The following is a 57,671-nucleotide window of genomic DNA, read 5'->3' on the forward strand; positions in this document are numbered from 1 at the left end:
TCATATTCAAGTAGTTGGCGATTATTAGAAATTTCACCATATTCCCAGTTGAAAAATTTCGCGGTAATCTGGTCATCTTCTATCACAATGTGGCCTTTTTGAACGGGATGAATACCATCAAAAAGCAAATTGGTGCGAATAATTGTTTCCATGATTCCTCCTTCAGCAAATTGCTTGGCGGCAAATCAAATACTAAAAGTATAGGCATCACCTAAATAAAACTGCTTACCAAAATGAATTGGGCGCATATTTTGATCCTTCACTACTGTTTGCATGTAAAAAAACGGAGTCCCGATCGCAACGGCCATCGTCGTAGCGATAAAATCATCGGCAGAAACAATTTCTAATGTTGTTTCCCCTGGATTAATTGGTAAAATATCATGTTCTCTTAAAATAGCATATAACGAACCGGTTAAATCTTCTGTTTGTAAAAAAGAAAAACGTTCAAAATCAAAATAGTTATTTTCCAGTAGTAAAGGTACACCATTGCCTAGACGTTTTCTTTGGGTGTATAAAACTTTAGCCCCCACCGGTATTTCTAATTTTTCCGCTAGTTCTTGATTTGCGGCTAGTACTTCTTTTTTTAATAAAATACTCGTCGTCTTTAACTGACTACTTTTTCCGCTATCACTAAAACCGGTCACGTACTCAATTTTGCGTAATACTTTGTGACCGCTAATAAACGTTCCTTTGCCTTGTTTTTTTACCAAATAACCTTCTGCCACCAATTCTTCAATCGCTTTACGAACTGTAATCCGGCTGACACCATAATTTTCAATAAATTCTGGTTCTGTTGGGATGCGTTTGTTTTCAGTATATTCGCCGGTATTTATTTTTGTTTTGATTACTTCTTTTAATTGTTTATATAGTGGCAATTGTGCATTAGCATCAAGCATATTAGTCCCTCACTTAGTTTTTGATCAAAAAGATCTCTCCTCAAGTAGAGTACCAAATGCCCTTGTTTAACACAAGCCGCTAGTAGGCAACACCATAACCAAAAGAGCCTTCTATAAGGCAAGATTCTCCTGCAAAATTATTTCCTGCTTCCATGGCTTCTATAATGCCAGCCCCTTTTAAATAATGAATTAAAAAGGCCGTCAAAAATGAATCTCCTGCTGCCATTGTATCCACAGGTTCCTTTAAAATTGGTACAACTTCATAAAAATTTTGACCATCATAAGCAAAAGCAGACTTAGCGCCGCGAGTAACAATTAAAACTTCATTATTACCGGTAAAATGCTCATGCAAAAACTGTTTTGTATCCTCATCACTGCTGTCGCTCATGGAGAAAAAGCCGAAGTTTACTGCAGCGATCGCATTTTGAATTTCAGTTTCAGTAAAATCGTCAGAAAAATCATATGAAATTTTAGCTGGGACTGCTTTTAAAGCCGGTAACAAATGATTCACGTGGCTGTATAACCCCATATGAATTAAATCAAAACTTTTTAAATAGGCTTGATCTTCCTTGGTTAAAGTAAGCGGGTGCGTCCGCGTTACGCCACCTTCATTACTGCCTAAAAAAATACGATCTCCCGCTTTAATTTCCACACGTGCACAACCATTTTCGCCTTCAACTACACGAGAATGACTATTATCCAAACCAATTTCATCTACAACTTTTTTGACATGCTGCCCTTCTCTATCTGTTCCAAAGACCCCCATAAAACTGCTTTTTACTCCTAATTTTTGCGCAAATACGGCAAAATTCAGAGAATTCCCTCCTGGATACATCAGCTGATAGTTCACGTACTTATCAACAACATTGTCGCCTAATCCAAGAACCTTCATTGCAACTGCCCCTTTCTTTACAATTTATTTTTACATTTGCAAAAATAACAAATATATTTTATTTTTCAAGAGAAAGACAGTTACGAAGTTTTGGCAACTGTCTTTAAAAAAATATTTTAATAAGCAACTTTTCCCATATAGCGGCGCACGTCTAAATCATGCTGGCGCACGTTAGCTAACGCTAAGCGGTATTCAGCTAAAACGCTATAGAATAAAATTGGATTGAAAAATTCGTTAACTTCTTGTGCAATTAAATCCAACCCTAATTCTTTTGCATCGACATACTCGACATTTTTAGCATATGCTTGCAAGAAAGTTTTTGCCCGCTCATCTAGTGGTCGGCTGCGTCCTTCACTCATTAACATAATGTAATTGCGATCTTGATCTGTCACTTCAAAAGGTCCGTGGAAATATTCGCCTGAGTGGACAGCAGTTGAATCCAACCACTGCATCTCCATTAACGAACAAATTGAAAAACCATAAGCGTGACCATAACTAGGTCCACTGCCCATAATGTAGAACATCGTATCATTTTGATATTTATCAGCAAAAACTTTTACCCGCTCTTGTACTTGGTTAATTGCATTTTTTACGACGGTATCAATAATGCCCATACCTTCTTTAAATTTATCATAGTGAGCATACCCTTCTGTTTGCGCAACGAGTGAAACTGTTAAATCCAAAATAATCGCCATTGGATTGTTTTTCACTTCAGCATCTGCTCCCCAATCATATAAAAAACTGTAATTTGATACCGAAAATAAATCAGCTTCTTTATTATGAGTTAGCCCCACTGTTTGTGCGCCGCGACTTTGTGCCACGTTTCCAGCTGCAACGGTTTCTTTGGTATTACCACCATGGGAGCATAAAATGACAACCGAATTTTCATCTAAAGCTTTCGGTGGCACGTGACAAAACTCATTAGCAGTATACCAACCGGTAAAACATTTGCTTGATTCAGCTTTCATAAAGTACTCTGCCACATACATGTCAACTAAAGAACCCCCACAAGCAACAAAATAAATACCTGAAAGCTGCCCTTCATTTTTAGCCAAAATTTTCTCAACAGTTTTGGTTACGTCCATTTTTTGTCCTCCTAAATTTAAAAAAATTGTTTAAATAGCGTACCTGTTTTTACAGTAAATCATTTTTGTGTTTATAACGTTATATGACGTTTTGTATTTTTAGTGTAATCGATTTCTATTTATTGGTCAATAGTTTCTTAGAATTTTTTTGCTCTTGAACTTACAATCTAAGTGCACACGTAAAAAATGACTCATACCGAATTCCCAACTAGAAAAGTCTTATCTAAGAAAACTACTAGGAAGAATTCAATTATGAGTCACTATGTCATCTTACCATGTTCGCATAAAGAGAAGTTCTATTATCTTTACAACGACACTAGCGGTTAGCAAACACGCACAACACAGCGTAAAAATGTTTTTTACATGATCTCTAACCGTTTAAACCTTAGGGGATACAAGCCAAAGCAACCAACCAATAGGCTCCTAAATAAAACTTTAGGAGCCTATTTTTAATACTCATACCTACGGGATAAAAAAAAATCTCTTAAGGTACTAACAAAATTGGTTAATTACTTAAAAGAGTCTTCGTAAATTTCATACTATGAACATTGAATTTACTTGCTTAAAGCTTAGCAAGTAATTTTGAAAAGTTTGGAATAGAGGTTTTAGATTGTTTCTGGAACTTAAGCAAAGAATCAATCATAGCCTCAATTTCTCGAAAGTCACCTTCTTGCATTTTCATTATAGGAGTAGCAAATATAAGCTTCATGATACTGTAAGCTACTTTAGCGTTAGAAAATACAGTGCCAAGCATAGGTGGAGTGATCTTAACACCATTGTCTTTTAATATCTGAAAGGCTTCTTTATAACTTAATGAAGCTAAACGCATTAGCTCTTTTTTCTCTTTTTTATTACTAATACCAGCTTGAAGCTTGTCGAAGGTATTTAATACCGTAACCAAAGCAGCATGAGTTTTAAGCCAATCATCTAATTTTTTATCTATTTCCCATGCATAATTCGTATTAGAAAAAATAGCTTCAAGAATAGGTTTAAGCTTAGAGGTATTAACAGATGAATTGATCTTAAGCTTCCCTTTTTCAAACCTTAAGATTGTTATCAAGTCTTCTTTTCTAGTACCGCCTGTTGTTTGGAAACCAAAGGATACATTCTTATTACTTGTTGCAAGACTCATTAATTGGGTTTCAAGATATAAGGTATCCATTTGATTTCCTACAAATATGATATTTTCACTCATGTTGGTAGCTAAAACAGGTAACACACTCTCAAAATCACTATATTTCATAGTAACAAAAATGATGTCATAAAAATCATCTGCGTTAAGTTGTTCAACATACGTTAACGTATCAACTGTACGTTTCTTTTGTAATTGATGATAAAGAACTAAATTATCTGATCGCAATTGAGCTAATCTTTTATTACGAGCCAACATTACGACTTGGTTATGAGAGTTTTGAGCTAAACTATGTGCTAAGTAACTTCCTTGAATACCAGCACCATAAATCAATATTTTCATAATTAAACACCTCCATAATAGACACGTGTTGATTAATCAACATCTGAAAGTTATAGTAAGTTAAAGAAATATTCAAAGCAATCAACAGATTTAGAAATATGTTGATTACTCAACATAAAAGGATGAATGATTATGGATAGAAGGAAAAGGAAGACGCAAGCTAATATTGTCAATGCGTTTTATGAAGTTATCGCAAAAGAAAGCTTTGAACAACTCACAGTAAGCAAACTGTGTGAAGTAGCTGATATTAATAGAGGAACGTTCTATCTTAATTATCTGGACAAGTATGATTTACTTGAACAAGTAATTAAGGAAGAGATCAGAAGTTTAACTGAATTTTGTGCAGAACATGAAGAAAATGCAGATCACTTAACAAAAACCCTCGAATATATGTTAACTAAAAAAGACATGATTTCCTTATTACTAAAAGCAGATACTCAGGGTTTCTTTACTACTCAATTGAGAGATTTCTTACTGACAGAAAACTATTCTGTCTCAGAGGTGAACGCAATCTTTATCACCAATGGTTTGGTAGGCGTATTGACACACTTGCTTACAACCAACGAGCCTTCTGAAAAGATAATTTCAGACTTTACAAGATTTTTAAGGCAACATCAAAACTTTATTGAACTTACGAAATCATAAATACCAACTTAGACACAAACTACAGGAGCGTTAGCGACAAAAGCTAACGCTCTATTTGTTTACATTCACACAGACGGTTTAACACTTAAACCCTTCATGACTTTACATACACCTAAACATTTTTTGACAATTCCACAGATAAGATAAAATCCAACTCATTTATCCTACCATCACCTAAAAATGACTTAGAAACACCTAAGGAGATAAGTAGCTAGGACACCCCCAGAAAAATCTTAGTAATTGCTACATTCCCTGATAAAAAGTTAAGCAAACTAAAGCAATATTGTCAGAAGCATTCTTTAAGGAATCTTTTGTGCTTCTATCACCTTAGGTACTACTTGATGAGGTAGTAAGTTTTAGAACCCGAGGAACTAACAGCTAATTCAATCTATCGCTTAAAACAATTGCTTGTAAGAATTTTTCAACGAAAAAAGTAGCAATATCATGCCACGATTTGTTATTGAAGTACTATTTTTGATAACCTAAGTTAATCATCATCTTTTTTCACAAAACTAATCGCCGTCCAACCCATTTTATAGCCTGCATTCAAAAAAGCATTAATAGAATCTGTATGTGAAAATTCCGTTCTTGCCACCGGAATCTTCGTATTATTCGTCCCATGCCTAATTTCAGCTGTAAGCTTTTGAATTAACTTTGTCGCCAATCCTTGTTTACGATAATGTGGCAAAATATTCATACCAATTTCGTAACAGTATTTGCCATTTTCATTACAGCCGGCCATCCCGATAATTTCACCATTCATTTGATAGGCAACCCCTATTTTGTCAGGGTCTTCATCGCTATCGGCGAAACATTGATCAAAATTCTTTTGATTTTTAAATTGCTTAATATCTTCTTCATAAAAAATTTTTATGGCCTCATCTTCTTTATTGACTATTTTTTGAGGAAGTAAAAACGTGCCCCACTCATTTAAAGAATAACCATTTTCTGCTAAAATCGCTTGGAAAGTTTGAATATTTTGTAATTCAAAAAACCACTGATTGTTTTTGCCTTGATATTGTTTTTTTAATTGCGCCAGTAAAGGTGCGCTATTTGCCCGTACATAAAGTTTTCCTTGATAAATAAGCGCAACACCGGCAAATCTATGATAGGAAAACATTTCTTTTGTCGGTTGTCCATAACAAAAAACATCTGTAGTTAAGTCAGCTATAGAACAGCCAATATCAAGAGCAAATTGTTCTGTTATTGTATGCATATATTCTCCAATCGTAAAAATAATGTACAAAAAACATCCTATACTAGTATAAGCATAGGATGTTTAAAAATGACAATTAAGCTCTAAATTAACGTAAACGTTCTACGTCACGGGCAATCATTAATTCTTCGTCAGTTGGAATTAGTAATACTTTTACTTTTGATTCTGGTGTAGAGATGTCTAATTCTTCACCGCGAACTTTATTTTTCTCTGAATCAATTTCGCAACCAAACCAAGTCATGCCTTTAATAACTTCATTACGCACGTGCGCATCATTTTCACCGATACCCGCCGTGAAGACAATTGCATCAACGCCGTTCATTGTTGTTACGTAGCCGCCAATGTATTTGCGAATACGGTCAGTGAAGACATCATACGCAATTTTTACTTCTTCTTTATCATAGTTTGCTTCAAGATCACGCATGTCGCTGGAAAGACCTGTTAGACCAAGTAAACCAGATTTTTTATTTAAAATATCAACCATTTCTTCAATGTTGATGTTTAATTTATCCATTAAGTATGGTAAAACGGCTGGGTCAATATCACCAGAACGTGTTCCCATTGTTACACCAGCAAGTGGTGTGAAGCCCATTGAGGTATCGACAGATTTACCACCATCAACAGCTGTGATTGAAGCTCCATTACCTAAATGGCATGTAATAATTTTTAACTCTTCAATTGGTTTACCTAACATTTCAGCAGCACGTTCTGAAACATAGCGATGGCTAGTGCCGTGGAAGCCATATTTACGCACTTTGAAGTCATTATAGTATTCCATTGGCAAGCTATATAGATAGTTGTGTTTTGGCATTGACGCGTGGAATGAAGTATCAAAAACAGCAACACTGATAATTTCTGGTAAGATTTTTTTGAAAGCTTGAATTCCCATTAAGTTAGCTGGATTATGTAATGGTGCAAATTCAGCTAATGCTTGGATGTTTTCCATTACTTCATCGTCGATAACAACAGAATCTTTATATGTTTCGCCGCCGTGAACAACGCGATGACCAACACCGGTAATTTCGTCATAGTTGGCTAAAATTTCTAAATCAATTAATTTATCCAACAACATTTTAACAGCAACTTCATGGTCATGAATATCCACAACCTCATTGTATTTTTTATCTTCGCCGTATTTAATTGTGAAGATTGAATCTTTTAAGCCGATTCTTTCCACGATTCCTTTAGCGACAACACTTTCTTCTGGCATTTGATACAATTGCCATTTCAAACTTGAGCTTCCTGCATTGATTGCGATTGTTTTAGACATGTTACTCTCCTTCTAAATAATTAATTAGCTAACTTCCAGTCTTCAAATTGTTTAAAGAATTTAGCAATGACTTTTTCATCTGTTAGTGAAGCCAATTTTGCTAAAAAGACTTCCTTTTGACTTGCATTTTCACCATGATTTTGCACGATTAGAATGCTTTTACGTGATTGTTCGGAACGGAAAAGTTGGTCTGGCAATTGGATTAAACCTTGTAAAAAGACTTTTTCAGCCAACCACTTTTTGAAATATGTCGCTTGTTCAGACTCAAGTAAATTGCTTGGTACTAAAAACAAACCATAGCCCGCGTCTTTCACATAATTCATTGCTTGTTCCATCAATAAATGATGTGCGTATGAATGTCCTTGGGTGACACCGGTGATAAAATCTTGCACTTTTTGATCGTTAGGATAGTAGCCAATTGGTAAATCAGAAATTGCCGCATCAGTTGGATCTAATAATAAGTCTTGCAAGCTGTCTTGATGGAAAAGCTGCATATTCCCTTTAGTCCATTCTGCATCTGCCGCTGCGACCGCCAATAACGTATCGTCGATATCGACACCAACACCCTTTGCTTCATAACCAGCAATTTTTAAGTTTAACAGGGCTGTTAATAATAAATTCCCCATTCCGACTGCTGGATCAAAAATAGTTAAGCTTTGTTTTTTGTCAGAATAAAACTGCTCCAATAAATAAACAAACAAAAATCCTAACCCATCTGGTGTTAACTGATGATTGGCTTGCAACTTTTCTGTCTTACTACCTTTTAATAAAAGTAATTGGGATAACTTACGTAAATCTTCTCCTGCTAAAGGGATTTCCTTTAGCTCTGTGTACAATGCTTCGATTTTCCCAACAGTCTCAGCATTTGGTACACCATCTAAGATTCGTACAGTAAATCCATCCAATTGGTTTTCCACATTCTCGATGTATGCATCCAGAAATGAGGACCCCAAAGCATTTTGCAGCAGTTGGACTGCTTCAAGATTCAATGAAAAAGCTTTTTCGAATTGATCAGGAAACATATGACACCTTCTTTCTGGAGATTATAACACCTTTTGTACCTGTTTAATGATAGCCGATTCCTAAAAAATTATCAATCAAAAATTCATATTTTTGTTTGTGAAACAACGAACATATGGCTTTTTTGAGAAGGATACCAAAAAGCTGAGAAACACAAATGGTAAGGTTTTCTCAGCAACTGTTATATTCCTAATCCGAAACAGATTTTTTGTTATCTTTAAAACGTTGAGAAAGCTTTGTCAGCTCTGTTTTACTAACCAAAAAATGAAAACTTTGTTTATCCAACCGGATTGTAAGTTTCAGACTGTCCTTTTCTTTGGCAAATTCACACTTTCCTTGTGAAAAGTTCACGACGCCTTTTTTACGTTCTTCAATTGGTAGTGTGAAATAGTAAACGAAAAATAATTCTTGCATCGTTTTGGCGCGGTACAACCTTTCTGTTTTTATCGTACCTGTTACAGTAATAAAATGGTGTGTTAAAACCCCATAACTAACCAGGCTCAGCAATGCGACTAATAATAATGCGGAAAGTAAGACACTTGCTTTTGGTTTAGTTTTCCACCCATTTCCCATAACAAACCCTCCCAGATTGAAAGAATACTTTTAACGTCACACTTTTCGTAGTTAAATCTTTTGAAAACCGTAAATGGTAAACATCCATTAAAAGCGGTTGATGCCCTAACTTATCCACTTTTTTTCGAATCATGTTTTGCCCTTTTTCAATCGAGATTGCCTGCCCTTTTTGATCTTTACACTTTAAAATGGCCTCTGTACAAGAAATCATGCTAGTATTTTGTAGCTCATTTTCTAATTGCAACATAAACGTTGCAAACTCCTGCTCTTCTCTACTCATAATATGCTCTTTTAGGCGGATCGTTCGTAAGAAAAGCCCCGTAATCAACAATAAACATAAATTGAAAATTAATAATGCTATCAAACATTCTAAGAGGGTAAATGCTTTAATTTTCAAGTTGCACCTCCATTACCACACCGTCTGTCTCACAATAAAAATGATAAGCTTGCGGATTATAGCGAATATGGTAGCTTTGGTCATCATAAATTAGAGTCTGGGTAAGCTTGCCACCTTGTCGCAGGATAATTTTTGCCTCTTCATACATTATGCGGCTTTGTGTCAATCGTTCTTTGGCGTTGTTGCTTTGCGTTAGTAACTGCTGTTGTTGCTGGATTAAAATTAAGGCACAACCTGTTAAAATGGTAAGTGCCACCACAGCTTCCAGCAAAATAAAAGCTTTAGGTAATGGTTTTGACAAAACGGCCACTTCCCATCTGATACACGTATTCAATCCTTTGATTGCGATTTTCCCACTCGAAGGTTACAGTATCCATCCCAGAATAATTTCCCGTTGTTGCACTTATTGTGATACTATCTGGCATTTTATAAGACAACTCTGTCGGAATTTGTAAATCAGGATAGCTTTTATGTTCGGAAATTTTAAAATGCAGCAACTGTTCCTCCCGATTAATTTCAAGTGTCGTTCCGACTTGTTGGGCAATTGCAGTCTGTTGTAATAATAAAAAATTCTGCTCAAACTGCGCTAGAAATATTTCCACTTTCACTTTTTCTTCAGCCGGACGCAAAATTAACACCGGAATTAATAAAAAAGAAGTAATAACAACGAGTACGACTAAAGATTCTGCGAGAGTAAAGGCAGACATTTTCTTATGGCATAGGCTTTTTTGGACTATTTTCTTCAGCATGTCTTTCATAGATTTCCCACTGTTGTTTTGTGACATAATTTTTTTCTATTAAATCTTCTCCCGTAGGCTTTTTATCATAATTTAATTCATACAATTCAATTTGTGTCGCAACCGTCTTAACGATGGCCGCTTCACTTCCTTTTTGTGCTTCATCTTTTTGTTGTGATAAATTGGGTACAAAAAGCAGCAATAAAATACTAATAATAAATAACACAACTAACATTTCGATGATCGTGAATGCAGAAAAATTTCTGTCTCTTTTTGAAAATTTGAGTTTCTTAACTAGAAAGCGCACATTCTCTCTCTCCTCTCAGTTATATAGCTGGATGTTTCCATATAAAGGTAAAAACAAAGCACCATAAACACTAATAATCAAAACGGCAATGACCACAAAAACCAGCGGCTGGATCAGACTAATTGCTCTTTCAACTTTGCTATTTAACTTTTGCCCACACAATTTGCTATATAAAATAAGTTCGATGCCGAGTTTTCCTGTTGCCTGCCCTTGAAAAACAATCAGACTAAATTCCGGTGGTAAAAACGCGTATCCCTGCAATTTATCACTTAAGGACTCTCCTTTTTGCAAGGCATAATCCAGTTCAGTCGCCAATTGACTTAACAAAGAACTACTATCTGTCTTTTGCATAACGTAAATAATCTGGTTAATTTCTAATCCTTGTTGAAATAATTTTCCCCACTCCAAGGCAAAATAATTGGCGATAAAGAGGCGATAAAATTGTTTAACAACAGGTATTTGACTTAAAAAATTCGCCTGTGCTAAAGCGGAACTTTTTTTGAAGAACTGTTGAATAAGGCCATAGGCTAATACAAGTAGCAAAACAAAAATGAACAACACATACGGACTATAACGAAGAAATAAAATGCCCCAATGACGTTTGGATAACATGCCAGAAGCTAGCAATTGCGGTAATAAAAATTGATGCAAACTCACCATTACACCACTGACAAAAATGAGCAATAAAAAGGGATAACTTAAAACTTGTCGCAGGGCGCGTCTTTGCTTTGCAGCAAGTTGGAGTTGTTTTGCAATTTGTCCCAGTGTTTCAGCTAACAATCCCTGTTCTGCTGCTAATTGCACTTGGGCGATTTCGCTGGCGGTAAAGTCAAGTGTTTGGAAAACTTCACTTAATTGTGTTCCTGTTGCTAATTTGTCACGAAATGCGCCTATTTTTTCTGCGTTAAAACCGTGACTTCGCTGGATAACTTCAATAGCTTGCAGTAAAGTAAAGCCGCTTAGCAATAAATCGGCTAAAGTTTTTACAAAGCGCTGTTTTTCAGTTTTCTTGCTGGTAAATTTTTTCATCGATTCGCCCTTCTTCAACTAATCGCGCCAAATTTTGTTGCCAATTAGAAAATGGTAGTTCATGTTCAAACTGATAAGCCAATAAACTCGCAATTTTCCCCCTTTTATCAGGCAACAAGCGCTGATAAACAATACCACCTAAACAATAATCCAATTCATTTTCAATCGGCAGTAAATCCCGCAGACGACTTTTGGTCTCCATTAAATTAGCCGCATGAACTGTGGCAAAAACTTTGTGTCCGGTCAGTGCGGCTCGAATCGCCGCCTTGGCTGTTAAAGCGTCACGAATTTCACCAATGATGAGACAATCCGGACGATGTCGTAAAGCCAGTTGGATCAACTTATCATACGTTTGTCCAATCGCCTCATTCGTTTGTAATTGCAAAAAAGTGCTTTCTTCAATTTCTACGGGATCTTCAATCGTAATGACTTGACCACCATCTGATTTAGCGAGACGATACATTAATGTTGTCTTGCCCGAACCTGTCGGGCCACTGAATAAATACAAGCGTCTTTTTTGAATCATTGCACCTACAATTGCCAATTGTTCCGGTAAATAGAAATGTGCGACTTTGGCGATGGGCTGTAAAAAGCGCAGAACTAAACTTTCATTCCCTTGATAATTTCCCACAACGGAAAGACGCAAACGTTGCTCTCCCATTGCTGTTTCATAGGTGATAGCTCCTAGTTGCACTTTTCTTTTCTCTCCGACATCCATTTGACCTAAATATTTAAACCGGGCAATTAATTTTTCAGCACTATCTTTTGGGATGCTATCAAAATGAATACGTCTACTGCCTTGGCGAAATTGTATCTGCCATAGTTGGTTTTCTGGCGTAATATATAAGTCTTCCATTTTGTGCGTCATCCCATAGGTAATTAACGTTTCAGATAATTCGGTGACGTCCATCTACTTTCCTCCTCACAAAGAATTACGCCAAAAAAATAAATTTTTGTTTACCAGCAGGAACTTTTTTTATTGGCAAAATAAAACGCAACGTCGCCTTAAAAATTGCAGCTTTTCAGCAAGAAAAGCTGTAGGAAGCCTTCAGATCTAAGATATAACAAAAGCTATTCTTTCTTTATAAATAAAAAAAGCTGGGACAAAAGTCATTAACTTTTGTCCCAGCATTTAGCTGTTTAACGTTGTTTTTTAGTTTTATCTGCAAATCGGGCTTCCACACGATAAATGGGTTGACCTTTGGCGCTGAATTTTTCTTCGTATTCCGTCATAACATTGTCAGCAAACTCACTATTGTGTAAGTCTAACCAAACTTGTTTTAACGTCATACCATATTGCGAAAAACTAGCCAATGAATATTCAAATAATCCTTGATTATCGGTTTTAAAGTGAATCTCCCCTTTTGGTTTCAAAATGGCTTCATCCACTGCTAAAAAGTCTGGTGAAGTCAACCGGCGTTTAATATGCCGTTTTTTGGGCCAAGGATCAGAGAAATTCAAATAAATTTGATCGATTTCACTATCTGCAAAATATTCAGTTAAGGCTGAGCCGTCAACATGTAAAAGACGTAAATTTTTGACTTCTGTCGCCAATGCCTTATCCAAAGCATGGGAAACTACGCTTACTTGCATATCGATTCCGATATAATTAATATTAGGATTTTGCTGGGCCATCCCACTAATAAAACGCCCTTTTCCCATTCCAATTTCAATTTGAAGTGGTTTATTATTGCCAAACACTTCATGCCAGTTGCCTTTATGGGCTGTCGGCTCTGCAATCACGATTTCTGGATGTGCCGTAAGCATTTCTTCGGCACCATTTCTTTTTCTTACCCGCATGCTCATTTCCTTTCTTTTTCCTAACTAAATTTAAAACAACTCACAAAAAAAGAGCAAAGTCAAAAGCTTCCGCCTACGACATCGCTCTACTCACTAAAAATTCGTTTAATTTGAATAATGACTTCATTCATTGTTTCAAAATCACCACGAACGTAATATTTTTTGACTTCTTGTAACAACGACATCAAAGCATACCAGTATACTTTTTCCAAATTGGCGCCATTTGGCATCATACCATAACTCATTAACCAGCGACTCCAAGAAGATTTAGGTAAATAATGACCCAAAAACGTGCCGATATCCACTGCTGGATCACTAAAACAAATAGAATCCCAGTCTACCAAATATAAATAATTACGACAGACTAGCCAATTACGATGATTGACATCACCGTGAACCACCGCCACATCTTCTTTTGTGAATTCGGGTATATTATGCTTTAAATAATGCAAAACCAATTGTAAAAAACGATTTTCTGCAATCGGGTTTGCCAATGCACTCTCGTATTGTTCTAACATCATTTTCGGGGTTAAAACTTCACCGCCGATTTTTTGTAGCATCCGTTTTAAGGACTGGGAATGATGCAATTGATATAAGACATCCACAACATCGTTTCTTTTGCCGATTTCTTCAGCAGTTAAAATTGTTCCTTCCAACCATTCCTGAGCTGAAAAAGTATCGCCATTGCCGGTTCTTTTGGTCCAAATTAACCGCGGGGTAATCCCTTCTTTTGAAAGAGCAGCAAGCATTGGCGTTGTGTTGCGCTTCACAAAAACTTTATCGTTTTCCCGCGAGCCAACATACGCTTTTCCGGTATCGCCTTTAATGGGACTTAAATTCCATTCTTGGCCTAACTGAATATCCATCGCTCCGTCCTCCTTCAAAACAAAAGTACCCCCATTCTAGCGGTCTCACGCGCTATCGTCAAGCGCATATACGTTCCCCTGAAGTGCTTTTTAAGAGCTTTTTTATTTTAATGCCCGCTATTATGCCATCTTCTTTAAACGACGTGGGACATACCAATGGGTAAAGAAAAATACCATGAGAAAATATGCAGCGATTACTAAGAAACGCTCGTACCATAAAGATAGCGCCAAACTGGCACTAATTGCAAAAACAAAAGCCGCCAAACTTAATAACAGCAAGAGTAAAACTTGTAATGCTTTAGCCTTTTGTTGGCTAGAAACTGGATAAAGTTGGGTTAAAATCATATAGCGAAATTGATTGTATAACGGGATTAATTGAAAGCCAATCATATAAATAAACAAAATGCCTAAACCCAAACTAAAATAGACGTCTTGAACAAAATACAACAATAAACTTCCAATCACTACTAAACGGATAAAAAGACCGCTGTATTCTGAACCTCTGGCAAATCGTCTCGCATATAAATACAAATACGTATTTTTTTGCTGCGGTTTGATTTTTTGCAAAACACCATCTAAATACGCGCGGCGTTTAACTGTCGCTGTGATTTCTGGTACATCAGTAAAAAGATTGATAAATTGGTAAATGCGGTGAAGCCGGCTTTTCTCCATGCCAATCATTTTTTCCCAATCTAAATTCTCTTCGCTTTTTGCTAATAATTTGAAAATGCCCACCCAAGTGACAAACGCTAAAATTAAACCGATAAAAGGATTTAAAAAAATACCAGCTGCAAGACAAAGTACTGACAAAACCAGCCAAAGCAGTTCGACTTGTCTTAATTTTGATGGTGCTACTTGATAAATTTTCAGTGTGGCAATTTTTAATTGCGCAAGTTTTAACAACCACATCGTTCCTAACAGAATAAAAAAAGCGGGAAATGTAATGGCGGTAGTTGCCACTAAAAGTGGCATTAAAAAACCTAAAACTAATAGTTCTATAAAAAAAGGCAACAATAGAGAATAGTTAAAAGCTCCTTTAAAATACTCTTTCAATGCTCGTTCTTTGGGCAACAAAAAGACAATATCGGCTTCTTGCATTAAAGTTGCAAAACGTCCTAACGGCAAAATTGCGACTAAAATCAGTAATGCTACTCCTGCTGCCGGCCAAAAATTACGTGGCAGGGCTTTGACAAACTCGGAATAATAAAGCCCAACTCCCCCAAGTAAAAAGACACAAATTAAGACAAAATGATCATTAAAGACATAGCGTAGATATTTTTGCATATGGCGTTGATGTAATGCTAGACGCTTTTTAAACAACTCACGCATTTTTTATCACCTGCGCTTTAGTTAAATGCAAATAAATTTCATCTAAGTCGGCACCTTCTAAGCCAAATGTCGCCTGTAATTCAGCTAAGCTCCCTTGGGCGATGATTTCACCTTCGTGCAAGACAATAAAACGATCGCAATATTTTTCAGCTGTAGCCAAAATGTGAGTAGACATTAGGATAGCCGCACCATTTCTTTTCATTTGTTCCATCAATTCCAATAATGCGTTGATTGCCAATGGATCTAATCCTAAAAATGGTTCATCGATAATATAAAGGCTCGGTTCGATTAAAAAGGCACACAAAACCATCACCTTTTGTTTCATCCCCTTTGAAAATTTAGCCGGAAACCAATCCAACTTATTTTCTAAGCGAAATGTTTTTAACAAAGGTTCCGCTCGTTTGAAGGCTTCTTTTTGCGGTATGTCATAGGCCATCGCCGTCACTTCAATGTGTTCTTTTAAGGTCAATTCCTCATACAAAGAAGGTGTTTCTGGAATGTAGCCGATTTGTTTGCGATAATTTTCTGGGTCTTTTTTTAACGTTAAGTCATTTAAGGTGATACTGCCTTTTTGTGGTTGTAATAGTCCGATAATTTCTTTAATTGTCGTACTTTTACCGGCTCCATTTAACCCAATCAACCCGACTAATTCTCCTTCACCAATCGAAAAATTTAAATTTTTTAAAACAGGAAACTGACCATAGCCTCCTGTTAAATCTTTTACTATTAAACTCATTTTGATAAGCTCCTTTATCTCAGCTTTTAAAATTTAAATTGAACACAGTCTCATTATACCAAAAAACACCCTTTCTCTGAAAAAAACTGGCTGGTTGTGGTAAAGTAAGAATAACGAAATCCATCAAAAACTCACAGCAAAAAATTAGCGCTGTTAAAAATTAGAGAGGATGAAATTCATGGAAAATTGTATTTTTTGTAAAATCGCAGCAGGTGAAATTCCAAGCTATAAAGTTTACGAAGATGATGTCGTCTATGCCTTTTTAGATTTATCCCAAGTGACACAAGGACATACCTTAGTTATCCCGAAAAAACACGTCACCGATATTTTTGAATACGATGAAAAATTGGCCAGTGCCGTGTTTGCCCGCATTCCCAAAATTGCCCGCGCGCTAGAAGCGGCTTTTCCGGAGATGGAAGGTTTAAACATTTTAAACAACAATAAAGAGTTGGCTTATCAATCTGTTTTTCATTCTCATATCCATTTGATTCCCCGCTATGAAAAAACAGATGACTTCTCTGTTCATTTTGGTGATCATCAAGGTCTGCATAATGAAGCTGAATTAAAAGCCATTGCCACAGCAATTGCAAAGCAGGTGAAATAAATGTTAAAAAGTTTCCTTAAAGGCTTAGTCGTTGGTTCTGTTGCCGGCGGTGTGGGTACGTTACTCACGGTACCAAGAAGCGGCAATGAAACTCGGGCAAAATTAGCCCAAGAGCTAGATGTTGCCACCCAAACAACACTTGAGTTAAATAATAGCTTAACAAATTTCAAAAAAGCGCTGCAGACGACGCAACAAACAGCACAAGCGATTATCCCCGCTTTTACTGCCGGGTTAGAACAAGATATTACAGACTTCAAATTTCAAGCAGAGCCACGGATTGCCCAAATAAAAGACCAAGTCAAAACGTTAAGTGAACATGTCGATGTCTTAGCAGATCCTCCGCTACAAAATGCAGATACACCGGAACACTCTAAGGAAAACTAAAGAAAAGCGACCATTGTGTGAATTTTGTTTGAAACTTCCAGCCAGTGATTTTTTTTAAAAACAGAATGTGCTATAGTAATATTTGTGAAAATTAAATTGAAAATACAGGAGTGCTCGACTAAATGAAGAAAAAAATGTTATTAGCCGCTGTCAGCGCAATGGCTGTTTTATCCCTTGCTGCTTGTGGCTCTAAAGACCAAGACATCGCCACAATGAAAGGTTCAAAAATCACGGTTTCAGATTTTTACGATCAAGCAAAATATGATTCTAATAATCAACAAACAATCCGTAACATGATTATTTTAAAAGTTTTCGGTGACAAGTATGGCGACAAAGTGGACCAAAAAGCAATCGACAAGCAATACAATGAACAAGCAAAAGTTTATGGCGATTCATTTGAACAACAATTGGAACAATCTGGTTTCACTAAGAAAACTTTCAAAGAATATTTAACCCAACAAGCAGCTTTAGAAAAAGGGATCAAATCTCATGTTAAAGTTACTGATAAAGATTTAAAAACCGCTTGGGATTCTTTCCATCCAGAAGTTGATGCCCATATCATCGCTGCTGCTAGCGAAGACGAAGCGAAAAAATTAAAAGAAGAAGTAAGTAAAAAAGATGCTGACTTTGAAAAAATTGCCAAGAAGAGTTCAACTGATTCTGCTACCAAAGAAAAAGGTGGTAAAATCTCCTTTGATTCTCAAACAGCAAGTGTGCCAGCTGATGTGAAAACAGCTGCTTTCAAACTGAAAGACGGCGAAGTTTCTGCTGTTATCCCTGTGACTGACCAATCTACTATGATGACAAGCTATTACGTTGTCCGGATGGATAAAAATAAGGCCAAAGGCAATTCAATGGACCCTTACAAAAAAGAATTAAAAGAAATTGCGATCAATACCAAAGCATCTGACTCTACTTTCTCTGCTAAAGTAATCGGTCAAGAATTAAAAGATGCTAACGTAAAAGTAAAAGATGATGCCCTACAAAACATCTTAAGCGACTTTATTGAAGCTGCTGAAACAAAAGATACAAAATCAAGCTCAACGAAAGATTCAAAAGTTGACTCTTCTACTGAAGAATCAAAAACAGCTGAAAGTTCAACTGCTGAATCTAAATAATGTAGTAGCTAATAACACCTGCAACAGCTATAAACTATGCTGATTGCAACTAAACTTCACCATTCAAAAACCGCTAGGACAAAGTATTAACTTTTGTCCTAGCGGTTTTTTATAACGGTAAAAAAAATCTTTATTACAAGCTGTCAAATTTTCCCAACAGAAATCAGCTTACTTTTGTTGGCTTTTCCTACTTCACTTTTTTCTTCATCAACCAAGTTATCAGTCCATATAAAATGCTATTTCCCAGCATCAATATAGCAAATACTGGTATCATCGCCGAAGTTAAAAAGCCAATTTCTAGAATTTTATGAAATAGCATTGCTGCCACATAAATTCCGCCAATGGTAGTAATCGTTAAAAATAACCGTAATGGATTAAGCGGTAAGCAAGCTCTAATCACGGCTAGACAGCTGATACCAATTAATAAATAATACATTAATGTGGTGGTCTGCATCTGGGGCCAATTGGCTTGTTGCGCAAGTATTGCTACGGCCAAAACATTCACTACAACTAATAAGGCATTCGGTAAAGCAGATTTCAGTGCTGTAGGTAAAAATTTCCCGCTAACTTTTGTTTTGTTGCTTTCAAAAGATAAAAAGAAAGAAGGATAGCCTTCAATCGCCAAGTCAATCAAGGTGATTTGAATTGGGATAAAAGGAAAAGCACTGACACTGAATAAACAAATAATGGCTAGTAAGAAAGAATAAATCGTTTTGATAAAAAAGATACCGGAGACTTTGGTCACATTGTTTACAACCCGTCGTCCTTCAAACAAGACTTCTGGTAACGTGGTAAAGTCTGAATCGAGTAATACCAAATTGGAAATTTGGCGGGTCGCTGCATCCCCGTCAGCCATCGCAATACTGACATCCGCTTCACGCAAAGCCAACACATCATTGACACCATCGCCTGTCATCGCAACTGTTCCCCCGGCTTTTTTTAAAGCTTGAACCAAGAGTTTCTTTTGTTGTGGGGCAACGCGACCAAAAACCGTATATTTCAATGCTGCTTCTTTTACTTCCTCATCTGTTTTACAGGTCGTTAGATCAATATATTGTTCATAATGTGGTAATCCTGCTCGTTTGGCAATATTGGAAACAGTAATCGGATTATCACCAGAGATAACTTTTAACGCAACACCTTCTTGATCTAAATAAGCAAGGGTTTCTTCTGCTTTGTTGCGAATAATATCTTCAATTTCAATTACTGCGATTGCCTGCGGTTCTTCTTGGTCAGCTGCTACGGCAATCACTAAAACACGCAATCCTTGTTCTTGTGCGTGCAAAACTATAGGTGGAATATTTTCTTTTGCCAATACGCGTTCGGGCGCCCCCAAGTAGACTGTCCCAATCGTTGCCAAATCCATTTTGCTCCATTTTCGTTCAGAAGAAAAAGGGGTCACTTGGCTAGCAGCATAGGTAGTCGTTTCCGGAAAATAATCCCGTAGTGCTTGCATCGTCACATTACTATCTGTACTATTTTTTAAATAACTTCCAATAATTGCAAAAAGTTGTTCTGTGTACGCTTCTTGTACACTGTGTAATTTTAAAACCCGCATATCCCCTTTGGTAATCGTACCAGTCTTATCCAAACAAAGCGTATCCACATGAGCAAGGGTTTCAATTGCGTACATATCTTGAACCAAAATTCTCTTTTTCGCTAGTTTGGTAACCCCCGTGGTTAGCGCAATACTAATTAATAAAACCAGACCTTTGGGTAACATCCCCAACACAGCAGCAGCCGAGACAACCACAGCTTCTTTTGTACCACTAGAACGCAGGAAAAAGGCTTCTAAGAAAAGTAAAATACCAAAAGGGATAATGACAAAACTAGTGAATTTTGCAACTTGACGAATGGCCCGAATTAATTCTGAATTAAGTGGTTTATGATTTTTCGCTTCATTGGTTAATTTCACGGCATAATTATCTTTGCCTACATGGACAACTTGAGCGAATACTTCCCCACTAACTAAAAAACTCCCAGACAACAATGAGGCCCCCGCCTGCTTTGCAATTAGGTCTGATTCTCCGGTCAACATTGCTTCATTGACTTCAGCAAAGCCTGTGACAACTTGCATATCCGACGGAACTTGTTCGCCGGCACCTATTTTCACCAAATCATCCATTACCAATTCTGTAGAGTCTACCTTTACCTCTATCCCGTCACGCAGGACGCTAACCTGCTTTTTATTCACGATTGAAAGTTTTTGAACCAAATTACGGGCATGAATCTCTTGATAGATACCAATTGTGATATTGACCAAAATAATGACCAGATAAAACATATTGCTATATGCGCCCACTAAGAACAGGCAAATTCCAATCAATAAATTCAAAAAATTAAATAGGGTGACTAAATTATCGTAGAAGATAGCCCCCGTTGATTTGGTTGCACTTTCAGTAAAATTATTTTGCAATCCTTGTTCTTTTCGCTCCTGCACTGCAGCTAAGCTTAAACCACTTCTATTTTCCAAATTTAGCGTCTCCTTTTGAAAATCGTCTACAAAAAAAGATAACACAGGAAATTTTTATTTACTGAAATTCATTGAAATTTTCTAACTGCCTTATAAAAAGTTTAAGAAAAATGGACCAGCAAAAAAACGTGTCTCACTCTTTAGTGTTCGGACACTCCACGACAAAAAAGCCTAGTTTACCCCGATTAAAATTAACGACGTAAACTAAGCTATTGTTATTTTCATCACTTTAATTTAAGGATTACACATCTTTGGGTAGGTAAAAACTGCGATTGTCCATTCCAAAAATGCGATCAGAGTAATTTCCCGGTTGTGTTTGGCGCAAAGAAGTCAACATCATTTGCATGGAGGCATCTAAATTATCAATTTGATGTAAAATTTCTGCTTCCATAATGCGGGGACGAACAGGTGACCCATACTCTAATAAACCGTGATGGGCCAAGACCATGTGGCGTAAAACCACAATGTCTTCTTCATTTTCTTCAAATTTCAAAGCAATACAGGCTTTCGTAATTTCTTCATCCACCAACACCAAATGTCCAACCAAATTTCCCACGAGCGTGTATTCTGTTGACATTGGGCCCGACAACTCAATCACTTTTCCTAAGTCATGTAAAATGACGCCTGCGTATAATAAAGATGGGTTCAACTCTGGATATTCTTTAACGATGGCTTTGGCTAAGCGCAACATCGAAACCGTATGATAAGCTAGACCACCGGCAAAAGCATGGTGATTGCGTTTTGCTGCTGGATAGTCAAAAAATTCTTTTTGATATTTATTCAACAAAAAGCGGACGATTCGATTCCAATGGGGATTGATAATTTCAAATAAGGTCTGATTGATCTCTTCTTCCATCTCTTCTTTTTTAAGTGGTGCTCGCTCCATATATTGCGTTGGTTCGCTGGGTTCATCAGCGCGAGCAAGACGCAGATGGATGATCTTCACTTGAGGATTGCCATTGTACAATTCGCGTTTTCCTTGTAGTGCAACCACTTTTCCTGCTTCAAATTTATTAATTTCTTCTTCAGAAGCATCCCAAAATTTACCATCAATCGTTCCAGATGTATCTTGGAAAGTAAATGCAATAAATTTTTTACCGTTTTTGGCTAAACGCACATCGGCATTCTTAATTAACAAAAAGGCTTGAAATTCTTCATCCACGGCTAAATCTTTTAATTTTTTCATGGCAATCTCCTTTTACTTCTTTTTTCCTTATCACAATTTTTTTCTACTAACGCAACAAGACAATCTTTTGCTGTAGCTTCTCATAATAGCTTACCATTTCTACGTCAGAAGACAAACAAATCACTTGATAGTGCTGTGAAAACTCTTGTAATAATACTGCCAGCTGTTCTTTGCGAACACTATCATAATGCAACCAGCCATCATCGATGATTAACGGACATAGCACATTTGTCTGCAAAGCTAAATAACCAAAGCGTAATGCCATAATCACTTGATCTTTCGTACCAGTCGAAAGTTCGTAAACTTTCCAACTTTGATTTTTAGTTTTGACCGCTAATTCCCCTGCGATAAAATCCAAGGAAAAATAATTATCTTTTGTCAAAAGTTTTAAATATTCACTGCTTTTTTGTAATAGTTGTGGCAATTGTTTATCTGAAAGCTCCGTGGCCAAATCCCCTAATAAAGCTGCCATTAATTTATTTTTACTCCACTGTAAGGCAAGTTCATATACCTCACTATCTGCTTGAGCTAATCTTTGGCGCAACTCATCTAAGGTACCATCACTTTGCATTTGTTCCATCTTTAATTGTGCCTTTTGCAAGTTACGGCTAAGTTTGCGGTCTTCTAGTTGCAACTCTGCTAGTTTACTTTTGACAGCAGCTAGCGCCATTGCCAATTGACTAGCGGTAATTTTTTGGGGGAATAGTTTTGCTAGTCGCGTCGCTAATTCTTGTTTTCGGGCTAAATCCCCTGCTTTTTGATGCATTTGGGCAATCCATAGTGGAATTTCTGTTGGTTGACTAATTCCCACACTTTGCAACAAGCGCTGATTTTCTGTCAATAATTGATCGAGTTGCTGTTGTAATTGTTGGTTTTGCCGAATTAGTAGGGCAGCTGTCGGCTGTTCTTGTTGCAGCTTAACTTCTTGCATTTCATCGGTAAAATTTTGCAACAGCCGTAAACGCTGTAAAACATCTTGATTAGCTTGAGGCAACCATTTATCTAAAAATCGAAAACGTTGCAAAAAACTCCCATAGGCTTGATCTAATTGATCTAAACGTTGGTCAGCGGCCATTAGCGCTTCGTTTTTTATCAGATAATCTTTGGCAGCATTTTCCAACTGAACCAAAGCAGTTGGTAAATCTTCTGGGGATATAAGCTGGGGTAGCCTTTGTTGCAGTTGATACCAAAGTTCTTCTTGCTTAGCTATCAATTGCGTCACTGCTGTCTTCGTCTGATTTACTGGCTGCGCTTTGTTTTTTACTTTGGCTGTCTGATTGCTCTTTATTTTTTGATAATACTTATACGTAGCAAAAATTAGCGCGATTGACGCCATTGCCCATAAAATAAAACGTACATTTTTACTTAAAAGGCCACTAATCAAAAAAATTACAGCGACAATACCGCATATTATGGTGGTAAGTGGTGGTTTTACAGGCTGTTTTGACGTACTTTTGTTATCAATTGCAGCTTGCAGGTGGGCACTTTGCCAAAGTTCTTCTTGTTTTGTCTGGGTAATGTTTTCTGTTAGTTGCTGATAGTCTTGGGCTAAGTTTTTTATCAACTTAACCTTTTGCTGTGGATCTTCTCCTACCTGGAATTGGTACGTATCCTCTAATACCGTTACAGCTTCAATTAAGTCTTGTTGGACCTGGAGCTGATTTTGAAAATCATCAGTTAAACGTACCGCTGCAACTTGTTCTTGTAACAAACCTTTGATTTCACTTTCATGCTCGAGATAAAAGCGATAGCGATCGGTTAATCCTTGTGTTTCATTTAATGCAATTAAGGCTTGCTTTCCTTCGGCTAAACGTGTATTCAATTGATTATATTGATTGTAAAATTCTTGCAGTTTTTCTGGCTCTGCTCCTAAGTCATCGTTAGGATATTTTTTTTGCAAAAGTTGCCACTCTTCGTATTGCGGAAAGCTGTTTTCTTTTTCTTTTAGTGTTAAATATTCTTGCTGTGTTTGCTGTATTTTTTCAGCTAATTCCTGCTGCCGCAATTCATCTTGCTTTTTTTCAGCCAAAAGATCAGTAATGGCGGCTTCTTTTGTTTCTTGCTGATAAACGTGTTGGGCGATTTTCTCTTTTTCTTTTAGCGCCTTGTTTAAAGCTTGGCGCTGTCCTCTAACTTTGAATATTTTTTGTTCATTATCCTGGTATTCTTGCTGTTTACCTAACAACTTTTTGCTACCGGTAATTCCCAATGAAATTAAGGCATCATGAAGCGGCTTTTCTTGTAGGCGTTCTAATTGACTCAATTGTTCCTGCTGGAAAGTAAAGACATCTTCAAATAATTCACGATTTAAAGGTGCAATCAACTGATTTAACAGGTCATCGCTACCTGTTTGCTGGCCAAAATAAACTTTTGCTTTCCCACGGTTGACTTGTTTAAAGCGTTCGATTGTCACTTGTCCATGAATAGGTAGTACAATAACTAACCGTCCGCCATAACTCGTACCATCTAACGGTTCAAAATCTCGTTTCCGTCCTCTTTTAAGAGGGAAGCCAAACAACATTGCCATAATAAATTGATATAAGGTTGACTTGCCTGCTTCATTAGCACCATAAAACAACTGATTGCCCGCTGTAAAATCAATGGTTTTATTACGATATTTACCAAAACCGGTAATCTCCGCTCTTAGAAGTTGCATCAATCTTGCCCCCATTCAAATTGCTCGTTTAATTCGGCGGCTACTTGTTTTAAAACTTCTTGGCGAAATTCAGGATCTTCCAGCAGTAAAGTGGTATTTTTATTTATAGTAAGTTCGGTTAATACTTCTTTAAAAATCTCACCATGACTAAACTCTTGCAGTAATTGTGTTTTTAATAAATCACTAGCTGGTAGTGAAATCTTATGTTTTGTTTCTTGTAATTTTAAAGTATGGACAAAAATTTGTGCCGGCCATTGTTGATTTAATAAGTCTTGTAATTGCCCATTTGTAATCATTTCAGCGAAATTTTGTAAATGTTCACTGTCAGTCAGGACTAATTCTAACAATAACGCTGTTTTGGCTGATACTGGTGCCAATTGTTTGCTCAAATAATTTAAAACGGTCGCATTATTTTCACAACTGGCTAATGAAATTGTTCTTTTTTGCCACCGTAATGCAGCTACTGGTCGTTTACTTACGTTAATGTTACTTCCAGTTAACTCCAGCAAAAGAACATTGCCTAAATCAAGTTCTTTTTTTGTATGTCCTTGGGGAGTACCTGGATAAATCATTTCAGCACTTAATTGTGTTGGTTGATGGATATGCCCCAAGGCCCAATAATCATAATTTTTACTCTTCAACTCACTCACACTAAAGGGCGCAAAATTAGCATCCTGAACATCTCCGTGATAAATTCCAATGTGATAGTCTACTTCTAAATTCCGTAGCGGAAATTCTTGGGCCATTTTTTTTGTCAAATATTGCTGACGGTAGCTAAAACCAGATAACGCATATTTTTCACCATTTTTGGTAGTAGCAGTAATAGTTTTGACTGTTTCTGTTTCAAATAAGACAACATTATCTGGAAAAGCAAACCAGTAGCGATTTTCTTCATAATAATCATGATTACCAAAAATCAAATATACTGGAATCTCTGCTTGTGCTAACTTTTCAAATTGTTGCATCAACAACTGCTGATTTTTCAAAGAAGGATTCATTTGGTGAAAAGTATCGCCAGCAAAAATGACGAAGTCGACATTTTGCTCAATCGCTGTGGTGACGATATTTTTCAGTGTTTTTTCGTTGGCTTGATTTAACTTTTTTGAAAAATCTGCAGGCAGCTCTTTTGTTAAGCCTTCAAAAGTGCGATCAAAATGTAAATCAGCGACATGGATAAAGCGCATAATAACGCCTCCTTAATTCAATAATTTCACTTTAGCTTTATCATAAAAAGTAAGAAACGATTTTGAGCTTAACGGTTTGAAATTAAATTCAAAAAAGTTTTACATCAATAAAATTCAGTGGTAAAAAAAGACGCTAAATTCCTTTATATCATACCATTTATCACCTATTTCGTCATCACAAATACGAAAATTTGTTCGCCTTTTTTAAAAGAAAAATGCCGCCAAAAAAATTTGACTAAAACAATACGCGCTGTTTTGCAAACTGCCTGCAGCACAAAAATAAAAGTGGAATTTTAGAAAATTACTCCTCCAGTCTTCTAAAATTTTATCCTCATCAACAAAAAAACAAACAATCAAAAAGCGTAACAGCTAGGTTACGCTTTTTAAGATTGTTTGGTTATTTTTTTATTTCGTTTTCACAGCATCTTCTGCTAACAATAAACAGCCCGTAATGCCACTTTCATTTGGTAAACCCCAACGCACGATATATTCACTAACCGGTGGTGTTTCCACATATCCCGCTACTTGCTCCACAAAACTTTGGCGAATTTTCATCAACAAGTGATCTTGATTCATTACGCCCCCACCTAGAATAATCCGTTCTGGTGCTAAGGTTAGAACATAGCTCATTAATGCTTGGGCAATATAATACGCTTGAATTTCCCAAATCGGATGATCTTCTGGTAGATCTTGTCCTTTAATCCCTGTTCTTGCTTCTAGACTTGGGCCTGCAGCCAAACCTTCTAAGCAATCTTTGTGATACGGGCATTTTCCTTCATAGTCATCATCAGGATGACGTTTTACATGGATGTGTCCCATTTCGGGGTGATTAATTCCTGAGAAAATTTTGCCGTCAATTACGACGCCTCCGCCAATTCCTGTTCCCACTGTTAAATAAATACAGCTATTTTTATCTTGGGCCGCCCCTTTTTTTAACTCCCCATAGGCTGCTGCGTTTACATCGGTCGTCCAAACAAAGGGAATATCGTATTTTGCTTTCATTTGACCCAAGAAATCAAATTCAGACCAGCCAGGTTTTGGCGTTGCTAAAATATAGCCGTAATTATCTTTACTTTCGTTAATACCGATTGGTCCAAAAGAACCAATTCCCATAGCGCTAATTTCATACTGATCAAAAAAGGCAAACGTCCCTTGTAATGTTTCTTCTGGCGTAGTTGTAGGAATGCTCGTTTTTGCTATAATATTTTGTTTTTCATCGCTGACCGCACAAATAAATTTTGTCCCGCCTGCTTCAATACCGCCGTAATACATTTTACATCCTCCTAATTTTTGATGGCACAAATCTATCTTGTTGTACCAAATGGTTCTTTTCATCTGTGCTATCTTATTTTGCTAAAATTTTTCTGTAAAATTTGATATATCAATTTATAAAATGATTATACTTGGATATACCCAACATGTCTACGCTTTCAGAAATATTTTTTATTTATGTATGAACAAAAAAGAATATGCTATCATAGCAAATAGATATATCAAAAATCAGCTAAGACATGAGGTATCGATCGTGACGCAACCGTTATATCAAAAAATAAAAACAGACTTAAAAAATCAAATTATTAGTGGCCAGCGCCTTTCTGGTAGTAAATTACCTACTGAAAAAGAGCTTTCAGATAGTTATCACGTCAGTCGGATTACAGCAAAACGCGCCTTAACTGACTTGGAACAAGACGGTTTCATTACCCGCGTTCAAGGCAGCGGCAGTTTTGTCAAAGAATTTATCCCTAAAAATGCTCCCCGCAGAATTTTATTGGTTTTACCTTTAGAAGAAAGCACAGAGCTCTCCATTGCACCCTTGAGTGAAGGTGTGATGACTATTTTACAGGCAGAAAAAATCGATGTTCTGCTGACCAATTTCGATTTTTTAACACATCGCAACACACGTGATATTACAAGCGAGTTTGATGGTTTAATTTACTATGCGCGTAATGAAGAGGCTCATCTGGATCTACTCGTTGCGCTAGCTTTGCAAAATTTTCCTGTCATTATTTTAGATAAAAAAATACACGACTTACCTTTTCCTGCTGTTACTGCTGATAATGAAGTGGGGGGCTATCTAGCAACTAAGCATTTGCAACAATTAGGACATAAAAAAATCGCGTATTACTTTGGTGCGAAAAACCATCCTCAATCAACACGACAACGTTACTTTGGTTATTTGCGGGCATTATCAGAAGAGAAACAGACTTTTCATAGTCATTTAGAGGATACTTACCTAAGCGGGGAATCTTTAAGTGATTACTTACGCCAAAATAATGTGACAGCTCTCGTGTGTGAAAATGATCTTTTTGCCTTAAGAGCGATACAACAATTGCGCCAGCAAAATTGGCAAATTCCCGCTGAACTTTCTGTCACAGGCTTTGATGATACTCCTGCTGCCCGTTTTTTTGATCCAGCATTAACGACTATTTTGCAAGATTTTAAGAAAATTGGAAACACTGCGGCTAAATTGTTATTAAGCTGGTTGCAAGATGGCAAACAACCAAAGGACAGGAAGATTTCTGTAAAATTAATTCAGCGAAATTCAACAACAGCGCTAATAGGAGGAAATTATGAAAGTTGATTGGAGCAAGCAAGAAAAATCACTGTACTTTGCCAAAAAGCCAACGTTAGTCACTATCCCCTCACAACAATTCATTACGTTAAGCGGAGAAGGCAATCCCAACGACGCCTTATTTGCTGAAAAAATTGGCGCTCTTTTTCCCATTGCCTACAAAATTAAAATGGCAATAAAAAAAGGAGCGCTAAAAACGGCAATCGACTATCGCATTTATCCTTTAGAAGGTGTCTGGACAACTACGGATGGCTCACAAGGAAATAATTTGAATAAGGATGCTTTGAAATACAAAATTATGCTGCGTCAGCCAGAGCTCGTAACCAAAACGTTTTTCAATGAAATAAAAGCAGATCTAGTGGCAAAAAATAGTAATCCTTATTTTAGTGATGTGAAATGGGAAGTCTACGAGGAAGGTTCCGCCTTACAAATGGTCCATGTTGGTCCTTTTGATACCGAAATTAACACCTTCAATCAAATGGAGACTTTTATGGCTGAAAATGATTTGGCCAAAACTGTTCTGATGGAAGATTATTGGCATCGAGAAATCTATTTAAAAGATTTTCGCCGTACTCAACCGGAAAAACTGCAAACATTGTTGCGTTACAAAATTAGAAATTAATTTTTAATTTAATCACAAAAAAAAACGGATGTAGTTTATTAAGCCACATCCGTTTTTTTATTTTTTAGTTATATAATTCATGAACAGGGCCCATGATAATGCGGTTTAAGTCATTAACTACGGCACTAAAAGCTTGTTCTTTTTGCATTAATTCGTTAATTAAATCTTCTTTTTGTACTTTTTCAGCTAATTCTTGCGCTTTTTTAGCATCGTCTTCTGAAATTTCTTCACCAGACATCATTTTTTCATGCAAGCCTTGTTGTAACTGTTGAAATTCTTGGAATAACGCATGAGCTTCTTGGTTTTCTTTCAAGCGGTCAAAAGATGCTTTTAAGTCGCCAAATTGTTCTGATTCGCGAATTTCTCGTTCCAATTGATTTGCTGTGTCATAAATGTTCGCCATGATTTGTAACCTCGCTTTTATTTGATATGTTTTATTGTAACATAAAAAATTTAGTTGCCATTTAGTTTGCCCCAAATATCTTGAAAGACACGTTTTGCACCTTCTTTTACCTTCCCGCCAATTTCGCTCAAGCCATCTTTGGCTTTTTCTGCGAAGTCATCCACGGTCTTGCTCCAATCGCTATCACCACTTTGATCGCGATTTACCTCATCGGCTGCCACAACTTTGCCTTTTGTTTGATAGGCATCTGCTACGGCAAAACCAGATTCTTTAACGTGAGGTAAGATATTGGCGGCTTCGGCTTGAAAAATCTTACCGACAACATCGCCGCTGGTTCCTGATAAGTAATGTTCCTTACTGCTTTGTTCAAATCCCAACCATGTAGCAATTACAACATTGGGCGTATACCCTACAATCCATTGGTCATTGGCTTTACTTGAGTCAAAGTTGGTTTCTGTTGTTCCCGTTTTACCGGCCATTGTGTAACCCGGATTGGCTTGTGCTGCGGTCCCATTAGAAAATGTGCCCAATAACATACTGGTCATCTGATTGGCTGTCTCTTCAGAGATAACACGTTTACCTTTTGGCTTCGTGTTATCAACGATAACTGTCCCCTTGGAATCAACAATCTTCGTGATGACATGTGGTGTGTAAAGCTGCCCACCATTTGCAAAAACACCATAAGCTGCGGCCATTGTCATTGGCGATTCGCCTTTTTCTAATCCACCTAAGGCCACTCCGCCCCAGTACTTGTCTTTTTCTGATAAAGAAAGACCAAATTCTTGTGCCTTTTTATAGCCTTTATCAATCCCGATTTCGTGGAGCAACCAGACTGCAGGTGCATTTAAACTCCAAGCAACAGATTGATACATCGGTACTTCGCCAGAATACGTGCCGTCATAATTTTTTACATCGTAGAACTTTAATTTCTCATCTTTTAAGATACTATCTGGTTTATATCCCGCTTCTAGCGCCGGTGTGTAAACACTGATCGGCTTAATCGTCGAACCTGGTGAACGTCTCATTTGCGTGGCAAAACTAAAGCCGCGGAAAGTATGCTCGCCACGACGCCCAACTAATGCACGAATGCCACCCGTATTTGGATCCATTGAAACTGATCCAGATTGGGGCATCGCACCATCGGCGGCATTTTCTGGGAAATTATTGGCATTGTCATACACATTTTGCATTTGAATTTGTTGTTGTTGGTCTAATGTTGTATAAACTTTATAGCCTTTGGTTAAAATATCAGAATCATCAATATCATACTCGGCTTCCGCTTCATCTAAAACAGCGTCGATAAAGTAAGGATATTTATTGCCACCATCTTCGTTATCATACGCATCATATAAAGAATCGGCAATGTTGGTTTGTTCGACTTGTTTTTCTTGTTCTTTGGTAATCTTACCATTATCCACCATCACACCTAAAACAACGTTGCGGCGCTGATTAGCTAAATCGGGGTGGTCAATTGGATTATAAATATTGGGACCTTTTAACATTCCTGCTAGTGTTGCCGCTTCGCTTAACTCAACTTCACTTGCATTTACCCCAAAGTATTTTTTAGAAGCATCCTGTACACCCCAGACACCATTACCAAAATAAGCATTGTTTAAATACATGGTTATAATTTGATCTTTGGTATATTTCTTTTCAATCTCAATCGCTAAAAATAGCTCTTTTGCTTTTCGACTAAAGGTTTGATCCAACGTTAGATACGCATTTTTAGCTAACTGTTGGGTAATCGTGCTCCCGCCACCACCTGAAGTATTACGATTAATCACGGCTCTAACTGCAGCCCGGGCAATCCCTTTAATATCAAAACCGTGGTGGTGATAAAAATTACGGTCTTCTGTTGAAACCACCGCATTAATAATATTGGGAGAAATTTTATCGATTTCGACATAAGAGCCCTTGCCAGAACTCAATTTTCCAGCAGTATCCCCATCTTTATCGTAAATGACCGTTGTATTCTTTAAATCCGATTGTAGGCGATCAACATCTACTTGTTTGGATAAGTAAAATAAATAACTGCTGGTAACCAATACCGCCACCAAACCTAATAAGATGATAATTTTATTCACGTGATATTTCTTCCATACCCGTTTGCGCCATTGATGAAATTGCTGTAAATAAGGCTTAAGCCATTGCCAAAAAGACAATAACGCCCCTTTGATTTTTGTCCAAATTTCTTTTGCGTCCATAACAATCTCCACTCATTTAATTTGTGTCAGTTTAACAGGAAAGGTTCCACCTGACCTGCGTCTTTAGACTGAAAATAGCATATTTAACTAAATCTAGCACATTTTAGCAAAGAAAATGCAGTAATTCGTTACATTTTTCTTAAATATCTTTTAAAATAAAGCAGAGCTTAAGAAATATGAAAAGAGGACTACCATGGAATATGCAATAACACTACCGGTAAATCAAAAAGAGATGACCATTCGTGAGCTATTGGAAAAAGAATGGCTGGTTCCTAGAAAGGTACGCCATTTTTTGCGAGTGCGCAAAAATGTTCGTAAAAACGGTGCGCCGGTAATGTTCCATGAACACTGCCAAGCCGGCGATACCATTACCCTAACGATTGAAGAAGACGATTATACCTATCAAGAGGTTGCATTGGGGGATAAAAATAAGATTGTGGTTTTATACGAAGATGAACACTTGATTGTAGTGAATAAAGCTTATGGCGTTAAAACACATCCCAATCAGGCGCAAGAAACAGATACACTCTTAAATGATCTTGCAGCCTACTTAGCACCTAAAAAGCAACGTCCTTATGTTGTCCATCGCTTGGACAAAGAAACTAGCGGTGCAATTTTATTTGCTAAAAATCCTTTAGTATTACCAATTTTAGGTCGCCTATTGGAACAAAAAAATATTTATCGCCAGTATCAGGCCGTCGTTAGTGGCCATTTGGCCCACGCTGTAACCATTACAAAAAAAATCGGACGCGATCGTCATGATCGGCGCAAACGAATTATCGATGAAAGAAACGGGCAAACTGCCATTACCCACGTGACAGTTCACCACGCAGGCAGAAAAAGCCAAGTCTATTGTCAATTAGAAACCGGGCGCACCCATCAAATTCGGGTCCATTTAAAAAGCATCGGTCACCCTATTGTTGGTGACCCTCTGTATGGTACCCAAAAAGCCCCTCGCCTAATGCTACATGCCAGTCAAATGCATCTAGAACATCCTTTTTCGAAAGAAAAAATAGTTGTCACCGCCACCCCCGGCCTATGGGAATAAGAAAAGCGGAAGGCACTGGGCAGCTCTTTAGAGAAACAAAACAGCCCTCAAACTCCAGGAGTATTTCCCGTTAAAGTTTGAGGGCTGTCTAAATTTTCATATTATTAGGCACCAATTAATGGCGCAGGATCAACAAAACCATCCCACATACCTGTTGCAACACCAAAGTGTAAATGGACGCCGGTTGAATTACCCGTAGTACCCATGCCGCCAACTCGTTGGCCGACACTTACATTAGCCCCATTACTTACTTCAATAGTCGTTAAATGAAAATAATAGGTGTAATAGCCATTATCGTGTTTGATAATTACGTGATTGCCACAGCTAGCATCAAAGCCTGCTTCTACAACAACACCATCTCGCGCCGCCATAACTGTTTGACCAGTGGAACCTGTTAAATCAATACCATCGTGATGTTCATTCCCTCCACCTAAAGGCATTTGGCGCCAGCCAAAAGGACTGCTGACATTTAGACTTCCTACCAGAGGAGAAGCAAAACCTGTTTGCGCTACTTTTTCAGCTTGTTCTTCTTCAGCTTTAACTTTTGCCGCAAGTTTTTCAATTGTTGCCTTCTTTGTTGCAATCTCTTTTTCAAAATTGGCCTGTTCTTGTGCTAATTTTGTTGCCTTGGTCGCTAATTCTTGGTTCGTCTGCTCTAGTTGTGCCAATTTTCCTTGTAAAGCAGCAACTTCAATTCGTTGACTACTTTGTTCTTCTTTCAATTTTGTTACTTGTGCTTCAATTTGTTCTTTTCCTTGTAAGCCATTTAACAAATCAAGGGAAGAGCCTAAAAACGATGCCGCCACTTCTGCTTGTTGCGCTTCTTTTTTCGTTAACTGTTCTTTGACACCTGCCAGTTTTTCAATTTCTTTATCCAGCTGCCCTGTCAGTGTCGTTTTTGTTTCTTCGTTTATTTTAATTTGAGATTGTGCATCTTCTATTTGTGATTTAAAATCATTTATTTTTGTTTCACTTTGCGTCACATCTTCTTTTACTGTTGCTAATTTGTCGCTGTTTTCAGAAGCGAATGCTGTTGAAGAAAAGAATAAACTTCCTAGAAGTGAAATTGTTAAAATTGTTTTTTTGAGTTTCAATTAATGACCCCTTTTCGTTTTTTTGACTTGCTTAATTTAGCATGATTTTTCATGAAAAGGATAACAGCCAACTTACAGTTTTATTGCAATGGGCACACGTATTTGTAATGAATACGTTTTAATTTACAACGAGATTTCTAGATTTCAGCTAGATTACACAAAGTATAATTTTTTCATAAAAAGATTATCGATTTGCAAAGTATTCCTTTTTTTGACAACAAAAAAAGTGCCACTTCAAGAAGTGACACAAAAATTTCATTGCTTACTTTTTAACTTTTACTTAAGACCGCTAACTCTTCATCCGTCAACGGTCGATATTCTCCCAAGGACAAAGCTTTATCCAAACGAACACTGCCGATACGATCTCGTCTTAAATACACAACTTTTTTACCAACTGCTTGGACCATTCTTTTTACTTGATGAAACTTTCCTTCGTGAATAATTAGAGAGATTTCTGAAGTCTCGTTTTCTTCATCTACTTTTAAAATCGTCAGTTCTCCTGGTAAAGCCAACTCTCCTTTGTCTAACAATAAGCCTTTGGCAAAAGCTGTCACATCTGCTTGACTTACGATACCTTCAACTTTAGCAAAATATTCTTTTTCCACATGCTTTTTAGGTGCGAGGAGACGGTGAGCCAAATTGCCGTCATTGCTTAATAAAACAAATCCCTCTGTATCTTTATCCAGACGCCCAACTGGAAATAAATCCGGTCTAAAATCCGGCTTTTGCAAAAAATCCATGACCGTTTTATGTTGCGTATCTCTTGTAGCAGAAATAACCCCGGCTGGTTTATTTAACATATAATAGAAAAATTGTTGATACCCAATTTTTTCACCGTCAAAAAAAATTTCGTCTGTCTCAGGTTGCACTTGAAATTTGTCTTGTTTTACGGTTACTTGGTTAACCTGCACTAAGCCTTTTTTTATGTAGCTTTTCACTTCTTTGCGGCTGCCTAACTGCATATCTGCCAAAAATTTATCTAAACGCATGGCTCCTCCTTGTTATCCTATCTGACGATATTTTTATTATCTGCACTTGCAAACTTGCAACACACCTCTAAAAATAGAAATATCCACACTGCCTTCTGATTAACAATTCTACCAATTTATTATACAGTAAATACGAGGTGAGAAAATGAAAAGAAGCTTTTCCGTACAACTAACATGTATGTGTATGATTTTCAATAATCGCAATGAGATTTTAATACAAGACCGTAAGAAACCAGATTGGCCTGGTTGGACATTTCCCGGTGGTCATGTTGAAGCTGACGAATCGCTGACTACTGCTATCATCCGCGAAGTCAAAGAAGAAACCGGCCTTGTCATCACACCGCAGTTAATGGGCGTTGCAGAGTGGCTCAACAAAGCCGATGGCAGTCGCGAATTAGCTGGACTTTTTACCGCTAAGACTTCTTTTGAACCCACCATTATGGGAGAAGGGAAACTTTTTTGGCTGCCAGAAAATGAGCTTCCCACAAAGAAACTTGCAGGTACGCTAGCTGATTTATTGCCTATTTTTTATGGTACACAAACGCAATATTTTAAAGATAATACCCCAGAAAAATAAACAGCGTGATTGTAGTACGTTGTAAAAAATAAGACAGCCTATCTGAACTAATTGTTCAGACGGCTGTCTTAGCCATGCTATTTCATTACAATTACGCATTGATCCGTTTTACTTCTTGGCGGCGATTTAACAGGTAAACTATTACTAATAAAATCAAGCTTACTACAAAAATGAAGCCAATAAATTGCCAGCTATTTAAACCGTTTGCCCCTAATCCAATTACCAATTTAATAAAATCTATCACTGCCATTTTGGCAGCAGGTGATAATAACTGAAATAAAATGGAGCCTAAAATGACGATGCCCAAAGAAAGTGCACCAATTGCTAAGCGCAGATAACCATCAAAGCGATTTAAAAGTGCCCCAATCATCATTCCAATACTGGCGGCTAAAATAAGAAACACCCACAATAAAAACATTGATGGCCAAAAATTACCACCGGTAATCAACGTAATCAGTTGATATTGTAAGAAGAAATTTGGAATCAAGCCTCCATTAAATAACTCAAACAACATTTTCAAAACGATGCTTAGACCAAACGTCAAAATCAGACTCGAAACAAAATTTGCGACAAAAATATGCAGTCGTGAAGTTCCGCATTGAATAAAGAGTTTAAAATCATTGCCCACACTCGTAATAGATAAAATCATGATATAAATCATGGCTGGAGCTAATAAGTCTACGTGAACATTTGTAACCCCATCTATCAGTAACATCGGCATTAATGGAAAAATAACCGCAAATAAAAGAAAGAAACCAAGGTAAATCAACACCGAGCGCCATTGGACGGATAACTTGTATTGAATTGCTGTTTTTAATTTCATTTTACGCCACACCCTTTTTTGTTAATTGGACAAAATATGCTTGTAAATTAAGGGGAGCAACGGATACCCCTTGTGGAATATCTTTTGGTGCCGCACCTTCAATATAAACACTAAGCATCCCACCTAGCTCATCTTCACCAATAACCTTCAGATCACTTACCACCTGTGCCACGACTTCTTTTGGCCCTGTGATTACTTTACCTGCAGCTTGAATAGCTTCTGTTGTTGCTTCTCTTAGTACTTTTCCTTCATCGATAACAATGACCTCTTCTAACAAATTTGCGACTTCTTCAATTAAATGAGTAGAAATAACAAATGTACGGGGACGCTTAGCATAAGCTGTTAATAAATAATGATAAAATAAATCACGATGGTTTGCGTCTAGGCCCAAGACTGGTTCATCTAAAAAGATGTAATCTGCTGGCACACAAAGCGCCATAATTAATTTGGCAATGCTGCGATAACCCGTCGATAATTTTCGCAGGCTACTTTTTTGTTCCAAGCCAAATCCAGCTATCATTTCTTCTGCCAAAGCCCAATCAAAATCCCCATAAAAGTCAGCAGTTAATTGAAAGCATTTTTTTACTTTTAAGTTTCCGGGATATAAGTTATCTTCTGACATTAAATAAATTTGATTTAAAGCTGCTTCGTTATCTACAAGAAGGAGGCCATTTAACGTGATTGTTCCATTACTGGCAAAACTACGGTTAGCGATAATATTTAACAGCGTACTCTTCCCCGCACCATTACGCCCAAGTAAACCATATATTTTTTCGGATTGAATATTCCAATTAATCTGTTGCAGCGCTTTTTTATCTTTATACGTTTTGCTAACTTCTTTAATAACCAAACTCATGATTCATACCCTCTTTCAATTAGGTCTTTCAGCTGCTCTACTGTAATACCTAATTTCTTTGCTTCTGTAACAATTTGTAATACTTCATTCGTTAAAAAAAGTTCCCGCCGATACTCTCTAACTTTTTGTTGTGCACCTACTAAAACAAACATGCCAATTCCTCTTTTCTTTTCAATCAAACCCCGTTCAACTAACAAATTCATCCCTTTTAAAACGGTCGCAGGATTAATAGCGAAACTTTTTGATATTTCTGTTGTAGAGGGAATTTGTTCACCTTCTTTAAAGGAGCCGTTTAAAATTCCTTCTTCAATCTGTTCCGCAATTTGTTGAAACAAGGGCGTTGTACCGGAATAGTCAAATTCCATTCCTTTCACCTCAACTTCACATTAAACTTAACCAGTTAGTTACTTGTGTAACTAACTATATATCCAGTGATAAAAAAAGTCAACTAAAAAAAGCATCTCCACTGGAGGATGCTTTTTAAATAACTTAGAAAATGATAAAAGATATTGGCAACAATCAAAAGGAAAGTTTACAAAAGGGATTGTTTCCACCAAAGTTAGAACCTTTAGTAAAACAGTAAATTTTTAGCACCAGAATGAAAAAATGTTCTAAAAAGAACACCACCTTATTGCGGTGGAGTTAAAAAATCTTGCTGTAACTGGCGAATGAGGGATTCTGCAAATAGTTTCTTATTTTTTTCTTCCCATTTTTCAGGATAAATTAGCCGAATGGGTGCTGCTTCATTGTATATTTTTAATACGTGATAATCATTTGGATTAAAACAGCCATCACTTACCACGCCCAGGCACATTTGACTTTCTACTCCCGTTACAACCATCAAATCACCTTCAACGTGAATTACTTGTGCAAATTCGTTGGTGTCCTTTAAGACGTATTCAAAAATCACACTGGCTTTACGGTCAATTAGGACCGGCAATTTTTTCATTAAAGAAGCATCTTGCAATATTTTCTCATACGTTTGACAAGACGCTATTAACACCAGGCTTTCGCGTTTGATTGCTAAACTGGTAAAATCTGCTGGTACCATTCGATCGGCAATAATACCCATGTCTAATTTGCCTGCCCTTAGACGTTCTAATGTTTCATCACTTGTACCGTGAATTAAATCAAAACGAACTTGGGGATGATCAATTTGATAATTTACCACTTTGGTGACTACCATTTCTGCTAAATAACGTTCCAAACCACCAATTTTTATGACTGTTTGCCGAGATGCCGTCGCTTTTACTTGCTCTTTGAAATGGCCATACGCAATTAAGGCATGCTGGGCATAATTATATGTCAACTCCCCGATTTCAGTTAAGCCATATTGAACCTTTCCTTCGTTAAATAATGGAAAACCCACAGCTTGTTCCAGCTCGGCTACATGCTTACTGATTGTCGATTGACTGTACATTAATTTTTCAGCAGCCGCTTTAAATGAAGAATAATCGACTGCATATTTATATGAGCGTAAAATTTTCAAATTCAACATCCTTTAAACCTCCTAAAAAGGCAAGTCAACATTCCAAAATGGAAAGTTGGCCGCCTTTTTTTCTCGTTATTATTATAGCAGAAAGTAAGCGCTCTATGAAAAGACAATTCTGGCAATTCTTGGTTAACCGTTACGAATTTTTTTAGTACTTTTCCCTTTATTTATCCTTCGGCTGTATTCATTTGAAGTGCTAAAAATTTCAAGCTGATGAATTCTTACGCTTACTTTTACAAAAACTATTAAAAGGAGTCGTTTTTTTATGAAAAGAAAAATGCCATCATCTTACGCCATTTTATTTGGAATTATCTTTCTGATGGTTGTTTTAACGTGGCTTATACCAGCAGGTCAATACAATTTAAACGAAGCCAAACAGTTGATTCCGGGTACTTATCATCATGTTACACAAAACGAACAGGGGTTTTGGGATATTTTAAAAGCACCGGTCGTGGGTATGCTAGGTGACGACAAGACCTCTGCTGCGATGCCAGTGTCATTATTTATTTTAGTAATTGGTGGTTTTTTAGGCGTGGTGAATGCGACTGGTTCCCTAGATGCCGGGATTAGTTCCATTGTAAAGAAATATCACGGTAAAGAAAAACGCTTAATTATTGTCCTCATGATTCTTTTTTCACTCGGGGGTACGACTTTTGGCATGTCAGAAGAAACATTAGCTTTTTACCCTTTACTCTTGCCTGTTATGTACAGCATTGGCTTAGATAGTTTAGTCGCAGTAGGTGTCATTTTAATTGGCACAACAGTAGGTGTCTTAGCATCTACCGTTAATCCTTTTGCTACAGGGGTTGCTTCTCAAGCTGCGGGGATTTCACCTGGTCAAGGCATTATCTGGCGACTTGTTTTGTGGGTAATCTTAACTACCATCGCCATTATTTACGTCTATCGTTATGCGCAAAAAATTGAAAAAGATCCAAAAAAATCCCTCGTCTATAATCAGCGCAAAGCGGATTTAGCTAGTTTTAAACTCCAAGAGATCGACACGATGAATCAAAATCAAAAACATGTGATTGTCGCATTTATCGCAACCTTTCTTGTCATGATATTAGGCTTGATTCCTTGGCAGACAATCAATCAAAACTTTACTTTCTTTGCCAACTTGCGAGACAGCATAATCAAAATTCCTATTTTAGGTAAAATGATTGGCTCAGATTTCCCCGCTTTTGGCGACTGGTATTTTACTGAAATCACGATTTTATTTATTTTTATGGCAATTGTAATTGGCTACTTATATAAGATGAATGAAAGTACAATTGTGCAGCATTTTGTCACTGGTGCCAAAGACATGATTCAAGTTGCTTTAATTGTTGCAGTTGCCCGCGGGATTCAAGTCGTGATGAATGACGGAATGATTACAGCTACGATTTTACATTTTGGTGAAACGACATTAAGCAGCCTGCCGCCTGTTTTATTTACAATCTTGACTTATATTTTTTATATTCCAATGAGCTTTTTAATTTATTCTACTTCTGGTTTAGCCTCTGCCACAATGGGGATTATGAGCAACTTAGCAGACTTTGTTCACGTACCAAAAGATTTGATAATTACAGCTTTTCAGGCTGGCTCTGGTACCATGAACTTAGTTAGCCCGGCATCGGCTATTATGTTAGGTGTATTGGGCATTGCTCATATTGAATACGCTACTTGGTTAAAATTTACCGCAAAACTTTTAGGTATCATTTTTGTTGTTGTCTGCTTTGTTTTAACCATTGCTACCTTATTTAGTTAAAAAGAAAGGAGTCCTTTTTATGGACCAATTACAAAAATTATTTTTAGAAAAAATCTCCCTTAATGAACAAACTGCCTACGATTTAAATGATGATTTAGCAGCACATCCCGAAATATCGGGACAAGAATTCCGCTCGGTCAAAAAAATTATTGAAATTTTAAAGGCTAAAGAAATTGCCGTTACTGAAAATGTTGCCGGTTTACCTACGGCTTTTGTAGCCCATGTTATTCCCGGTGAAAAAACACAACCCAAAATTGGGATTTTAATGGAATATGACGCCCTACCCGACATTGGTCACGCCTGCGGTCATTGTGCTAGCGGTAGCTTGAGTCTCTTAGCCGCATTAACATTAAAAGAAATGGCACCTACTGTTTCTGCTACTATTGATTTAATTGGTACACCAAATGAAGAAGCGACTGGTGATAAAATCACGATGGCAAATGCCGGTGTTTTTGATGACTATGCTTTTGTGATGATGATCCATATGAACAGTGACCAAACCTGGCCTGCGTGTCGTTTCTTAGCTTTAAGTGAAATCAAAGCGACTTTTACCGGTCAAACAGCCCACGCGGCAGCTGCACCTTGGCAAGGAAAAAATGCCTTAAATGGCGCGATGCTAGCCTGTCACGCAATTGATATGGCCAGACAGCAAATGAAAGATGGCAGTCGCGTCTCTTATATCTTGCCCCAAGGTGGCACTGCCTCAAACGTCATTGTCGACAAAGCGGAATTAATCATCAATATGCGCCATGCCAATAAATATGATTTAGCCGAGAATTTTAGCAAAGTCATAAACTGTTTGGAAGGTGCTGCACAGGCTACGGAAACTTCTGTCACCTACGAAAAAACAGGTGAAGATTTTGATGATATGAATTTAAATGCCCCTGGAATTGCAGCTATTGATGAAATCATGACGGCCATTGAGCTACCTCATTGTGATGAACCCGCAGGAAATGCTACCGGCAGTTCTGATATTGGGAATGTCAGCTATATTTGTCCGGCTTTTCATCCTATGATGGCAATCTCTGATCACTGGTTTTCTTTACACACCAAAGAAGTTGCCACTATCATGCAAACTCCATCTAAAATTCATCCTGTAATTTTAGGTGGAGCAAAAGTTATCGGATTATTTATTCTCAAAACATTAAGCGATCAAAAATTGATGGAATCTATCCAAGCAGCTTTTCAAGCCTCTCTAAAAGACTAAGCCTGCCTTTACTGAATGCCTTTTAAAGATGCTTCATGATGCTTCAAGCTACTAAAAAAACTGCTCTACTTGCAAAAAGGGACTGTGAAAAAATATCACAGTCCCTTTTTCTTATTTGTCTATTTCTTACATATGCAGGCGTCGTCTGATTTTTTCCGCTGTCGTCCCTAATAATTTATCGGCTAAGCGCACCCGCAAGACCATAAAGACATAGCTGGCCCCACCAACAGCAGCAACCCCTAAAATCATCACAAATGATTGCAATTTGCTATCGGTATCTAAAACCAGCCCCATTAATTGACGCATGATAAATGCAATCACTGTCATAATCACTGTCATGATAAAAATCAAAACTGTCCGCCGGAAAGTTAAAATACGATTGAAGCGAGAAATTTTGTGCAATTTATACAAATTCAAACCACAGGTTACCCCAAAGCCAATCATAGTAGCTAAGAGTGGACCATAAACTTCAAAAACCATGATTAGTGGAATCTGTATGATAATTTTAATAACCAAGCCAATGACAAAATAGCCAATCGCCGCTAAGTTCTCATACATTCCCTGCAACATATTTGAAGTCATCATGTAAAGCCCTAAGAAAAGACCAGAAATACTTGCTTCAACTAAAACACTCGCACCTAAATGACTTGGGGCATAAAACAAAGTATTCAACGGATAGGCCAAAACAATCATCCCAAATGTTGCAGGAAACATAACAAATGCAAATAATTGCAAATTGTTACTAATTAATTTGGCTAGTCCTTTGTGATCCCCACGGGTTTTCGCCTCGGTAATTAAAGGCAAGCCAGCTAGTGCCATAGAAGTTGCCAGACCAATTACCACCATCGTTAATTTATCTGGATTGGCACTGAAAATGGAGAACAAAGAAGTCAGTTGATTTTGTGAGTATGCAGTAAAAGAGGACATCACCCGCACAAAAGTAACTTGGTCGACAAGTTTAAAAATCGTAATTCCTGATCCGATAATAATAAAAGGAATGGCTTCTTTAACTGTTTCAATCAGTAAATCTTTGGTATCCAAGTTGACATTGTTGGCACTGTGTTCAATTAAGTAATCCATCCGCACTCTATCTTTTCTAAGATAATAGACTAAGACTAAAATACTAATAATAGCTCCGATAAAAGCAGCAAAAGTTGATTGCGTTACGGCAGTTGTGTATTCTCCTTTGGCAACTTTCATAATGATGAAAGTTGCAAGTAGCATGTAAAATACGCGGGCGACTTGCTCTAAGACTTGGGAGATGGCAAAAGGCTTCATCTCATTTTGACCTTGGAAGTAGCCACGAATAACACTCATACAAGGAATAACTAAAATCGCAACACTTAAAGAACGAATTGTTGGGATCAGCTCTGCGCCACCACCGGAAATATCTGCTAGCCAAGGTGACATCAAATACATGGCCCCTGCTGCAATTAGACCAAAGACGGCCATAACCTGCAAGGCGCGATGTAACAATTTGCGACTGGTCGCGTATTCATTTAATGAATTGTAATAGGCTGTTTGTTTTCCGATTGCGGCTGGAATGCCGGCAGTAGAAAGCATCATGAACAAGGCATAAAAATTATACCCCATGTTAAACAACGCGTTGGCTTGGTTAGCATGCTCTCCCATCCAGTAATACCAAGGCATGATATAAATCGCCCCTAAAAGACGAGAACCGATATTGCCAATCGTTAGCCACGTGGAACCTTTGGCCATTTTTTCTTCAGTGGATAGTTCCTGTTGCGCCACGAATTTTTCACTCATTTATTTTCTCTACTTTCTATTGGTTTCAAGACATATGTTCTATTTTACTTACAAAAGTTCCCTCCGGCAATCTTTTTTGAGTAAATTTAATTGATTTGCAACACCTGGCAAAATATGTCATAAAACTGACTTTATTTCCTGTTGGTTGGTAGCAACTTTAATTAATGCTATAATACAACCGAAGTAAAATGTAAAGTGAGGCCTGTGCCATGACATTAACATTAGAAAAAATCAGCGCAATTTTGCTGAAAAATGATTTACTAAAAGAAATGATTACGCCGACTGGTTGGCATTTAACCTGCGTGGATTTACCAAAAAAAGAATTTAGTAGCGTAACTTACGACTCTCGTAAAGCAGATGCGAACAGTTTGTTTTTTTGTAAGGGACTTAATTTTAAAGTTGACTATTTAATCAGCGCACTAGCCAATGGTCTAGAAGTTTACGTGGCAGAAGCGCCTTTTGACGTCAGTGCAAAATGTGCCATCATTGTCACAGATATCAAAAAAGCGATGGCACTGTTAGGAGCGGCTTTTTACGACCATCCCGAAAAAGAATTAAAATTAGTCGCTTTTACTGGGACAAAAGGTAAAACAACAGCGGCTTATTTCACCCACGCGCTCTTGGCTAAAGCAACAGGAAATAAAACAGCTTTGTTGTCGACGATGAATACATCTTTAGATGGCAAAACTTATTTTAAATCCCATTTGACCACGCCAGAATCCCTAGATTTATACCAAATGATGCGCCAAGCTGTAACCAATAAAATGACCCATTTGGTGATGGAAGTTTCTTCGCAGGCCTATAAAACAGAGCGGGTTTTCGGTTTGACTTTTGACGTGGGTATCTTTTTAAATATCTCCCCTGACCACATTAGTCCGATTGAACATCCGACTTTTGACGATTATTTTTATTGCAAGCGGCAGCTCTTACGTCACTCGAAAAAGATGATTTTAAATTCTGGTAGTGACTATTTTGCACTGTTAAAAGAAAACTGTGAATTATTGCAAACACCATATATTTCCTACGGTCGCAAAAATGCAGACTATCTAGTCACTAGTGGCCAGAACAAGCACTTCACAGTTACTAGCAAAAATGACGAATTACAAATTGCTGCAGATTACAGTATTCAATTAGCCGGAGATTTCAACCAGGAAAATGCGACTGCGGCCCTTTTAGCTGCGGCGATTGTCGGTGCTGATGTGAAATCTGCAAAAGATGCCTTAGCTACTGCCCGCGTTCCAGGACGAATGGATCATTTATTCAATACAAACGGCGCCAGTGTTTATGTCGATTACGCCCATAATTATTTGAGCTTAAAAACTTTATTGGAATTTGCCCAAGCAGAACATCCCACAGGGCGTGTAATTGTCGTGCTAGGTAGTACTGGTGGCAAAGCAATTTCCCGCCGGGCCGACTTTGGTAAGGCATTATCAGAACATGGAGATGTCGTTATTTTAACAGCAGATGATCCCGCTTTTGAAGACCCACAAAAAATTGCCGAAGAAATTAACGCTCATATCACCAATGAAAAATTGGAAGTTCACTTTGAAATGGATCGCACCAAAGCTATTGCCGCCGCACTTGCCTTAAGTGATTCTGCTGATGCTGTGGTCATTGCCGGTAAAGGTGTCGATGAATATCAAAAAATCAACGGTGAAGATATGCCTTATGAAGGTGACTACTTCATTGCCCAGCGCTTAATTAAGGAAAACCACGTATAAAACATAAAGTACAACTTACTTTCTTAAATAAAAAAACTTATTCACAGCAAACGACAGTCTACTTTGAATAAGTTTTTTTATTTTTACAAAAAGACGCTCTAAACTTTGTCACGCTTACCAAGATGAGGTACCATTTAATTAGTACAGATAAATTAGGAGTGATTTTCTTGCAAAATTTAACGGTTCATCGCCCTACCTCTATTACGGAATTTCGCGGTTTGTTAGAAAAAGAAAGAGCTGAATTAAAAAAACACTACCCACAACCTTTAGAGTCTAAACAAGATGGCGTGGATATAATTCTTTTTGCTGGTCAAAGTAATATGGCGGGGCGTGGAAAAGCCCATTTGGCTCCCTATGTTAAAGAAGGCTACGAGTTTCGTCCGGTAAGTGCACCTAAAAAACTTTTTCATCTGCAAGAGCCCTTTGGAAAAACTGAAGACAACCCGACTGGGATTAATGATGAAAATAAAAAATCAGGCTCACTTGTTAGTAGTCTTGTAAATGCGTATTACGACTGTACCCGTCGCATTGTAGTGGGAATTTCTGCGTCTAAAGGCGGGAGTAGTATTTTAGAGTGGCAACCAAAAAGTCCTTATTGCACCGATATTTTAGAACGTTTACAACGTTGTGAAAATTTTTTGCACCAGCAAAATATCCCGATTAAAAGTCGCTTTTTAGTTTGGTGCCAAGGTGAAACCGATGGCGATCACGCCATGAGTAGCGCTGAATATAAAATGCGCTTTACCGCCTTGCAAAAGGCTCTATCTGAAGCGGGGGTAGAGGAAACTTTTCTAATTCAAATTGGCAATAAAAAAGATGAACCAAAAAAATATCAACAGATTATCTACGCCCAACGAGAACTTGCCCAAGAAAAACAAGTTGTTTTAATCGCCAATGCCTTTGAATGGATGGATAGACTAGATTTAATGAAAGACAATTATCATTACACTCAGACTGGCTATAATTTATGTGGCGATCAAGCAGGACTGAATTTAGCCGCTTATATTTTAAATAAGCCCACGCTTTAAGACGAGGTGAAAAAATGAAAATCGATGCATGCAAATCAAAAATTGTACAGTGGGATAAAAATTTTGGACTTTTACTCCCAGAAAAAATGTTGGATGCCGCTGGTTTTCCCGTTGACAGCGATCTTTTGGTAACATTAGAAAAAGACCTTAACGGTAAAACACGGATCATCATCACCGCACCAGATGATGCGATTATCAATTTACCGATCAAAGAAATGCAAGATTACAAACGCAGCTTTGATGCCCGCAATTAAAATTTTCCCCATAAAAAAGCACAAACAAGATGAATATCCTAAGCACTAACACTTAGATCGTTAAATTCAGACTTATCTGTGCTTTTTTACTGCCACAAGTTAGCTTAAATTTTCCGGCTGTCCTAAATCATAAATCAGCTAATCGGCTGGCGTAACCTCTGACAGCTCGCGGACAAATTCCCATGTTTGCCCGCCATCATTGGAACGATACAAGCAGGCGTACATATGCCCTGTCTTTTTGGTCAGATAAAATTTAGCTTCTAAAGTCGTGCTCGTAAGTTCTGTCACTTCATTAGGTGGCTGGAAAATATCTAAGCCGCCTAATAAATATTGCTCTTCTACATTGATCACGGCCTCATGATACGAACGTCCAGCATTTTTTGTGTAATAAATATTTTCCCGCGTAGCAATAAAACCAATATCCCCATTAATAAAACTAACATTTTGAACCGGTGCATTCACCGTTTCGCTGCTTGCCTCATACCAATCTTCTCCATGATTATGGGTAATAAAAAGCGTCACCTCTTCAGCAGAAGTGGCGCCAATTTTAGAAATTACCACTATTCCACTACCATTTTCAAAAAATTGTACTTTTCGATAACGCAAGCCACTCACTTTTTCTCCGATCTGTCTTTTCTGCCAGGAATTACCATTATCATTTGAAATTAGTAAATATAAATTGAGATAGTCCCCAGCTTCAGTGGTATAAAGATACCAAGAAAAATCTTTCCCGATTTGATACGTGTCCTCCATAAAATAACCAAAAGGAATTTCACCACTGGTTAATAAGTAACTCCCGCCTCGTAGCCAATCTGCTTTTAAAGGTACGAATTGCCAATGTGCTCCTTGATCTGTCGTTTGAAACAGTTGATGGGTTTTAACATCGAGATAAAGTTCATTTTTTTGACTCGCAATTTTATCAGGAGCTGCACCTTGTTGCTTTAATAGCCCTGTTATCGGACTGTCTTTTACTACCTCGGTCTTTAAATCAGCTGGTGCTGCTGTATTATTTTGCAGGCTGCTGGTTACCTGTGCGACATAAAACCATAGTCCCCCCACTATCAAAAATACCATTCCTATCGCAATCGCTAACTTTCCAGCTGGTTTTTTATGGGATAGTTTTCCTGATCGCACATGTCCTTGCCTACTATCAACAGCTAGCAGAAAAATTCTTCCTCTAGTTAAGCCCCAGCCCAGATCCTCCACACCAATCATGAGCTTATCGCCATTGAAACGTTGGGCTAAAAGAACGCAGTCACTTTTTGCTAGTCTAATTTCTTTTTTCGTCTTTAAAAAGTATTCATCCACATCCTCAATTACCGCAGGAAAACCCGCCGATCTTCTAACACGTTTTTCCAACCAATTTTGAAAATCGCTTTTGATGACAAAATAACTAATCAAAATGAATAACATCATTATCAGACATAGGCTGAGTAAAACTCCGCCGCATAAATTAGAAAAACGATGTAACCAAATTATTTTTTGTATTGCTGCAGTTGACATCACATGCTTTTGCAAATAGTGATACACCACCGTACCAAGACCAAAGAAAAAACTGGTCACCAGGAATGCTAGACCACCAAAAAAAAGAAAAAATTGTTTTTTTGACTGTTGTAAAATGGCTAAGATAATTTCTTTGCCGCTTAATAAATCAATAATTAAAAGTTCCTGATCCATATTCTACTCCAATTAAATTTTCTTTATTATGCAAGAAAATAACAAAAAAAATAGTGCCTTACAAAATTTTTAAATTAGAAGTAGGCCAAATTGAAAAAAATTATCAGCTCTTTAAACAAAAACAGCGGATACTAAAATTATCTTATTTTCCGCTGCCAAACTATTCTTTTATTTTTGTAATTTTTTTGACTTCTTTTGTTGCCTAAAAAATATATGTAAAAAATCATTTGAGAGACAGCGAATACTAACAAGCCGACATAGGAAAAACGGTCGCCAATTTTGTCAGTTGGACTTGGCTGTGAGATAAAACTAAATTGAATATAAACGATAAAAAAACTACAAAATAGCCCCACTGCAAGTCCCTTTAAATTAGGCTCTTCGCCAAAAAAGTAGGCTTTTTGTAAAAATTGATACCATAGCGCAACTGTAAAACTAAGAAAAAAATTGAGATAGAACATATTGAGTGAATCAGAAAAAAGATATTCAAAAAAGCCACTACTAATAGCCGTTAGTACCGCTAAAACCCAAAACGCTACACCTAAGCTTTGCCAAAAAACTAATTTTTCTCTTTCATCTCGCTGATAACGTCGTACGTTCATTTTTTCACCTACTCACTTTTTTTGATTTAAGCGAAAGATTTCTTCTACTGGTCGCTTAAAAAATAAGCAATTCGTAGCGTCAATTCAACGCTGGGAACATAACTTCCCGCTTCAATTGCTGCTATTGTTTGATGGGAAATCAACAATTTATCCGCCAATTCTACTTGGGTAAGACCACCGTCTTTTCGTACTTGCGCCAAGCGATTTACTAATTTCCAACCCATGATAATTGCTCCTCCTTACTTAATTTTTTCAAGTATAGCGCTTACGATTATGCTTCACAAGCTAAAAAAACTAGGGACAACTCACTTGCCCCTAGTCTAGTATTTTCCTATTTGTTTTGTTCAACTTATAAAGCAGCAAATTCCAATTCTTCATTCAAGGCTTTTACCAAAAATGGTAAATCACTTAAACGATCAATGACGTAATCTGCGCCATCTTCGTAATATTTTTGTGTTACTGCTTCTCGCAGTGATTCTTTTTCTTCAAAAGACAATTTTGAAAAAGCTGCTGCAGTTAATTGTGAAGCTGAACTGCCTTCAATGACACCAACGGAAATCACACCAGCATTTTTACCTTCTTTAATATCCGAAGTAGTGTCGCCAACTTTAATTACCCGTTTTAAATCATTAATTCCCATTAATTTTACATTGCGAAAAATCATGTCTGGCGCAGGCCGCCCCACCCCGTTAACGTCATCTGGTGTCACTAAAAAATCAGGTTCATAGCCATTTTGTTTTGCCCCTTTGGCAACTATTCTCATCATGTCTTTGGTATACCCTGTTGTACTGCCAATTTTAATATTATTTTTGCGTAACCAATGAACCGTTTTTAGTAAACCTTCTTTTGGCGTCGTGTATTGTGCCAAAGACGAAAATAATACTTTTTCAAAATCAGCATACAGCTTTTTTACATCTGCTTGGTTTGCTTTACGCTCATAAAGTTCTTGCCATTTTACTTTGACGTGAGGCAAAGCTAGCAAAGTTTTAATATGGTCGATTTTTAATAAGCCCATTGGTTCTCGAATTTCTCTTTCAGTCAAATGAATTCCCGCCTTGGCAAAAGCTGTATCAAAAGCCGCTACCGGTGCCAAACAGCCATCATCGACTGTCGTACCTGCCCAATCAAAAATTACACCGCAAATCATAGTGCCACCGCTCCTTTCACATTGCTTTTTACTAAGTATTCTTCTGCTAGCTGAAGAACTTTCATCATGTCAGAGGGATAAACCTCGCCAATATTGCCGATCCTAAAGCAATCAATCTCACTAATCTTACCAGGATAAATCGCATAGCCGTTTTCCTTTAAATATTCGTAAAAATCTGCAAAAGAAAATTCTGGAAAAGGATAGTGAAATGTCGTGATAAAGGGTCCTTGATTTTCTATTGCAATCAATGGCGCAAAGCCTAATTTTTCCATCCCAGTTCTAATAATGTGATTATTTTGGGCATAACGGTTATAGCGGGCTGCAATACCGCCTTCTTGTACCAGTTCTTTTAGCGCCTGTTGAAAGGCTAAAACCGTATGGGTTGGGGAAGTAAAACGCCATTTTCCATCATGATCCATAACTTGGTGCTGATCAAAAATATCCAAACTTAAAGTACGCGCTTTACCACAACTTAATGCCAATTGATCCCGACGACAAATAATAAAGCCAAAACCTGGGACGCCTTGAATACATTTGTTCGCACTTGAAACAAGAAAATCAATGCCAATTTCTGCCATTGGAATTTCAATACCACCAAAACTAGACATCGCATCCACAATAAAGGTAGCTTGATGTGCTTTTACCACTTTTGCGACACTTTCAATATCATTTACAATACCTGAAGTTGTTTCAGAATGTACCATTGCTACAAAATTAATGGCAGAATCAGCTTCTAAAATAGTCGCAATTTCTGTTGCATCGGGTATTTTGGTCTCTGCTACTTCGTAATACAGATGGTTCAGGCCATAACGAGCAGCAGTTTGTTGCATCCGCGCGCCATATGCACCATTGCCACAGATTAAAATTTTGTCTTTTTCCCCTACAATTGAGCTTAAAACGGCTTCAACTGCAAAGCTACCTGATCCCTGCATTAAAATCGTCGTATATTCTGTTTCTGAAACATGGGCTAATGCCAGTAATTGCTGGCGAATGTGCTGGGTGATGATTTTATAATCATCATCCCAGGTACAATGATCTACTAACATTGCCTCTTTAACGGTTTCCGTTGTCGTTAACGGTCCAGGTGTTAATAATTTATATTCCATTTTATTCCACCATCCCTTGATGTTTTGCTAATAATTCTGGTGTTAATTTTTCGCTGTAAACTTTTTGATCTTTGGCAATTTCCAATCCATCAGTTTTCTCTTCTTCATACAAAGCACTCGGGTAATAGGTGATGATTTCTTTGCGTCCTGTTGTTAAAATGATGTCTACCATTTTTTGTAAATCTGCCATTTTTTCCTTACTTTGTCCCTTGTTTAAAATGCCAATCGATTCGGTTAAATTGTATGTGCCTTCACTAGGTTCGACATAGTCGATTGGATCTTTCGCTTTTTTAGCCGCCACTGCTTGGTGACGCAAACCGTACCCTATTGCGACTTCTCCTACTTTGACTTTCTTTAACGGGCCAGATCCAGAAGCTTCGATATGATCTCCGGCATTTTCATAAATCTTGGCTAAAATAGCTTTGGCTTCATCTTCACCATACGTATCAATTAAACCTTGGAATAACAACCACGCTGTTGAAGATTGCTTAATGTCAGAAATCGATAGCTGCCCCGCATACTCTGGTTTCGCTAAATCTTTCAAGCTTTTCGGTGGATTAATCCCCGCTTCTTTCAACGCTTTTGTATTATAAAAAACGACTCCTTCTTGAACTGTTAGAGGTAATGTGTAACCTGTTGTAACTTGGAGCGGTTTAACACCGACATCTAATTTTTCTAAAAACTTGTTTTTTTCCTCCGCACTATCCAAATAAAAGGTACTCATGGTAACAATATCGGCCTCTAAATTTTTCCCTTCGGCTAAGAGTTTGCCCCCTAATTCAGACGTCCCTAAACTTTGGACAAGGTATTTACCTTTAAAGCCATTTTCATCTAAAGCTTTTTCCATTGCTTTTACCGGTTCTTCATCGGCATTGGTATAAATAATTGCTTTGTCATCTTTTGTCTTTTCCGCACCGGAACCGCTTTTGCAACCGGCTAAAGAAATTAACCCTAAACTTAACATTCCAACCACCATAAACTTCATTACTTTTTTCATTCATTTGCTCCTTGCAATAATTTTTATTTTATAGGCTGCCGGCTAAAAACATGCTGCCTTTACAACTCACTTTTAGCTAGTAGTGAATCGCAATTACTATGTGCTATTTAGAAGAAAATTTTTGCATTTCTCTTTTAAATAAAATTTGAGGAAAGTGAAACTGTTTTTGATTAAGGGTAACCTCTTTTTTCTTCCCCCAATATTTTTTAGTTAACTTAATTGCAAATAACGCGACACAATTAATTGCTAAAATCAATAAGGATAAAATGAAAATATCTACAAAACGCCCAAAGTGCTGTAACTCTTTAATTTTTGTAGTCATCAGACTGGTTCGCGCAGAAACTAAGAAAATCAAACCGCTAATTGTTACCATACTATTGGTGAAATAATAGCTCATCATCTCTAAAATCGTCCCCCGAGAATTAGGAATTATAATGCGCCATACTAAATCAATCCAACGATCTCCCATAATTTGCGAAGTTTTTTCCCAACTATGATCCATTTTTTGAAAGCTTTCTTTTGCCATTTGATAGGGCGTGGCAAAAAAGTGAATAATATTGGCGATCACTAAAATACTTAGCGTATTGTGTAGCGTTGTTCCACTAAAAGCCAACAAGAACATGACCCCTAAAACCATCCCCGGAAAACTATTGGTTAAGGTTGCAAATAAATCAATGCCTTTAGCTGCAATACTATTTTGACGGCTAAAGGAAGTAACAATTCCAGCTAAATAGGCAATACTCATCCCCACCACCGCTGAAATCAGACTGACAATTAACGAATTACTTAATGTATTACTTAATAAATCATCAGCAAAAAATGCACGAAAGTTCTCTGTGGTGAAAATCATTTCGTAAGGCCAGGCTGTGACAAAGGGAATAATAAACATAACTGAAAACATGGCCAACAAACTGCCGCCGACTAGGACAAACAATAAACCCAAAAAGCTGTCGCGGGCTAGATTGGCTACCACTGGTACCTTACGGCGTTGTTTAAAGGACTGCTGTAATTTTTGCAACTGACGAATCAGTAAAACACTGAATAATGATGGTATCAACATGGATAATGCGACAAGTGAGCCTTTTTGAAAATCTGGAATAGAACCGGTAAACCCTTCATAGAGTAACGTCGTAATAAACACTTTGCGTCCACCTACCGCCGTTGGAATCCCAAAGTCGGTAAACGCCATGAAAAATGTTTGACAAAAACTGATCCCAATTAATTTTTGCATCGGGCGTAAAACATTTTGTAATACACTGGTTATTGGGCTATCCCCCAATAAGCGCGAAACGACTAAATATTGTTGGTCCAAATAATCCATGCCGTTATAAAGGAGCAAATAGGCAGTTGGCAACGTATAAATAAAATAGCCCAAAATGACGCCACTAGAACCATATAAATCAAAAAGTTCAAAGCCTAAGATTCTAGTCCAAAGCCCTTGTTTACCAAAACAATAAAGTAAGACAAAGCCATAAGTAATCGTTGGTAATAACATTGGCAAACGAAAGAGCAAATCGCTAAACTGACGTATAAGTTGAAAAAGTCGTGAAAAATGCATCCCATAAGCCAAAAGCCATGCGGTAATTGTTGCAAGCGCCGCAGCAATGCCGGCGTGTATCACACTGTTGAAAAAGCCTGCTAGCCAACCACTTTGCCATAAAATACGAACTGCCCCTTGAAGTGGTTGACCTTCAAAGAGTCCAGCTGTAATTAAAGTAATAACTGGGATAATAAAGAAGATGATAATTCCGCCAATTAATAGCCACTGTACCAAATCTGTAATTTTTATTGCTTTCATAGCTGTGCCACCTGGTGGGTACCTTGAAATAGGGCAAAGATATTTTGAATATTACGATATTTCGTTTCCAATTGCGCCACTACAAAATCCTGGATAAACGGACTGCCCGCTTCAGCGATAATTTCTGCCGGTGCAGCAAATTTTGCGACCCGACCATTTTCTAAGACCATCACTTTATCTGACAATGTCAAAGCCTCTTCTGGATCATGGGTCACGATGATAGTGGTTAACTGCAATGTTTTAGCGATCATTTGAATTTTTTCTTTAATCGATTCTTTGATGACACCATCTAATGCACTTAAAGGCTCATCTAGCAATAAAATTTCTGGTTTCATTACCAATGTTCTTCCCAAGGCTACGCGTTGTTTTTGCCCACCAGATAAAGCCCTGATTGGTTTATCCAAATGTTTTTCTAAATCGAGTAGTTGAATTAATTCCGCTACTTCTTCTTTTGTAGAAAGACTAGGTTTTCTTTTCAAACCATAAAGTAGATTTTCTCTTGCAGTTAAATGAGGAAACAGACCATAATCTTGAAAGACAATATTAAAGCCGCGTTTTTCCATTGGCACGTTGGTGATATCTTGCCCTTTGTATACCAAACGCCCACTGTTGGGTTTTTCTAAACCTAAAATCATATTTAATAAAGTAGTTTTGCCAGAACCAGAGCGACCGAGAATGGAAACAATTTCCCCCGGTTTAATCACTAAATCAATATCGGTCAAAATCGTCTGTGCACCAAAACTTTTATTTACTTGTTGAATTTCTAACATTTCTCTGCCCCTTTTCTTTTGACTGAAATTTTCGAAAAAACTATCAATTCCGCTTCACTGACTTCAGTATAGAGGCAAAATGTTAATGACTTGACACCTTTAAGTAAAAGATTGGTAAAGCCTGTATATTTTATGTAAATAGTCACTAGGATAAGAAAAGCGTTTCGAACTCGTTTAGCTTTTGAGCATTAAGACAGAATTTCAATAAATTGCCCTACAAATTTCTTGAAATTTTGACTTAAGGCCGATAAAGCTAGTTCGTGAAGCTAGACAATTAGAAAAGCGTTTCGAACTCGTTTAGCTTTTCTTGCGAAAAACTTATCCTTTCCTTCCAGATAAAAAGGGATTCAGTGTAAAAGCCCTAACGGCTATCCACTGAATCCTTTTTTAACAATAAGCAGAAAGATTGCTTCTACCTGTGTTTTTTCATTTTTTTAATTGGCAACAATATTCACTAATTTATTTGGTACGACAATCACTTTGCGAACTGTTTTGCCGGCAATATGTTCTTTAATCGCATTATCTGCCAATGCAGTTTTTTCTAATTCATCTTTTGAAAGATCGCGGGCAACTTGGACTTTGCTGCGAACTTTACCATTCACTTGGAAGACAACTTCAATTTCATCTTCAACCAATTGCGCTTCATCATAAGTTGGCCAAGCTACATAAGAAATACCGCCTTCGTTGCCTAAAATCGCCCAAAGTTCTTCTGCGATATGGGGGGCGATTGGTGCTAATAATTGCACAAAGCCTTCAATATACGCATAGGAAAGTGCTTCTGTTTTGTATGCTTCATTGATAAAGACCATCAATTGTGAAATTGCGGTGTTAAAGTGCATCTGTTCGTAATCTTCGGTTACTTTTTTTACCGTTTGATGGTAAACTTTAGTCAATTTACCATCGTTAAAGGTCGTAATGCGATCGCGCATTTTTCCTTCTTCGTCTACGATTAAACGCCAAACGCGTTCTAAGAATTTGCGGCTACCTTCTAGCCCATTTTCACTCCAGGCAATCGACGCATCAAGTGGCCCCATAAACATTTCATACATCCGCAATGTATCTGCACCGTATTTTTCCACCACGTCATCTGGGTTTACCACATTACCACGGGATTTGGACATCTTTTCATTATTGCCCCCAAGAATCATACCTTGGTTAAATAGTTTTTGATACGGTTCTTTTGTTGGCACCACACCGATATCATACAAGAATTTATGCCAGAAGCGAGCATACAATAAGTGCAAGACCGCGTGTTCAGCTCCACCGATATAAATATCTACTGGTAACCAGCGTTCCAATTTATCATAGTCTGCTAAAGCTGTTTTGTTGTGAGGATCGATATAACGCAAATGATACCAAGAACTACCTGCCCATTGTGGCATTGTATTGGTTTCACGGCGACCTTTTTTACCCGTTTTCTCATCAACGACATTAATCCAATCTTCGATATTGGCTAGTGGTGATTCACCGGTACCACTTGGTTTAATATTATCTGTAACAGGTAAACGCAACGGTAATTCTTCTTCTGAAAGAGCTGTTGTTGTTCCATCTTCCCAGTGGATAATTGGAATTGGTTCACCCCAATAACGTTGACGAGAGAATAACCAGTCCCGCAAACGGTAGCTGACTTCTTTTTTACCAACGCCGTTTTCTTCAAGCCACGCGTTCATTTTTTCAATGGCTTCTTCTTTGTTTAAACCGTCTAAAAAGTCAGAGTTGATATGTTTGCCGTCACCTGTATAGGCTTCTTTTTTTACATCGCCGCCAGCTAAAACTGGAATAATATCCAGGCCAAATGTTTGTGCAAATTCATAGTCCCGTTCGTCGTGAGCAGGTACTGCCATAATGGCGCCTGTCCCATAAGTCGCCAACACATAATCTGCGATCCAAATTGGAATTTGTTTGCCGTTAACTGGATTAATGGCGTAAGCTCCTGTGAAGACCCCTGTTTTTTCTTTTGCTAAGTCTGTGCGCGCTAATTCTGATTTTTTTGCTGCTTGCTCAATGTAAGCTGCTACTGCTTCTTTTTGTTCTGGCGTAGTGATTTTTTCAACTAAATCAAGTTCTGGTGCTAAAACAGCATAGGTCGCACCAAACAATGTATCTGGTCTGGTAGTGAACACAGTGAAATCTTCATTGCTATCAGCAACTTTAAAGGTAACATTTGCTCCCACTGAGCGACCAATCCAGTTGCGTTGCATTTCTTTAATACTTTCTGGCCAGTCAACCAAGTCAAGGTCGTCTAAGAGACGATCGGCATAGGCGGTAATTTTCAACATCCATTGACGCATTGGACGTCTGATGACATCGTAGCCGCCACGTTCACTCTTCCCATCAATAACTTCTTCATTGGAAATTACTGTCCCTAATTCTGGAACCCAGTTAACCGCAACTTCAGCTTCATAGGCCAAGCCTTTTTCATATAATTTGGTAAAAATCCATTGCGTCCATTTGTAGTATTCTGGATCAGTCGTATTAATTTCACGATTCCAGTCATAACTAAAACCTAATGAATTAATCTGACGTTTGAAAGTTTCAATATTTTTCTTTGTAAATTCAGCTGGGTCATTGCCTGTGTCTAAAGCATATTGTTCCGCCGGCAAACCAAAAGCATCCCACCCCATTGGATGTAATACGCTAAATCCTTGTGAACGTTTCATTCGTGATAAAATATCCGTTGCTGTATAACCTTCTGGATGGCCTACATGTAGCCCTTGACCAGATGGGTATGGAAACATATCCAAAGCATAAAATTTGGGTTGATCTGTCTTGTCATGGGTATTAAACGTATTGTTTTTAGCCCAATATTTTTGCCATTTTTTTTCGATTTGCTTATGATCGTACACTGCTAAATCCTCCTAAAAATTAATTGACTGGCAATCAGTCGTATAAAAAAAGTCCTATAAAAAGCTATGCTTTTTATAGGACGTAATCTACGTGGTACCACCTAATTTTGCTCATCAAAAAAGATAAGCCTCAAACGTTGTAACGATCGTCACCGTAACAGCCTACTTATTTCAACTGCTAACGCTAAAAGGCGAGTTCAAAAGAGTTCGTACACATTTCCACCAACCATGTGCTCTCTAAAACGATTTGCTTTTTACTATTCCTTCTCACAGCGAAGTTTTCTACTTGTTAGTTATACTAACAAAGAATATACCAAAATTCAATTATTATTTTACTTTTAGCGTTTGACCAGGATAAATGAAATTGTTTTGAATTTTGTTTAACTGAATCAATTTATCCATCGTAATACCAAACTTATCGGCAATTCCCCAAACAGAGTCACCACTTTG

Annotated in this window: 56 protein-coding genes and 1 other annotated feature (2 of these 57 cut by a window edge); of the genes, 13 read left to right on the plus strand and 43 right to left on the minus strand. The window is 37.5% G+C overall.

Features of this window, described 5'->3' with window-relative positions:
* From P3T75_RS11765 to P3T75_RS11785, 5 genes are all read right to left on the minus strand, one after another.
* Window positions 1-152, minus strand: the beginning of a protein-coding gene (locus P3T75_RS11765; protein ID WP_282461692.1) for an amidohydrolase family protein. Its footprint begins 1,342 nt before the window's first position; 152 of the gene's 1,494 nt are visible here — the first part of the coding sequence; the start codon lies at window positions 150-152; the stop codon falls past the left edge of the window.
* A 33-nt stretch (window positions 153-185) separates the two neighbouring features.
* Window positions 186-896 carry a GntR family transcriptional regulator gene (locus tag P3T75_RS11770; RefSeq protein WP_206902192.1) on the minus strand — a complete coding sequence of 237 codons (711 nt, stop codon included), beginning with the start codon at window positions 894-896 and terminating at the stop codon, window positions 186-188.
* Between the two features lie 79 nt (window positions 897-975).
* The gene (locus P3T75_RS11775; protein ID WP_282461693.1) at window positions 976-1,788 is read right to left on the minus strand and encodes a fructoselysine 6-kinase; all 813 of its coding nucleotides are present in this window, start codon (window positions 1,786-1,788) and stop codon (window positions 976-978) included.
* Between the two features lie 116 nt (window positions 1,789-1,904).
* Window positions 1,905-2,873 carry an SIS domain-containing protein gene (locus tag P3T75_RS11780; RefSeq protein ID WP_206902190.1) on the minus strand — a complete coding sequence of 323 codons (969 nt, stop codon included), beginning with the start codon at window positions 2,871-2,873 and terminating at the stop codon, window positions 1,905-1,907.
* A gap of 562 nt (window positions 2,874-3,435) precedes the next feature.
* Window positions 3,436-4,347 carry a ketopantoate reductase family protein gene (locus P3T75_RS11785; protein WP_282461694.1) on the minus strand — a complete coding sequence of 304 codons (912 nt, stop codon included), beginning with the start codon at window positions 4,345-4,347 and terminating at the stop codon, window positions 3,436-3,438.
* 132 nt (window positions 4,348-4,479) lie between these two features.
* Here P3T75_RS11785 and P3T75_RS11790 point away from each other — a divergent pair, with 132 nt between their 5' ends.
* Entirely contained in the window at window positions 4,480-4,992 is a 513-nt protein-coding gene (locus tag P3T75_RS11790; protein WP_206902188.1) for a TetR/AcrR family transcriptional regulator, read from the plus strand.
* 487 nt (window positions 4,993-5,479) lie between these two features.
* Here the strand turns inward: P3T75_RS11790 and P3T75_RS11795 are convergent, their stop codons facing one another.
* From P3T75_RS11795 to P3T75_RS11860, 14 genes are all read right to left on the minus strand, one after another.
* The gene (locus P3T75_RS11795) at window positions 5,480-6,208 is read right to left on the minus strand and encodes a GNAT family N-acetyltransferase (protein ID WP_230710369.1); all 729 of its coding nucleotides are present in this window, start codon (window positions 6,206-6,208) and stop codon (window positions 5,480-5,482) included.
* Between the two features lie 88 nt (window positions 6,209-6,296).
* Complete coding sequence (locus P3T75_RS11800; protein ID WP_206902183.1) at window positions 6,297-7,478, minus strand: acetate/propionate family kinase; 1,182 nt, start codon at window positions 7,476-7,478, stop codon at window positions 6,297-6,299.
* Between the two features lie 20 nt (window positions 7,479-7,498).
* On the minus strand, window positions 7,499-8,500 hold the full coding sequence (locus P3T75_RS11805; RefSeq protein WP_206902182.1) for a class I SAM-dependent methyltransferase: 1,002 nt from the start codon (window positions 8,498-8,500) through the stop codon (window positions 7,499-7,501).
* Between the two features lie 187 nt (window positions 8,501-8,687).
* Window positions 8,688-9,071: a competence type IV pilus minor pilin ComGG gene (gene comGG / locus P3T75_RS11810; protein ID WP_230710371.1), complete on the minus strand. Its 384-nt coding sequence runs from the start codon at window positions 9,069-9,071 to the stop codon at window positions 8,688-8,690.
* The gene (gene comGF, locus P3T75_RS11815; protein ID WP_282461695.1) at window positions 9,049-9,468 is read right to left on the minus strand and encodes a competence type IV pilus minor pilin ComGF; all 420 of its coding nucleotides are present in this window, start codon (window positions 9,466-9,468) and stop codon (window positions 9,049-9,051) included. Before comGF ends, comGG begins: the two co-directional genes overlap by 23 nt.
* Window positions 9,458-9,769 carry a hypothetical protein gene (locus P3T75_RS11820; protein ID WP_206902179.1) on the minus strand — a complete coding sequence of 104 codons (312 nt, stop codon included), beginning with the start codon at window positions 9,767-9,769 and terminating at the stop codon, window positions 9,458-9,460. Before P3T75_RS11820 ends, comGF begins: the two co-directional genes overlap by 11 nt.
* Entirely contained in the window at window positions 9,750-10,175 is a 426-nt protein-coding gene (gene comGD, locus P3T75_RS11825) for a competence type IV pilus minor pilin ComGD (protein ID WP_282461696.1), read from the minus strand. Before comGD ends, P3T75_RS11820 begins: the two co-directional genes overlap by 20 nt.
* Before the next feature lie 4 nt (window positions 10,176-10,179).
* Window positions 10,180-10,440 (minus strand): competence type IV pilus major pilin ComGC, encoded by a 261-nt coding sequence (gene comGC, locus P3T75_RS11830; RefSeq protein ID WP_282461697.1) that lies wholly within the window; start codon window positions 10,438-10,440, stop codon window positions 10,180-10,182.
* 87 nt (window positions 10,441-10,527) lie between these two features.
* The gene (comGB, locus tag P3T75_RS11835) at window positions 10,528-11,541 is read right to left on the minus strand and encodes a competence type IV pilus assembly protein ComGB (protein ID WP_282461698.1); all 1,014 of its coding nucleotides are present in this window, start codon (window positions 11,539-11,541) and stop codon (window positions 10,528-10,530) included.
* Complete coding sequence (gene comGA, locus P3T75_RS11840) at window positions 11,513-12,451, minus strand: competence type IV pilus ATPase ComGA (protein WP_282461699.1); 939 nt, start codon at window positions 12,449-12,451, stop codon at window positions 11,513-11,515. Before comGA ends, comGB begins: the two co-directional genes overlap by 29 nt.
* 230 nt (window positions 12,452-12,681) lie before the next feature.
* Window positions 12,682-13,341: a tRNA (guanosine(46)-N7)-methyltransferase TrmB gene (trmB, locus tag P3T75_RS11845; RefSeq protein ID WP_282461700.1), complete on the minus strand. Its 660-nt coding sequence runs from the start codon at window positions 13,339-13,341 to the stop codon at window positions 12,682-12,684.
* Window positions 13,342-13,427: 86 nt separating this feature from the next.
* Window positions 13,428-14,207, minus strand: coding sequence for a phosphotransferase family protein (locus P3T75_RS11850; RefSeq protein ID WP_206903922.1), 780 nt, complete (start codon window positions 14,205-14,207; stop codon window positions 13,428-13,430).
* 120 nt (window positions 14,208-14,327) lie between these two features.
* On the minus strand, window positions 14,328-15,536 hold the full coding sequence (locus P3T75_RS11855; RefSeq protein ID WP_282461701.1) for an ABC transporter permease: 1,209 nt from the start codon (window positions 15,534-15,536) through the stop codon (window positions 14,328-14,330).
* A complete protein-coding gene (locus P3T75_RS11860) occupies window positions 15,529-16,272 on the minus strand; it encodes an ABC transporter ATP-binding protein (RefSeq protein WP_206903924.1) in 744 nt (247 codons plus the stop codon). Before P3T75_RS11860 ends, P3T75_RS11855 begins: the two co-directional genes overlap by 8 nt.
* 178 nt (window positions 16,273-16,450) lie before the next feature.
* On the opposite strand from P3T75_RS11860, the gene P3T75_RS11865 reads away from it, so the two are divergent.
* The 3 genes from P3T75_RS11865 (at window position 16,451) to P3T75_RS11875 (ending at window position 18,378) form a co-directional block, all read left to right on the plus strand.
* Entirely contained in the window at window positions 16,451-16,876 is a 426-nt protein-coding gene (locus P3T75_RS11865; protein WP_230710385.1) for an HIT family protein, read from the plus strand.
* On the plus strand, window positions 16,877-17,260 hold the full coding sequence (locus P3T75_RS11870; RefSeq protein ID WP_282461702.1) for a YtxH domain-containing protein: 384 nt from the start codon (window positions 16,877-16,879) through the stop codon (window positions 17,258-17,260). It begins immediately after the preceding gene.
* Between the two features lie 122 nt (window positions 17,261-17,382).
* Window positions 17,383-18,378 carry a peptidylprolyl isomerase gene (locus P3T75_RS11875; protein ID WP_282461703.1) on the plus strand — a complete coding sequence of 332 codons (996 nt, stop codon included), beginning with the start codon at window positions 17,383-17,385 and terminating at the stop codon, window positions 18,376-18,378.
* 187 nt (window positions 18,379-18,565) lie between these two features.
* On the opposite strand, the gene P3T75_RS11880 is transcribed toward P3T75_RS11875, so the two are convergent.
* The 5 genes from P3T75_RS11880 to P3T75_RS11900 all read right to left on the minus strand — a co-directional run bounded on the left by P3T75_RS11880 (window position 18,566) and on the right by P3T75_RS11900 (window position 27,149).
* Window positions 18,566-20,851, minus strand: a complete 2,286-nt coding sequence (locus tag P3T75_RS11880; protein WP_282461704.1) for a cation-translocating P-type ATPase — start codon at window positions 20,849-20,851, stop codon at window positions 18,566-18,568.
* Between the two features lie 241 nt (window positions 20,852-21,092).
* Window positions 21,093-22,037, minus strand: coding sequence for a 3'-5' exoribonuclease YhaM family protein (locus tag P3T75_RS11885; RefSeq protein WP_282461705.1), 945 nt, complete (start codon window positions 22,035-22,037; stop codon window positions 21,093-21,095).
* Between the two features lie 46 nt (window positions 22,038-22,083).
* Window positions 22,084-24,693, minus strand: a complete 2,610-nt coding sequence (locus tag P3T75_RS11890; RefSeq protein ID WP_282461706.1) for an ATP-binding protein — start codon at window positions 24,691-24,693, stop codon at window positions 22,084-22,086.
* Window positions 24,693-25,877 (minus strand): metallophosphoesterase family protein, encoded by a 1,185-nt coding sequence (locus P3T75_RS11895; protein ID WP_282461707.1) that lies wholly within the window; start codon window positions 25,875-25,877, stop codon window positions 24,693-24,695. Before P3T75_RS11895 ends, P3T75_RS11890 begins: the two co-directional genes overlap by 1 nt.
* Before the next feature lie 405 nt (window positions 25,878-26,282).
* Window positions 26,283-27,149 carry an ROK family protein gene (locus P3T75_RS11900; protein WP_282461708.1) on the minus strand — a complete coding sequence of 289 codons (867 nt, stop codon included), beginning with the start codon at window positions 27,147-27,149 and terminating at the stop codon, window positions 26,283-26,285.
* A 253-nt stretch (window positions 27,150-27,402) separates the two neighbouring features.
* Here P3T75_RS11900 and P3T75_RS11905 point away from each other — a divergent pair, with 253 nt between their 5' ends.
* Window positions 27,403-28,458 carry a GntR family transcriptional regulator gene (locus tag P3T75_RS11905; RefSeq protein WP_282461709.1) on the plus strand — a complete coding sequence of 352 codons (1,056 nt, stop codon included), beginning with the start codon at window positions 27,403-27,405 and terminating at the stop codon, window positions 28,456-28,458.
* Complete coding sequence (locus tag P3T75_RS11910; protein ID WP_282461710.1) at window positions 28,448-29,071, plus strand: GyrI-like domain-containing protein; 624 nt, start codon at window positions 28,448-28,450, stop codon at window positions 29,069-29,071. The genes P3T75_RS11905 and P3T75_RS11910 overlap by 11 nt, the downstream gene beginning before the upstream one ends.
* A gap of 64 nt (window positions 29,072-29,135) precedes the next feature.
* Here P3T75_RS11910 and P3T75_RS11915 read toward each other — a convergent pair whose 3' ends face one another.
* Both P3T75_RS11915 and P3T75_RS11920 read right to left on the minus strand, forming a co-directional pair.
* Entirely contained in the window at window positions 29,136-29,474 is a 339-nt protein-coding gene (locus tag P3T75_RS11915; protein ID WP_206903934.1) for a YlbF family regulator, read from the minus strand.
* A gap of 50 nt (window positions 29,475-29,524) precedes the next feature.
* Window positions 29,525-31,678: a PBP1A family penicillin-binding protein gene (locus tag P3T75_RS11920; RefSeq protein ID WP_206903966.1), complete on the minus strand. Its 2,154-nt coding sequence runs from the start codon at window positions 31,676-31,678 to the stop codon at window positions 29,525-29,527.
* 193 nt (window positions 31,679-31,871) lie between these two features.
* Here P3T75_RS11920 and P3T75_RS11925 point away from each other — a divergent pair, with 193 nt between their 5' ends.
* Window positions 31,872-32,726: an RluA family pseudouridine synthase gene (locus tag P3T75_RS11925; RefSeq protein WP_206903935.1), complete on the plus strand. Its 855-nt coding sequence runs from the start codon at window positions 31,872-31,874 to the stop codon at window positions 32,724-32,726.
* A 104-nt stretch (window positions 32,727-32,830) separates the two neighbouring features.
* Here P3T75_RS11925 and P3T75_RS11930 read toward each other — a convergent pair whose 3' ends face one another.
* Window positions 32,831-33,820, minus strand: coding sequence for a M23 family metallopeptidase (locus P3T75_RS11930; RefSeq protein WP_282461711.1), 990 nt, complete (start codon window positions 33,818-33,820; stop codon window positions 32,831-32,833).
* Between the two features lie 269 nt (window positions 33,821-34,089).
* Window positions 34,090-34,809: a pseudouridine synthase gene (locus tag P3T75_RS11935; protein ID WP_282461712.1), complete on the minus strand. Its 720-nt coding sequence runs from the start codon at window positions 34,807-34,809 to the stop codon at window positions 34,090-34,092.
* Between the two features lie 145 nt (window positions 34,810-34,954).
* Here P3T75_RS11935 and P3T75_RS11940 point away from each other — a divergent pair, with 145 nt between their 5' ends.
* Window positions 34,955-35,386 (plus strand): 8-oxo-dGTP diphosphatase, encoded by a 432-nt coding sequence (locus P3T75_RS11940; RefSeq protein WP_206903938.1) that lies wholly within the window; start codon window positions 34,955-34,957, stop codon window positions 35,384-35,386.
* A gap of 91 nt (window positions 35,387-35,477) precedes the next feature.
* Here the strand turns inward: P3T75_RS11940 and P3T75_RS11945 are convergent, their stop codons facing one another.
* The 4 genes from P3T75_RS11945 to P3T75_RS11960 form a co-directional block, all read right to left on the minus strand.
* The gene (locus P3T75_RS11945) at window positions 35,478-36,209 is read right to left on the minus strand and encodes a hypothetical protein (RefSeq protein WP_282461713.1); all 732 of its coding nucleotides are present in this window, start codon (window positions 36,207-36,209) and stop codon (window positions 35,478-35,480) included.
* A 1-nt stretch (window position 36,210) separates the two neighbouring features.
* Complete coding sequence (locus tag P3T75_RS11950) at window positions 36,211-37,065, minus strand: ATP-binding cassette domain-containing protein (RefSeq protein ID WP_282461714.1); 855 nt, start codon at window positions 37,063-37,065, stop codon at window positions 36,211-36,213.
* A complete protein-coding gene (locus P3T75_RS11955; RefSeq protein WP_282461715.1) occupies window positions 37,062-37,430 on the minus strand; it encodes a GntR family transcriptional regulator in 369 nt (122 codons plus the stop codon). Before P3T75_RS11955 ends, P3T75_RS11950 begins: the two co-directional genes overlap by 4 nt.
* Window positions 37,431-37,693: 263 nt before the next feature.
* Window positions 37,694-38,563, minus strand: a complete 870-nt coding sequence (locus P3T75_RS11960) for a LysR family transcriptional regulator (protein ID WP_206903942.1) — start codon at window positions 38,561-38,563, stop codon at window positions 37,694-37,696.
* A gap of 259 nt (window positions 38,564-38,822) precedes the next feature.
* Between P3T75_RS11960 and P3T75_RS11965 the strand changes: the two genes are divergently transcribed.
* Window positions 38,823-40,304, plus strand: coding sequence for a YfcC family protein (locus P3T75_RS11965; protein WP_230710437.1), 1,482 nt, complete (start codon window positions 38,823-38,825; stop codon window positions 40,302-40,304).
* 19 nt (window positions 40,305-40,323) lie between these two features.
* The gene (locus P3T75_RS11970) at window positions 40,324-41,511 is read left to right on the plus strand and encodes an amidohydrolase (protein ID WP_282461716.1); all 1,188 of its coding nucleotides are present in this window, start codon (window positions 40,324-40,326) and stop codon (window positions 41,509-41,511) included.
* 126 nt (window positions 41,512-41,637) lie between these two features.
* On the opposite strand, the gene P3T75_RS11975 is transcribed toward P3T75_RS11970, so the two are convergent.
* A complete protein-coding gene (locus P3T75_RS11975) occupies window positions 41,638-43,278 on the minus strand; it encodes a putative polysaccharide biosynthesis protein (RefSeq protein ID WP_282461717.1) in 1,641 nt (546 codons plus the stop codon).
* 209 nt (window positions 43,279-43,487) lie between these two features.
* On the opposite strand from P3T75_RS11975, the gene P3T75_RS11980 reads away from it, so the two are divergent.
* The 3 genes from P3T75_RS11980 (at window position 43,488) to P3T75_RS11990 (ending at window position 46,281) form a co-directional block, all read left to right on the plus strand.
* A complete protein-coding gene (locus P3T75_RS11980) occupies window positions 43,488-44,999 on the plus strand; it encodes a UDP-N-acetylmuramoyl-L-alanyl-D-glutamate--L-lysine ligase (RefSeq protein WP_206903946.1) in 1,512 nt (503 codons plus the stop codon).
* A gap of 158 nt (window positions 45,000-45,157) precedes the next feature.
* On the plus strand, window positions 45,158-46,027 hold the full coding sequence (locus P3T75_RS11985; protein WP_282462608.1) for a sialate O-acetylesterase: 870 nt from the start codon (window positions 45,158-45,160) through the stop codon (window positions 46,025-46,027).
* A gap of 14 nt (window positions 46,028-46,041) precedes the next feature.
* Window positions 46,042-46,281 (plus strand): hypothetical protein, encoded by a 240-nt coding sequence (locus P3T75_RS11990; protein ID WP_282461718.1) that lies wholly within the window; start codon window positions 46,042-46,044, stop codon window positions 46,279-46,281.
* A gap of 138 nt (window positions 46,282-46,419) precedes the next feature.
* Here P3T75_RS11990 and P3T75_RS11995 read toward each other — a convergent pair whose 3' ends face one another.
* The 10 genes from P3T75_RS11995 to P3T75_RS12040 form a co-directional block, all read right to left on the minus strand.
* Window positions 46,420-47,958 carry a WD40/YVTN/BNR-like repeat-containing protein gene (locus P3T75_RS11995; protein ID WP_282461719.1) on the minus strand — a complete coding sequence of 513 codons (1,539 nt, stop codon included), beginning with the start codon at window positions 47,956-47,958 and terminating at the stop codon, window positions 46,420-46,422.
* A gap of 137 nt (window positions 47,959-48,095) precedes the next feature.
* Entirely contained in the window at window positions 48,096-48,557 is a 462-nt protein-coding gene (locus P3T75_RS12000; RefSeq protein WP_282461720.1) for a hypothetical protein, read from the minus strand.
* Window positions 48,558-48,601: 44 nt separating this feature from the next.
* Window positions 48,602-48,781 (minus strand): helix-turn-helix transcriptional regulator, encoded by a 180-nt coding sequence (locus P3T75_RS12005; protein WP_282461721.1) that lies wholly within the window; start codon window positions 48,779-48,781, stop codon window positions 48,602-48,604.
* A gap of 125 nt (window positions 48,782-48,906) precedes the next feature.
* Complete coding sequence (gene phnX / locus P3T75_RS12010; RefSeq protein WP_282461722.1) at window positions 48,907-49,704, minus strand: phosphonoacetaldehyde hydrolase; 798 nt, start codon at window positions 49,702-49,704, stop codon at window positions 48,907-48,909.
* Window positions 49,701-50,810 (minus strand): 2-aminoethylphosphonate--pyruvate transaminase, encoded by a 1,110-nt coding sequence (gene phnW, locus P3T75_RS12015; RefSeq protein ID WP_282461723.1) that lies wholly within the window; start codon window positions 50,808-50,810, stop codon window positions 49,701-49,703. Before phnW ends, phnX begins: the two co-directional genes overlap by 4 nt.
* A gap of 1 nt (window position 50,811) precedes the next feature.
* Window positions 50,812-51,807 carry an extracellular solute-binding protein gene (locus tag P3T75_RS12020; protein ID WP_282461724.1) on the minus strand — a complete coding sequence of 332 codons (996 nt, stop codon included), beginning with the start codon at window positions 51,805-51,807 and terminating at the stop codon, window positions 50,812-50,814.
* 103 nt (window positions 51,808-51,910) lie between these two features.
* Window positions 51,911-53,605 carry an ABC transporter permease subunit gene (locus P3T75_RS12025; RefSeq protein WP_282461725.1) on the minus strand — a complete coding sequence of 565 codons (1,695 nt, stop codon included), beginning with the start codon at window positions 53,603-53,605 and terminating at the stop codon, window positions 51,911-51,913.
* On the minus strand, window positions 53,602-54,375 hold the full coding sequence (locus P3T75_RS12030; protein WP_282461726.1) for an ABC transporter ATP-binding protein: 774 nt from the start codon (window positions 54,373-54,375) through the stop codon (window positions 53,602-53,604). Before P3T75_RS12030 ends, P3T75_RS12025 begins: the two co-directional genes overlap by 4 nt.
* A gap of 434 nt (window positions 54,376-54,809) precedes the next feature.
* A complete protein-coding gene (leuS, locus tag P3T75_RS12035) occupies window positions 54,810-57,221 on the minus strand; it encodes a leucine--tRNA ligase (protein WP_230710467.1) in 2,412 nt (803 codons plus the stop codon).
* Between the two features lie 73 nt (window positions 57,222-57,294).
* Window positions 57,295-57,501: a binding site (T-box leader), on the minus strand.
* Window positions 57,502-57,548: 47 nt separating this feature from the next.
* Window positions 57,549-57,671 carry the 3' portion of a LysM peptidoglycan-binding domain-containing protein gene (locus tag P3T75_RS12040; protein ID WP_282461727.1) on the minus strand. It continues 1,692 nt past the right edge of the window, so the window shows 123 of its 1,815 coding nt (coding positions 1,693-1,815); its start codon lies beyond the right edge, outside the window; the stop codon is at window positions 57,549-57,551.

The sequence above is a fragment of the Enterococcus montenegrensis genome (assembly GCF_029983095.1).
Taxonomy (GTDB): domain Bacteria; phylum Bacillota; class Bacilli; order Lactobacillales; family Enterococcaceae; genus Enterococcus_C; species Enterococcus_C montenegrensis.

Coding starts and splice junctions, on each gene's coding strand:
- phnW (WP_282461723.1), bottom strand. CDS start 50,810: ATGGAATATAAATTATTAACACCTGGACCGTTAACGACAACGGAAACC.
- P3T75_RS12000 (WP_282461720.1), bottom strand. CDS start 48,557: ATGAACGTACGACGTTATCAGCGAGATGAAAGAGAAAAATTAGTTTTT.
- comGG (WP_230710371.1), bottom strand. CDS start 9,071: ATGGGAAATGGGTGGAAAACTAAACCAAAAGCAAGTGTCTTACTTTCC.
- P3T75_RS11980 (WP_206903946.1), top strand. CDS start 43,488: ATGACATTAACATTAGAAAAAATCAGCGCAATTTTGCTGAAAAATGAT.
- P3T75_RS12030 (WP_282461726.1), bottom strand. CDS start 54,375: ATGTTAGAAATTCAACAAGTAAATAAAAGTTTTGGTGCACAGACGATT.
- P3T75_RS11895 (WP_282461707.1), bottom strand. CDS start 25,877: ATGCGCTTTATCCATGTCGCTGATTTACATTTTGATCGCACTTTTGAA.
- P3T75_RS11875 (WP_282461703.1), top strand. CDS start 17,383: ATGAAGAAAAAAATGTTATTAGCCGCTGTCAGCGCAATGGCTGTTTTA.
- comGC (WP_282461697.1), bottom strand. CDS start 10,440: ATGTTAGTTGTGTTATTTATTATTAGTATTTTATTGCTGCTTTTTGTA.
- P3T75_RS11775 (WP_282461693.1), bottom strand. CDS start 1,788: ATGAAGGTTCTTGGATTAGGCGACAATGTTGTTGATAAGTACGTGAAC.
- P3T75_RS11950 (WP_282461714.1), bottom strand. CDS start 37,065: ATGAGTTTGGTTATTAAAGAAGTTAGCAAAACGTATAAAGATAAAAAA.
- trmB (WP_282461700.1), bottom strand. CDS start 13,341: ATGCGGGTAAGAAAAAGAAATGGTGCCGAAGAAATGCTTACGGCACAT.
- P3T75_RS11865 (WP_230710385.1), top strand. CDS start 16,451: ATGGAAAATTGTATTTTTTGTAAAATCGCAGCAGGTGAAATTCCAAGC.
- P3T75_RS11915 (WP_206903934.1), bottom strand. CDS start 29,474: ATGGCGAACATTTATGACACAGCAAATCAATTGGAACGAGAAATTCGC.
- comGA (WP_282461699.1), bottom strand. CDS start 12,451: ATGGACGTCACCGAATTATCTGAAACGTTAATTACCTATGGGATGACG.
- P3T75_RS11780 (WP_206902190.1), bottom strand. CDS start 2,873: ATGGACGTAACCAAAACTGTTGAGAAAATTTTGGCTAAAAATGAAGGG.
- comGB (WP_282461698.1), bottom strand. CDS start 11,541: ATGAAAAAATTTACCAGCAAGAAAACTGAAAAACAGCGCTTTGTAAAA.
- comGD (WP_282461696.1), bottom strand. CDS start 10,175: ATGTCTGCCTTTACTCTCGCAGAATCTTTAGTCGTACTCGTTGTTATT.
- P3T75_RS11800 (WP_206902183.1), bottom strand. CDS start 7,478: ATGTCTAAAACAATCGCAATCAATGCAGGAAGCTCAAGTTTGAAATGG.
- P3T75_RS11770 (WP_206902192.1), bottom strand. CDS start 896: ATGCTTGATGCTAATGCACAATTGCCACTATATAAACAATTAAAAGAA.
- P3T75_RS11795 (WP_230710369.1), bottom strand. CDS start 6,208: ATGCATACAATAACAGAACAATTTGCTCTTGATATTGGCTGTTCTATA.
- P3T75_RS11870 (WP_282461702.1), top strand. CDS start 16,877: ATGTTAAAAAGTTTCCTTAAAGGCTTAGTCGTTGGTTCTGTTGCCGGC.
- P3T75_RS11855 (WP_282461701.1), bottom strand. CDS start 15,536: ATGCGTGAGTTGTTTAAAAAGCGTCTAGCATTACATCAACGCCATATG.
- P3T75_RS12005 (WP_282461721.1), bottom strand. CDS start 48,781: ATGGGTTGGAAATTAGTAAATCGCTTGGCGCAAGTACGAAAAGACGGT.
- P3T75_RS11790 (WP_206902188.1), top strand. CDS start 4,480: ATGGATAGAAGGAAAAGGAAGACGCAAGCTAATATTGTCAATGCGTTT.
- P3T75_RS11885 (WP_282461705.1), bottom strand. CDS start 22,037: ATGAAAAAATTAAAAGATTTAGCCGTGGATGAAGAATTTCAAGCCTTT.
- P3T75_RS11935 (WP_282461712.1), bottom strand. CDS start 34,809: ATGCGTTTAGATAAATTTTTGGCAGATATGCAGTTAGGCAGCCGCAAA.
- P3T75_RS11910 (WP_282461710.1), top strand. CDS start 28,448: ATGAAAGTTGATTGGAGCAAGCAAGAAAAATCACTGTACTTTGCCAAA.
- P3T75_RS11990 (WP_282461718.1), top strand. CDS start 46,042: ATGAAAATCGATGCATGCAAATCAAAAATTGTACAGTGGGATAAAAAT.
- P3T75_RS11940 (WP_206903938.1), top strand. CDS start 34,955: ATGAAAAGAAGCTTTTCCGTACAACTAACATGTATGTGTATGATTTTC.
- P3T75_RS11960 (WP_206903942.1), bottom strand. CDS start 38,563: ATGTTGAATTTGAAAATTTTACGCTCATATAAATATGCAGTCGATTAT.
- P3T75_RS11900 (WP_282461708.1), bottom strand. CDS start 27,149: ATGTATTACGGCGGTATTGAAGCAGGCGGGACAAAATTTATTTGTGCG.
- P3T75_RS11925 (WP_206903935.1), top strand. CDS start 31,872: ATGGAATATGCAATAACACTACCGGTAAATCAAAAAGAGATGACCATT.
- P3T75_RS11965 (WP_230710437.1), top strand. CDS start 38,823: ATGAAAAGAAAAATGCCATCATCTTACGCCATTTTATTTGGAATTATC.
- P3T75_RS12025 (WP_282461725.1), bottom strand. CDS start 53,605: ATGAAAGCAATAAAAATTACAGATTTGGTACAGTGGCTATTAATTGGC.
- P3T75_RS11975 (WP_282461717.1), bottom strand. CDS start 43,278: ATGAGTGAAAAATTCGTGGCGCAACAGGAACTATCCACTGAAGAAAAA.
- P3T75_RS11995 (WP_282461719.1), bottom strand. CDS start 47,958: ATGGATCAGGAACTTTTAATTATTGATTTATTAAGCGGCAAAGAAATT.
- P3T75_RS11805 (WP_206902182.1), bottom strand. CDS start 8,500: ATGTTTCCTGATCAATTCGAAAAAGCTTTTTCATTGAATCTTGAAGCA.
- P3T75_RS12020 (WP_282461724.1), bottom strand. CDS start 51,807: ATGAAAAAAGTAATGAAGTTTATGGTGGTTGGAATGTTAAGTTTAGGG.
- P3T75_RS11850 (WP_206903922.1), bottom strand. CDS start 14,207: ATGGATATTCAGTTAGGCCAAGAATGGAATTTAAGTCCCATTAAAGGC.
- P3T75_RS11945 (WP_282461713.1), bottom strand. CDS start 36,209: ATGAAATTAAAAACAGCAATTCAATACAAGTTATCCGTCCAATGGCGC.
- P3T75_RS11920 (WP_206903966.1), bottom strand. CDS start 31,678: ATGGACGCAAAAGAAATTTGGACAAAAATCAAAGGGGCGTTATTGTCT.
- P3T75_RS11955 (WP_282461715.1), bottom strand. CDS start 37,430: ATGGAATTTGACTATTCCGGTACAACGCCCTTGTTTCAACAAATTGCG.
- P3T75_RS11890 (WP_282461706.1), bottom strand. CDS start 24,693: ATGCAACTTCTAAGAGCGGAGATTACCGGTTTTGGTAAATATCGTAAT.
- phnX (WP_282461722.1), bottom strand. CDS start 49,704: ATGATTTGCGGTGTAATTTTTGATTGGGCAGGTACGACAGTCGATGAT.
- P3T75_RS11785 (WP_282461694.1), bottom strand. CDS start 4,347: ATGAAAATATTGATTTATGGTGCTGGTATTCAAGGAAGTTACTTAGCA.
- P3T75_RS11860 (WP_206903924.1), bottom strand. CDS start 16,272: ATGAGTTTAATAGTAAAAGATTTAACAGGAGGCTATGGTCAGTTTCCT.
- P3T75_RS11970 (WP_282461716.1), top strand. CDS start 40,324: ATGGACCAATTACAAAAATTATTTTTAGAAAAAATCTCCCTTAATGAA.